This is a genomic window from Rhodococcus sp. OK519, from assembly GCF_003051005.1.
In the GTDB taxonomy this organism is placed as follows: Bacteria; Actinomycetota; Actinomycetes; order Mycobacteriales; family Mycobacteriaceae; genus Prescottella.
Map to the genome: position 1 here is coordinate 622753 of NZ_QAOW01000001.1, position 56218 is coordinate 678970.

General features: G+C 68.7%; 55 protein-coding genes (2 of these 55 running past the window's edge). 29 read left to right on the plus strand and 26 right to left on the minus strand.

Translation table 11 applies throughout. The features are described 5' to 3' along the window. Positions 1–462 carry the end of a PLP-dependent aminotransferase family protein gene (locus C8K36_RS02980; protein WP_107983717.1) on the plus strand. The gene continues 774 nt to the left of window position 1, outside the view, so 462 of the gene's 1236 nt are visible here — the last part of the coding sequence; its start codon lies beyond the left edge, outside the window; its stop codon occupies positions 460–462. Here C8K36_RS02980 and glpK read toward each other — a convergent pair. Next, a complete protein-coding gene (glpK, locus tag C8K36_RS02985; RefSeq protein ID WP_107982933.1) occupies positions 429–1940 on the minus strand; it encodes a glycerol kinase GlpK in 1512 nt (503 codons plus the stop codon). The two genes, C8K36_RS02980 and glpK, sit on opposite strands and share 34 nt — an antisense overlap. Positions 1941–2015: 75 nt before the next feature. Between glpK and C8K36_RS02990 the strand changes: the two genes are divergently transcribed. After that, positions 2016–3770, plus strand: a complete 1755-nt coding sequence (locus tag C8K36_RS02990; protein ID WP_107982934.1) for a glycerol-3-phosphate dehydrogenase/oxidase — start codon at positions 2016–2018, stop codon at positions 3768–3770. Here C8K36_RS02990 and C8K36_RS02995 read toward each other — a convergent pair. Continuing rightward, a complete protein-coding gene (locus tag C8K36_RS02995) occupies positions 3748–4287 on the minus strand; it encodes a hypothetical protein (protein WP_107982935.1) in 540 nt (179 codons plus the stop codon). The two genes, C8K36_RS02990 and C8K36_RS02995, sit on opposite strands and share 23 nt — an antisense overlap. Before the next feature lie 20 nt (positions 4288–4307). After that, positions 4308–5246 (minus strand): oxygenase MpaB family protein, encoded by a 939-nt coding sequence (locus C8K36_RS03000; protein WP_258194883.1) that lies wholly within the window; start codon positions 5244–5246, stop codon positions 4308–4310. A 122-nt stretch (positions 5247–5368) separates the two neighbouring features. Here C8K36_RS03000 and C8K36_RS03005 point away from each other — a divergent pair, with 122 nt between their 5' ends. After that, the gene (locus C8K36_RS03005; protein ID WP_107982936.1) at positions 5369–5938 is read left to right on the plus strand and encodes a TetR family transcriptional regulator; all 570 of its coding nucleotides are present in this window, start codon (positions 5369–5371) and stop codon (positions 5936–5938) included. Here the strand turns inward: C8K36_RS03005 and C8K36_RS03010 are convergent. Together C8K36_RS03010 and C8K36_RS03015 are read right to left on the minus strand one after the other, a co-directional pair. Next, positions 5923–6708 (minus strand): DNA-formamidopyrimidine glycosylase family protein, encoded by a 786-nt coding sequence (locus tag C8K36_RS03010; RefSeq protein WP_107982937.1) that lies wholly within the window; start codon positions 6706–6708, stop codon positions 5923–5925. The two genes, C8K36_RS03005 and C8K36_RS03010, sit on opposite strands and share 16 nt — an antisense overlap. A 4-nt stretch (positions 6709–6712) precedes the next feature. Next, entirely contained in the window at positions 6713–11272 is a 4560-nt protein-coding gene (locus tag C8K36_RS03015) for an ATP-dependent helicase (RefSeq protein WP_107983719.1), read from the minus strand. A 272-nt stretch (positions 11273–11544) separates the two neighbouring features. Here C8K36_RS03015 and C8K36_RS03020 point away from each other — a divergent pair, with 272 nt between their 5' ends. After that, positions 11545–13167 carry an HNH endonuclease signature motif containing protein gene (locus tag C8K36_RS03020; protein WP_107982938.1) on the plus strand — a complete coding sequence of 541 codons (1623 nt, stop codon included), beginning with the start codon at positions 11545–11547 and terminating at the stop codon, positions 13165–13167. Positions 13168–13181: 14 nt separating this feature from the next. Here C8K36_RS03020 and C8K36_RS25030 read toward each other — a convergent pair whose 3' ends face one another. After that, entirely contained in the window at positions 13182–13556 is a 375-nt protein-coding gene (locus tag C8K36_RS25030) for a hypothetical protein (RefSeq protein WP_258194886.1), read from the minus strand. Positions 13557–13689: 133 nt separating this feature from the next. Between C8K36_RS25030 and C8K36_RS25035 the strand changes: the two genes are divergently transcribed. Together C8K36_RS25035 and C8K36_RS03030 are read left to right on the plus strand one after the other, a co-directional pair. After that, complete coding sequence (locus C8K36_RS25035; RefSeq protein ID WP_258194887.1) at positions 13690–13932, plus strand: hypothetical protein; 243 nt, start codon at positions 13690–13692, stop codon at positions 13930–13932. Between the two features lie 62 nt (positions 13933–13994). Continuing rightward, positions 13995–14591, plus strand: coding sequence for a hypothetical protein (locus C8K36_RS03030; protein ID WP_258194889.1), 597 nt, complete (start codon positions 13995–13997; stop codon positions 14589–14591). A 17-nt stretch (positions 14592–14608) separates the two neighbouring features. On the opposite strand, the gene C8K36_RS03035 is transcribed toward C8K36_RS03030, so the two are convergent. Beyond that, entirely contained in the window at positions 14609–15235 is a 627-nt protein-coding gene (locus C8K36_RS03035; RefSeq protein WP_107983720.1) for a TetR/AcrR family transcriptional regulator, read from the minus strand. A gap of 61 nt (positions 15236–15296) precedes the next feature. Here C8K36_RS03035 and C8K36_RS03040 point away from each other — a divergent pair, with 61 nt between their 5' ends. Genes C8K36_RS03040 through C8K36_RS03050 form a run of 3 tightly spaced genes read left to right on the plus strand, consistent with a single transcriptional unit; the run spans position 15297 to position 18534 of the window. Continuing rightward, a complete protein-coding gene (locus C8K36_RS03040) occupies positions 15297–16244 on the plus strand; it encodes a patatin-like phospholipase family protein (RefSeq protein WP_107982940.1) in 948 nt (315 codons plus the stop codon). After that, on the plus strand, positions 16241–17707 hold the full coding sequence (locus tag C8K36_RS03045; RefSeq protein WP_107982941.1) for a flavin-containing monooxygenase: 1467 nt from the start codon (positions 16241–16243) through the stop codon (positions 17705–17707). Before C8K36_RS03040 ends, C8K36_RS03045 begins: the two co-directional genes overlap by 4 nt. Next, positions 17704–18534, plus strand: a complete 831-nt coding sequence (locus tag C8K36_RS03050; protein ID WP_107982942.1) for an SDR family oxidoreductase — start codon at positions 17704–17706, stop codon at positions 18532–18534. Before C8K36_RS03045 ends, C8K36_RS03050 begins: the two co-directional genes overlap by 4 nt. On the opposite strand, the gene C8K36_RS03055 is transcribed toward C8K36_RS03050, so the two are convergent. Next, positions 18531–20060, minus strand: a complete 1530-nt coding sequence (locus tag C8K36_RS03055; protein WP_107982943.1) for an aldehyde dehydrogenase family protein — start codon at positions 20058–20060, stop codon at positions 18531–18533. The two genes, C8K36_RS03050 and C8K36_RS03055, sit on opposite strands and share 4 nt — an antisense overlap. Further along, entirely contained in the window at positions 20057–21310 is a 1254-nt protein-coding gene (locus C8K36_RS03060) for a VOC family protein (protein WP_107982944.1), read from the minus strand. Before C8K36_RS03060 ends, C8K36_RS03055 begins: the two co-directional genes overlap by 4 nt. Before the next feature lie 65 nt (positions 21311–21375). Between C8K36_RS03060 and lat the strand changes: the two genes are divergently transcribed. From lat to C8K36_RS03075, 3 genes are all read left to right on the plus strand, one after another. Then, the gene (gene lat, locus C8K36_RS03065) at positions 21376–22713 is read left to right on the plus strand and encodes an L-lysine 6-transaminase (protein WP_107982945.1); all 1338 of its coding nucleotides are present in this window, start codon (positions 21376–21378) and stop codon (positions 22711–22713) included. A gap of 109 nt (positions 22714–22822) precedes the next feature. Then, on the plus strand, positions 22823–24409 hold the full coding sequence (locus C8K36_RS03070; RefSeq protein WP_107982946.1) for an MBL fold metallo-hydrolase: 1587 nt from the start codon (positions 22823–22825) through the stop codon (positions 24407–24409). 80 nt (positions 24410–24489) lie between these two features. Further along, entirely contained in the window at positions 24490–25305 is an 816-nt protein-coding gene (locus tag C8K36_RS03075) for a tyrosine-protein phosphatase (RefSeq protein WP_107982947.1), read from the plus strand. 13 nt (positions 25306–25318) lie between these two features. On the opposite strand, the gene C8K36_RS03080 is transcribed toward C8K36_RS03075, so the two are convergent. The 7 genes from C8K36_RS03080 to C8K36_RS03110 form a co-directional block, all read right to left on the minus strand. Beyond that, complete coding sequence (locus C8K36_RS03080) at positions 25319–25672, minus strand: hypothetical protein (RefSeq protein ID WP_107982948.1); 354 nt, start codon at positions 25670–25672, stop codon at positions 25319–25321. A gap of 11 nt (positions 25673–25683) precedes the next feature. Then, complete coding sequence (locus tag C8K36_RS03085; protein ID WP_107982949.1) at positions 25684–26016, minus strand: hypothetical protein; 333 nt, start codon at positions 26014–26016, stop codon at positions 25684–25686. Beyond that, entirely contained in the window at positions 26016–26417 is a 402-nt protein-coding gene (locus C8K36_RS03090) for a DUF1707 SHOCT-like domain-containing protein (protein ID WP_107982950.1), read from the minus strand. The genes C8K36_RS03085 and C8K36_RS03090 overlap by 1 nt, the downstream gene beginning before the upstream one ends. Before the next feature lie 89 nt (positions 26418–26506). Beyond that, positions 26507–28297, minus strand: coding sequence for an acetyl/propionyl/methylcrotonyl-CoA carboxylase subunit alpha (locus C8K36_RS03095; RefSeq protein ID WP_107982951.1), 1791 nt, complete (start codon positions 28295–28297; stop codon positions 26507–26509). A 157-nt stretch (positions 28298–28454) separates the two neighbouring features. Next, the gene (locus C8K36_RS03100) at positions 28455–29882 is read right to left on the minus strand and encodes a condensation domain-containing protein (RefSeq protein WP_107983721.1); all 1428 of its coding nucleotides are present in this window, start codon (positions 29880–29882) and stop codon (positions 28455–28457) included. Positions 29883–29993: 111 nt separating this feature from the next. After that, positions 29994–30407: a SufE family protein gene (locus C8K36_RS03105; protein ID WP_107982952.1), complete on the minus strand. Its 414-nt coding sequence runs from the start codon at positions 30405–30407 to the stop codon at positions 29994–29996. Further along, positions 30404–31327 (minus strand): sulfurtransferase, encoded by a 924-nt coding sequence (locus tag C8K36_RS03110; protein WP_107982953.1) that lies wholly within the window; start codon positions 31325–31327, stop codon positions 30404–30406. The genes C8K36_RS03105 and C8K36_RS03110 overlap by 4 nt, the downstream gene beginning before the upstream one ends. A 117-nt stretch (positions 31328–31444) precedes the next feature. Between C8K36_RS03110 and C8K36_RS03115 the strand changes: the two genes are divergently transcribed. Next, on the plus strand, positions 31445–31831 hold the full coding sequence (locus tag C8K36_RS03115; RefSeq protein ID WP_107983722.1) for a group III truncated hemoglobin: 387 nt from the start codon (positions 31445–31447) through the stop codon (positions 31829–31831). A 10-nt stretch (positions 31832–31841) separates the two neighbouring features. On the opposite strand, the gene C8K36_RS03120 is transcribed toward C8K36_RS03115, so the two are convergent. Genes C8K36_RS03120 through C8K36_RS03130 form a run of 3 tightly spaced genes read right to left on the minus strand, consistent with a single transcriptional unit; the run spans position 31842 to position 34485 of the window. Then, the gene (locus C8K36_RS03120) at positions 31842–32486 is read right to left on the minus strand and encodes a Maf family protein (RefSeq protein ID WP_107982954.1); all 645 of its coding nucleotides are present in this window, start codon (positions 32484–32486) and stop codon (positions 31842–31844) included. A gap of 17 nt (positions 32487–32503) precedes the next feature. Beyond that, a complete protein-coding gene (locus C8K36_RS03125) occupies positions 32504–32848 on the minus strand; it encodes an acyl-CoA carboxylase subunit epsilon (RefSeq protein ID WP_107982955.1) in 345 nt (114 codons plus the stop codon). Further along, entirely contained in the window at positions 32845–34485 is a 1641-nt protein-coding gene (locus C8K36_RS03130) for an acyl-CoA carboxylase subunit beta (protein WP_107982956.1), read from the minus strand. Before C8K36_RS03130 ends, C8K36_RS03125 begins: the two co-directional genes overlap by 4 nt. 116 nt (positions 34486–34601) lie before the next feature. Here C8K36_RS03130 and C8K36_RS03135 point away from each other — a divergent pair, with 116 nt between their 5' ends. Beyond that, on the plus strand, positions 34602–35435 hold the full coding sequence (locus C8K36_RS03135) for a biotin--[acetyl-CoA-carboxylase] ligase (RefSeq protein ID WP_107982957.1): 834 nt from the start codon (positions 34602–34604) through the stop codon (positions 35433–35435). A gap of 4 nt (positions 35436–35439) precedes the next feature. Here C8K36_RS03135 and C8K36_RS03140 read toward each other — a convergent pair whose 3' ends face one another. Continuing rightward, positions 35440–35862, minus strand: coding sequence for a DUF7144 family membrane protein (locus C8K36_RS03140; protein ID WP_107982958.1), 423 nt, complete (start codon positions 35860–35862; stop codon positions 35440–35442). Positions 35863–36084: 222 nt separating this feature from the next. On the opposite strand from C8K36_RS03140, the gene C8K36_RS03145 reads away from it, so the two are divergent. Genes C8K36_RS03145 through C8K36_RS03160 form a run of 4 tightly spaced genes read left to right on the plus strand, consistent with a single transcriptional unit; the run spans position 36085 to position 39364 of the window. Continuing rightward, a complete protein-coding gene (locus tag C8K36_RS03145) occupies positions 36085–36690 on the plus strand; it encodes an HdeD family acid-resistance protein (RefSeq protein WP_258194924.1) in 606 nt (201 codons plus the stop codon). A 32-nt stretch (positions 36691–36722) separates the two neighbouring features. After that, positions 36723–37307, plus strand: coding sequence for a PH domain-containing protein (locus C8K36_RS03150; protein WP_107982959.1), 585 nt, complete (start codon positions 36723–36725; stop codon positions 37305–37307). A 38-nt stretch (positions 37308–37345) separates the two neighbouring features. Beyond that, positions 37346–38026, plus strand: coding sequence for a response regulator transcription factor (locus tag C8K36_RS03155; RefSeq protein WP_107982960.1), 681 nt, complete (start codon positions 37346–37348; stop codon positions 38024–38026). A 12-nt stretch (positions 38027–38038) separates the two neighbouring features. Beyond that, entirely contained in the window at positions 38039–39364 is a 1326-nt protein-coding gene (locus tag C8K36_RS03160) for a sensor histidine kinase (protein WP_107982961.1), read from the plus strand. Here the strand turns inward: C8K36_RS03160 and C8K36_RS03165 are convergent. Then, the gene (locus C8K36_RS03165; protein WP_107982962.1) at positions 39361–39909 is read right to left on the minus strand and encodes a GtrA family protein; all 549 of its coding nucleotides are present in this window, start codon (positions 39907–39909) and stop codon (positions 39361–39363) included. The genes C8K36_RS03160 and C8K36_RS03165 overlap by 4 nt on opposite strands. Positions 39910–40100: 191 nt before the next feature. Here C8K36_RS03165 and C8K36_RS03170 point away from each other — a divergent pair, with 191 nt between their 5' ends. The 4 genes from C8K36_RS03170 to C8K36_RS03185 all read left to right on the plus strand — a co-directional run bounded on the left by C8K36_RS03170 (position 40101) and on the right by C8K36_RS03185 (position 43740). Beyond that, entirely contained in the window at positions 40101–41306 is a 1206-nt protein-coding gene (locus C8K36_RS03170; RefSeq protein ID WP_420910832.1) for a 5-(carboxyamino)imidazole ribonucleotide synthase, read from the plus strand. Between the two features lie 72 nt (positions 41307–41378). Beyond that, positions 41379–41852 (plus strand): 5-(carboxyamino)imidazole ribonucleotide mutase, encoded by a 474-nt coding sequence (gene purE, locus C8K36_RS03175; RefSeq protein ID WP_107983725.1) that lies wholly within the window; start codon positions 41379–41381, stop codon positions 41850–41852. A 30-nt stretch (positions 41853–41882) separates the two neighbouring features. Then, positions 41883–43064 (plus strand): sensor histidine kinase, encoded by a 1182-nt coding sequence (locus tag C8K36_RS03180; RefSeq protein ID WP_107982963.1) that lies wholly within the window; start codon positions 41883–41885, stop codon positions 43062–43064. Between the two features lie 10 nt (positions 43065–43074). Beyond that, positions 43075–43740, plus strand: coding sequence for a response regulator transcription factor (locus C8K36_RS03185; protein WP_107982964.1), 666 nt, complete (start codon positions 43075–43077; stop codon positions 43738–43740). A 76-nt stretch (positions 43741–43816) separates the two neighbouring features. Here C8K36_RS03185 and C8K36_RS03190 read toward each other — a convergent pair whose 3' ends face one another. Next, positions 43817–44650: a DUF559 domain-containing protein gene (locus C8K36_RS03190; protein ID WP_258194932.1), complete on the minus strand. Its 834-nt coding sequence runs from the start codon at positions 44648–44650 to the stop codon at positions 43817–43819. 254 nt (positions 44651–44904) lie between these two features. On the opposite strand from C8K36_RS03190, the gene C8K36_RS03195 reads away from it, so the two are divergent. Both C8K36_RS03195 and C8K36_RS03200 read left to right on the plus strand, forming a co-directional pair. Continuing rightward, a complete protein-coding gene (locus C8K36_RS03195) occupies positions 44905–45660 on the plus strand; it encodes an ABC transporter ATP-binding protein (protein ID WP_107982965.1) in 756 nt (251 codons plus the stop codon). Continuing rightward, positions 45660–48101: an ABC transporter permease gene (locus C8K36_RS03200; protein WP_107982966.1), complete on the plus strand. Its 2442-nt coding sequence runs from the start codon at positions 45660–45662 to the stop codon at positions 48099–48101. The genes C8K36_RS03195 and C8K36_RS03200 overlap by 1 nt, the downstream gene beginning before the upstream one ends. A gap of 6 nt (positions 48102–48107) precedes the next feature. Here C8K36_RS03200 and C8K36_RS03205 read toward each other — a convergent pair whose 3' ends face one another. Both C8K36_RS03205 and C8K36_RS03210 read right to left on the minus strand, forming a co-directional pair. After that, entirely contained in the window at positions 48108–48827 is a 720-nt protein-coding gene (locus tag C8K36_RS03205) for a TIGR03089 family protein (RefSeq protein ID WP_107982967.1), read from the minus strand. Between the two features lie 4 nt (positions 48828–48831). After that, entirely contained in the window at positions 48832–50379 is a 1548-nt protein-coding gene (locus tag C8K36_RS03210; RefSeq protein WP_420910833.1) for an LCP family protein, read from the minus strand. A 40-nt stretch (positions 50380–50419) separates the two neighbouring features. Between C8K36_RS03210 and rfbD the strand changes: the two genes are divergently transcribed. The 5 genes from rfbD to C8K36_RS03235 all read left to right on the plus strand — a co-directional run bounded on the left by rfbD (position 50420) and on the right by C8K36_RS03235 (position 55204). Continuing rightward, the gene (gene rfbD, locus C8K36_RS03215; protein ID WP_181319341.1) at positions 50420–51313 is read left to right on the plus strand and encodes a dTDP-4-dehydrorhamnose reductase; all 894 of its coding nucleotides are present in this window, start codon (positions 50420–50422) and stop codon (positions 51311–51313) included. Between the two features lie 34 nt (positions 51314–51347). Next, the gene (locus tag C8K36_RS03220) at positions 51348–52250 is read left to right on the plus strand and encodes a glycosyltransferase family 2 protein (protein WP_107982969.1); all 903 of its coding nucleotides are present in this window, start codon (positions 51348–51350) and stop codon (positions 52248–52250) included. After that, complete coding sequence (locus C8K36_RS03225; protein WP_107982970.1) at positions 52247–53326, plus strand: sugar phosphate nucleotidyltransferase; 1080 nt, start codon at positions 52247–52249, stop codon at positions 53324–53326. The genes C8K36_RS03220 and C8K36_RS03225 overlap by 4 nt, the downstream gene beginning before the upstream one ends. 49 nt (positions 53327–53375) lie before the next feature. Beyond that, on the plus strand, positions 53376–54152 hold the full coding sequence (locus tag C8K36_RS03230; protein WP_107982971.1) for an SGNH/GDSL hydrolase family protein: 777 nt from the start codon (positions 53376–53378) through the stop codon (positions 54150–54152). A gap of 134 nt (positions 54153–54286) precedes the next feature. Then, entirely contained in the window at positions 54287–55204 is a 918-nt protein-coding gene (locus C8K36_RS03235; RefSeq protein WP_107982972.1) for an NAD-dependent epimerase/dehydratase family protein, read from the plus strand. Positions 55205–55254: 50 nt separating this feature from the next. On the opposite strand, the gene C8K36_RS03240 is transcribed toward C8K36_RS03235, so the two are convergent. Next, positions 55255–55812 carry an NUDIX hydrolase gene (locus tag C8K36_RS03240; protein WP_107982973.1) on the minus strand — a complete coding sequence of 186 codons (558 nt, stop codon included), beginning with the start codon at positions 55810–55812 and terminating at the stop codon, positions 55255–55257. Further along, positions 55813–56218: the 3' end of a coenzyme F420-0:L-glutamate ligase gene (locus C8K36_RS03245; RefSeq protein ID WP_107982974.1), read on the minus strand. The gene runs 941 nt beyond the window's last position; 406 of the gene's 1347 nt are visible here — the last part of the coding sequence; its start codon lies off the right edge, out of view; its stop codon occupies positions 55813–55815.

Genomic DNA, 56218 nt, shown 5'->3' on the forward strand with positions numbered 1-56218 from the left:
GAGCTACTCAAGCAGGGTGCGGACCTGTGCGGGTCGTCACTGACCCAGCAGATCGCGGCCGAACTGCTCGGCGACGACGCCTGGCTCGACAGGCATCTCGCCAAGGTGCGGGCGGCGTGCGCGGGGCGCGCGCGTGCCCTCGTCGAGTCGCTGGAAGGGGCGTTCGGCGACCGGGTCTCGCACGCCACGGTGCACGGCGGCATGTTCTGCTGGATCGAGTTCACCGACGGCACCGACACCGCCCGCCTCCTCGACACCGCCGTCGAACGCGGTGTCGCGTTCGTGCCCGGTGCTGCGTTCGGCGTCGCCAGCGCCCACCCGCATGCGGCCCGGTTGTGCTTCGCGACCTACGACGAGACGGTCCTGGCCGAGGGCGTCGAGCGCCTGCGGGCGGCCCACGAGACGTTCACGCTCGCGGGACGGCCGGATTACGACGGCTTGTCCTCCGTGGTCCAGTCGTAGGTGCGTTCGACGGCCTTGTTCCACCCGGTGTAGAGGCGCTCGCGCTCGGCGTCGTCCATCTGCGGTTCCCAGGTCTTGTCCGCGGCCCAGTTGTCGCGGATCTCGTCCTCGCTCTTCCAGAAACCGACCGCGAGACCCGCCGCGTATGCGGCACCGAGAGCGGTGGTTTCGTTCACCACCGGACGGGTGACCGGTACGCCGAGGATGTCGGATTGGAACTGCATGAGCGTCTCGTTGACGACCATCCCGCCGTCGACCTTCAGTGAAGTCAGTTCGACGCCGGAGTCGGCGCGCATCGCCTCGATGACCTCGCGGGTCTGGTACGCGGTGGCTTCGAGCGCGGCGCGGGCGAGGTGTCCCTTGTTGACGAACCGGGTGAGCCCGGCGATGACGCCGCGCGCGTCGGGGCGCCACCGCGGTGCGAACAGTCCCGAGAACGCCGGCACGAAGTACGCGCCGCCGTTGTCGTCGACCGTCTGTGCGAGCGGCTCGATATCCTTGGCGGACTTGATGATCCCCAGGTTGTCGCGCAGCCACTGCACCAGCGATCCGGTGACGGCGACCGAACCCTCGAGTGCATAGACCGCGGGCTTGTCGCCGAGCTTGTAACAGACTGTGGTGAGCAGTCCGTGCTCGCTGTGGACCTTCTCGGCGCCGGTGTTGAGCAGCAGAAAGTTCCCGGTGCCGTACGTGTTCTTGGCCTCGCCCTCCGACAGGCACGCCTGCCCGAACGTCGCGGCCTGCTGATCGCCGAGGATCCCCGCGATCGGGATGCCCGCCGAGATCCCGGGCAGCGCCAAGTCGCCGTACACCTCGGACGAACTGCGGATCTCGGGCAGCATCGAGACGGGGATGCCCATCGCCTCGCAGATGTCGTGGTCCCAGTCGAGCGTCTCGAGATCCATCAGCAGGGTGCGGGACGCGTTGGTGACGTCGGTGATGTGCAGACCGCCGGTGAGATTCCAGATGACCCAGGAGTCGATGGTGCCGAAGCACAGTTCGCCGGCCTCCGCGCGTTCGCGGGCCCCGTCCACGTTGTCGAGTATCCAGCGCACCTTCGGGCCCGAGAAGTAGGTCGAGAGGGGCAGCCCGGTGGTCTCGCGGAAGCGCCCTCGGCCCTCGTCGCCGGCCAGTTCGTCGCACAGCTGGTCGGTACGGGTGTCCTGCCAGACGATCGCGTTGTAGACGGGTTTGCCGGTCTCGCGATCCCACACCACCGTGGTCTCGCGCTGGTTGGTGATGCCCACCGCGGCGATGTCCTTGGCCATGAGATCGGTCTTGGCGAGAACCGACCCGACCATCTCGCGCGTGTTGTTCCAGATCTCCTCGGGGTCGTGTTCCACCCAGCCCGGTTCCGGGAAGATCTGGTCGTGTTCCTTCTGCGCGACGCCGACAACCCGACCGTCGTGATCGAAGATCATGCAGCGACTCGAGGTGGTTCCCTGGTCGATCGCGGCGATGTACTGGGTCACGGTCATCCTCGTCTCTCGGGCAGTCTGGCCACGAAGCTACTAGCCTGAGACCAGATTCGCCGACAACCACGGGAGACCGAGTTGGACAAGCAGCCTGGTGTGCAATTCCTGGGTCCGCAGCAGCGGGAACAGGCCTGGGAGCAGTTGGGGACCGAGCAGTTCGACGTGGTGGTGATCGGTGGCGGCGTCGTCGGTGTGGGCGCGGCCCTCGATGCGGCGACGCGCGGGCTCAAGGTCGCCCTCGTCGAGGCGCGGGATTTCGCGTCGGGCACGTCGTCCCGCTCGTCGAAGATGTTCCACGGTGGCCTGCGCTACCTCGAACAGCTCGAGTTCGGTCTCGTGGCCGAGGCGCTGCACGAGCGCGAGCTGTCGATGTCGACGCTCGCACCGCACCTCGTCAAGCCGCTGAAGTTCCTCTTCCCGCTGACGCATCGCGGGTGGGAGCGACCGTACATGGCGGCCGGGTTCCTCCTGTACGACCGGATGGGCGGCGCGAAGTCCGTTCCCGCACAGAAGCATCTGACACGGGCCGGGGCGCTGCGGATGGCGCCCGGACTCAAGCGCAACGCCTTGATCGGCGGAATCCGCTACTTCGACACCGTCGTCGACGACGCCCGCCACACGATGACGGTCGCGCGGACCGCGGCGCACTACGGCGCGGTGGTCCGGACGTCCACCCAGGTGGTGGGTTTCCTGCGCGAGGCCGATCGGGTGTCCGGTGTGCGGGTCCGGGATTCGGAGAGCGGCGCGACCACGGAGGTCAAGGGCCACGTCGTCATCAACGCGACGGGCGTGTGGACCGACGAGATCCAGGCGCTCTCACACCAGCGAGGCAGGTTCCGGGTGCGGGCGTCCAAGGGCGTGCACATCGTGGTTCCGCGCGATCGCATCGTGAGCGACTCCGCGATCATCCTGCGTACGGAGAAGTCCGTCCTGTTCGTCATCCCGTGGGGCAACCACTGGATCATCGGCACCACGGACACCGACTGGAATCTCGACCTCGCGCACCCCGCGGCGACCGAGGCCGATATCGACTACATCCTCGGTCACATCAACAAAGCGCTGGTCACGCCGATCACCCACGACGACATCGACGGCGTCTACGCCGGCCTGCGTCCGCTGCTGGCGGGGGAGAGCGACGAGACGTCCAAGCTGTCGCGAGAGCACGCCGTGGCACGGGTGGCTCCGGGCCTGATCGCCATTGCCGGCGGCAAGTACACGACATACCGCGTGATGGGCAAGGACGCCGTCGACCTGGCGGCGGAGGACCTCCCGGCCGCGGTGGCATCTTCCATCACGGAGAAGGTGCCGCTGGTCGGCGCGGACGGCTACTTCGCGCTGGTGAACCAGGCCGTCCACCTCGGGCAGTTGTACGGGCTGCACCCGTACCGGATCAAGCATCTGCTGGGCCGCTACGGCTCGCTGATCGACGAGGTTCTCGCGCCGGGCAAGGAGTCGCCCGAACTGCTGCAGCCGATCACCGACGCGCCCGACTACCTGCAGGCGGAGGCCGTGTACGCGGCCGCGGCGGAGGGTGCTCTGCATCTCGAGGACATCCTCGCCCGCCGTACCCGCATCTCGATCGAGTACTCGCATCGCGGCGTGAACTGCGCCGAGCAGGTGGCCAGACTGGTCGCGCCGATCCTGGGCTGGGACGACGCCGCGATCGACCGCGAGGTCGAGACGTATCGGGCGCGGGTCGATGCCGAGGTGCTCTCGCAGGCACAGCCGGACGACCTGTCCGCCGACGCTCTGCGTGCCGCGGCACCCGAGGCGCGGGCGGAGATTCTCGAACCGGTGCCCGGCACCGTGCCTAATGGGTCAGTACGACCTTGAGAACGACGATCGCCGTGGCCACGACAGCCAGCGCCGCCGCCGCGACCAAGGTGTAGCCGGACGGGCGTTCGCCGCGCAGACGGGTGATGACGAAGACCATCGATGCGATACGCACCAGGATCGCGACCTCGGCGATCACCTGTGCAGTGAACGGTTCGAGCCAGCCGAAGTACGCGGTACCCAGCACGACGATCGGTACCACCGCCGAACTGAGCACGGGTACCGAGTCTCGTAGCTCGGCGAAACGTTCGGCGGGGGTCAGCTGGCGCCCGGAGCGGACCGACTTGCCGACACCCTCCGCGAAGGCGTGCGCGATGAAGGTCGAGATCGCGGTGCCGGCGACGACGGCGATCGTGCGGGAATCGCTGCGCGAGATGGTTTCCGGAATCAGCGCAGCGAGGATCAGGATGTTGCCGTAGACGTATGCGCTGATCCGGCTCGCGGCGTTGTCCTTGTCCAGCGGTTCGGACCGGCTGAGCAGCGGGCGATGCAAGATGGTGCGCAGGTCCGATTCCATGCTCCCGAGCGTGTCACACCTCAGCTCACCGGCGGGACGTAGTGGCTCGGATCGTCGCGGTGAGCGAGCGGTGGCAGATTCCTCGCCGGGGTGTGGATCAGCGGCGTGTCGACGGGACTGCGACCGCTCACCCGGTCGACGCCGCCGCGCGCCCGCGGATGTTTGCGCCGGCGCTCCGGGACGAGGCGGAAGACTGTGTTCACGAGGCGTCCGATGCGTCGGTGCACGAACGCGCCGACGGGGCCCCAGCGGTAGCCGAGCAGATCGCGCACGGGCGGGTCGTACATCCCGACCGTGAGCCACACGAACCCCTTCGACACCGGGACGCGGGCGAGGCGCCACAGGGGTTCGGGCACCCACAGCAGGAACGGCGGCCGGCCGATGTCGGACAGGTCCAGTACGTCACGCGTCGCCTTGTTGTCCTCGAGGACGTTGCGGCACATGTGGTCCCAGTACCGCTGGAAGTCTTCCCACGTCTGCGGGACGGGACGCATGCTCATCCCGTAGAGCCGGTACCACTGGATGTGTTCGGTGAACAGTTGCCGTTTCTGGTCCTCGGTGATGCCGCCCATGAAGTTGTCAGCAGTGAGGATCGTGCCCATGAAGAACGTCGCGTGTGCCCAGTAGAACGTGTCCGGATCGAGTGCGTGGTACCGCCGGCCCTGCGCGTCGACGCCCTTGATGTCCCGGTGATAGTCGCGGACCTCTTCGGCCGTCATCCGGGCACGATCGCCGTCGAACACGACACCGCCGATGGGATACAGCGAACGGAAGAGGCGCTCCCACCGTTCCTCGAAGAACCGGGAATGCTGTTCGACGCCGGCGCCGAGTCCGGGGTGCATGTTCTGCATCGACCCGGCCCACAGCCCCTGCAACATGCCGCGCCAGTCACCGAAGTAGCGCCACGTCAGTGAGTCCGGACCCAGGGGGACCGGTGTCGGAGCCTCCGTTCGTGCCACGAATTGCCGCCTTCCGCGAAGATTCTGACTACACCCGTTGTCAGATTAGGATCGGGAGCGGAACTCGGTCAAGACCTGGAGGGCAGTTGAGTACGCAGCGGCGGACGTGGGCCGGGACCGGCATGGAGGAGCGCCGTGCCGCCCGGCGCGATGCGCTGCTGGCCGCCGGGATCGACCTGCTCGGTGCGGAGGGCGGCGCGGCCGTCAGCGTCCGAGCCGTGTGCCGGGCGTCCGCGCTCACCGAGCGCTACTTCTACGAGAGCTTCGCCGACCGTGACGAATTCGTGCGCGCGGTGTACGAGGACGTCGGCCGGCAGGCGCACGACGCGCTGGTGGAGGCCGTTGCGTCGTCCGGATCGCCCCGCGAGCGGGCGGCCGCGGCGGTGTCGGCGTTCGTCGAGTTGATGGTCGACGATCCCGCGCGCGGTCGGGTCCTGCTCCTCGCACCGCTCACCGAACCCGCCCTGGGTGGCCGGGGATTGGAGCTCGCCCCGGCCTTCGTTCTCCTGGTGCACGAACAACTCTCGCGGATCGCCGACCCCGACGAGCGGCAGATGACCGCCGTCGGATTGGTGGGTGCACTCACGAGCCTGTTCATCGGCTACCTCGACGGCACGATCGTCACGTCCCGGGAGCGGTTCGTCGCGCACTGCGTCGCGCTGCTCGACACCGCCGGTCAGCGCATCGGCTGACAGTTGGGGCAGTAGAAGATCGAGCGCTCGCGCCCGGGTTCCTCGCCGAACTCGTCGGCCACGATCAGCGTGCCGCACCGCAGGCACGGATTGCCTCCGCGCCCGTACACCCAGCCCCGGCGGCCGGGCCGACGGTCGCCGGTGGTGACGCGAACGACGCGGTCGCGGTTGGCCTGCAGCAGTCGGTGCGCGAGGTCGACCACCTTGGGTAGATCCGGCACTCGGTCGGTGGGGGAGCGTGGGTCGACGCCGCGCAGGAAGCAGATCTCGTTGCGGTACACGTTGCCGATGCCCGCGATGATCCGCTGGTCCAGCAGCGCCGCACCGATCGGACGGTTGCCTGCCGCAGCGAGGTTTGCGGTCGCGATCGCAGCGTTCCAGTCGGGGCCGAGCAGGTCCGGACCCAGGTGACCGACGATGCTCTCTTCTTCGTTGCGGCCGACCACCTCGGTGATGCCGAGTGAGAATCCCACGGCGACAGTGTCTTCGGTGCCGAGGATGATGCGTGCTTGGTGTGCGGGGCGCTTCCAGCGGGCGCCGCGCGGATACACGTGCCACGCGCCCTCCATCTTCAGATGGGTGTGGATCGTGTGCTCGCCGACGCGCGCGAGGAGGTGCTTGCCGCGCGCCACGACCGAGTCGACCTTCTCGCCGGACAGGTCGACGGTCGCGTAGCGGGGCACGCGGATGTCGCACTCGGTCAGGGTGTGACCGGTCAGTGCGGCGTCGAGGCGGCGTGCGGCCTGCCAGACGGTGTCGCCTTCGGGCATCAGCTCACGCCCGCAATCGGAACCCGCGCGGCGTCGCCGAGAATCCCACCTCGGTGAGCAGGGGGGCGAAGTCGTTGCCGTGGATGGTGACTCCGTCGACCTTCTCGACGACGACCTTGTCGATGCCGCCGCGCTTGACGGTGGCGGCCAGGGATTCGGCGGCGGTGCGCAGTGCACCGACGTCGTCGGTGAACGTGAGCACGGTGCGGCCGCCGCGTTCGACGAACAACACCAACTCGCCCTCGACGAGGACCACGAGGCCACCGGCCTTGCGGCCCGGGCGATGTTTCGGGGCGTCGGGATTCTTGCTGCCGGACATCGTCGGCGGCCACGGGAGCGCAGCGCCGTACGGGTTCGCCGGATCGCACGCCGCGAGGGTGACGGTGGGGGCGGCCGCGTGGCGGCCCTCGATCGACTCGCTGTACGTCCGCAGGCGGTCGACGACATCGGGGATCGAGAACTGCGCTCCACCGAGCGTGTCGACGAAATAGCCACGCCGACAGCGTCCGCCGTCCTCGAAGCCGCGCAGCACCTTGTACATCAGGGCGAATCCGCCGGGCACGTTCTCGCTGACCACCGAGCCGCGGGTGACGATGCCGTACCGCTCGAGCAGCAGGTCCGCCGTTGCGTGCGCCCGCAGCGTCGGGTCCCGTTCGGGTTCGGGGAGCAGCGACCAGCGACCACCCGCGGTTGGCGGACCGGTCCGCGTGGGCATCGTGGGACGTCCGAGGCGGCGATACGCATGCGCGCGGGGTGCGCGGCGTGGCGTGCGGTGACTGGGCGTGGAGCGGGAGGTGGCGGACAGCAGCGCCCGCACGGGGGCCAGCGTGTCGTTGCCGAGGTACCCGGCCCACACCAGATCCCACAGCGCGGTGGTGAGTACGGCGTCGTCGACGCCACCGGAGGGGGTCAGGCCCCCGGCACCCAACGTGTCCGACAGCTGCCGGAAGAAGTACGCGCCGCCGCCGGCGAGCGCGTCGAGGATGCTGCGGTGGACGTCGGTGAGCTCGATATCGTCGGGTTCGGCGAGAGTGAGCGGCGACGACTCGGCCAGGTGCAGGCTCACCCAGCCGTCCTTGCCGGAGATCTGCCCGGCCCCCGACCACAGCACCTCACCGGTGGCGGTGAGTTCGTCGAGCATCGCGGGGGAGTAGTCCCGCACCCGGGATCCGAGGATCAGTGATTCGAGCGCCGATGCGGGAACCGGCACGCCCGCAAGCTGTTCCACGACGGTGACGACGCCGTCGAGCCCGCGCAGCGCCCCGCCGACGTGCTGCCAACTGGGCAGGAAACGGCCCAGCGTCGCGGTGCTCACCGGTTCGACCTCTTCGCGCGCGGCGGCGAGGGACCGTCGGCGCAGGCGGCGCAGCACCTCGGCGTCACACCATTCGTTGCCCGACGCGCCGGGGCGGAACTCGCCTTCCACGACACGTTTCTCGTTCGCGAGACGGACCAGCACATCTCGGGCTACCGCCGGGCCGATCCCGAACCGTTCGGCCGCCTCGGCGAGCGTGAACGGTCCGTGGGTGCGGGCGAAGCGGGCGAGCAAATCACCCAGGGGGTCGTCGACGGGTTCGATGAACGCGGCCGGCGTGCCGATGGGGAGCGGCACGCCGAGTCCGTCGCGCAGGCGAGCCGCGTCCTCGATCGCCGTCCACCATTGACGTCCCGCGAACGAGACATGCAGGGCGCGGCGGTGGTCGACGAGTTCGGTGAGCCACGGCGTCGGGTCGGACGTCGAACGCGCCGCGGCCTCGTCGGTGGTGAGCGGGCCGAGCAGGCGCAGCAGGTCGGCCACGCCCTCCTTGTCACGCGCGCGCCAGTCCGGGACCAGGCGTTGCAGTTCGTGTTCGGCCTTCGCGATGACGTCGGCGTCGAGGAGCTCGCGCAGTTCGACGCGACCGAGCAGCTCGGCCAGCAGCGTCGAATCGAGCGACAGTGCGGCGGCACGGCGTTCGGCGAGCGGGCTGTCGCCCTCGTACATGAACGCGCCGACGTAGTCGAACAGCAGCGCACTCGCGAACGGCGACGGCGTTGCCGTCTCGACCTCGACTATCCGGATCTGCCGACGACCGATGCGCCCGAACAGGTCTCGCAGCGCGGGCAGGTCGTAGACGTCCTGCAGGCATTCACGGACCGTCTCGAGCAGTATCGGGAACGTGGGGTACTTGCGGGCGACGTCGAGCAGTTGCGCCGACCGCTGCCGCTGCTGCCACAGCGGTGCCCGCTTGCCCGGAGTGCGGCGCGGTAGCAGCAGTGCCCGCGCGGCACATTCACGGAACCGCGACGCGAACAGCGCTGAGCCGCCCACCTCGTCGGTGACGATGTCCTCGATCTCGTCGCGCTCGAACGCGAACAATTCCGCACCGGGCGGGGTGTCCTCGGTGTCTGGCAGACGCACGATGATGCCGTCGTCGGAGGCGGTCGGCGCGGCGTCGACGCCGAACCGTTCCCGAAGACGGGCCCCGACCGCGAGCGCCCACGGCGCGTGCACGCGCAGGCCGTACGGCGAGTGCAGGACCAGACGCCAGTCACCGAGTTCGTCTCGGAAGCGCTCGACCACCAGCGTCTTGTCGGTGGGCACGCGTCCGGTGGCCTGCTGCTGGTCCGAGACCAGAGCCGCGAGGTTGGTGGTGGCATTCGTGTCGAGCCCGGCGGCCACACAGCGCGATGCGACCTCGTCCGGTGTGCTGGTGGACAACTCGCGCAGGAACCCGCCCAGGGCCTCACCGAGTTCGGCGGGCCGGCCCAGACCGTCGCCGTGCCAGAACGGGAGACGTCCGGGCAGTCCGTAGGCGGGACTGACGAGGACCCGGTCGAATGTGATCTCCTCGATCCGCCAACTGGTCGCGCCGAGCGCGAACACGTCGCCGACACGGGACTCGTAGACCATCTCCTCGTCGAGTTCACCCACTCTGGACTGCCGCTCACCCACCATGTAGACGGCGAACAGGCCGCGATCGGGGATCGCGCCGCCCGACGTCACCGCAAGGCGCTGCGACCCCGGGCGTCCGGTGAGGGTGCCGGCGTCGCGGTCCCACACCAGTCGCGGTCGCAGCTCGGCGAACTCGTCGGACGGGTAGCGGCCGGCGAGCAGGTCGAGCGTCGACTCGTACGCCGAGCGCGGCAGGGTCGCGAACGACCCGCTCCGACGGACCACGTCATACCAGTGCTCGACGTCGATCGGCTCGAGCGCGGTGGCGGCGACCGTCTGCTGCGCGAGGATGTCGAGCGGATTGGCGGGGATTTCGAGGGCCTCGATCTTCCCGCTGGTCATACGTTCGACGGTGACGGCGCAGTGGATGAGGTCGGTGCGGTGCTTGGGGAACAACACGCCGCGGGAGATCTCGCCCACCTGGTGTCCGGCGCGGCCGACGCGCTGCAGACCACTGGCGACCGAGGGCGGCGCCTCCACCTGAACGACGAGATCGACGGCGCCCATGTCGATTCCGAGCTCGAGGCTGCTGGTGGCGACGACGCAGCGCAGGCGTCCGGACTTGAGGTCGTCCTCGATGATCGCGCGCTGGTCCTTGCTGACCGACCCGTGGTGGGCCCGCGCGAGCAGGGGATCGGCGCCGTAGTTGACCTCGGTGGGCGCCCCGATCTGCGCGGGCGGCTTGCCCTGCTTCTCGACGGTGCCACCGAGGCGTTCGGCGTAGATCTCGTTGAGGCGCGCGGTCAGTTTCTCGGCGAGACGGCGAGAGTTCGCGAACACGATCGACGAACGGTGCTCGAGAATCAGATCCACGATCTGTTCCTCGACGTGCGGCCAGATCGACCCGGACTGCGGAGTCGGCGACATCGAGTCCGGATCTGGTTCCGCGATACCGAGTTCGGTCATGTCCTCGACCGGGACCCGCACCGTGAGATCGAACGTCTTGGCGGCCGGCGGCGCCACGATGCGGATCGGTGCCGCGCCCGCGAGGAAGCGGCCCACCTCCTCGTGCGGTCGCACCGTCGCGGACAGTCCGATGCGCTGGACCGGCTTGTCGCGCAGCAGGTCGAGGCGTTCGAGCGACAACGCCAAGTGCGCGCCGCGCTTGGTGCCGGCCACGGCGTGAACCTCGTCGACGATGACGGTCTCGACCCCGGCGAGTGTCTCGCGCGCCGCCGACGTGAGCATCAGGAACAGGGACTCGGGAGTGGTGATGAGAATGTCGGGCGGCGTCTTGATCAGCTTGCGGCGCTCGCCTGCGGGGGTGTCGCCCGAGCGGACGCCCACGCGGACCTCGGGTGGCTCGAAGCCTAGGCGCTTCGCGGTCTGGGTGATGCCGACCAGCGGCGCCCGCAGGTTCCGCTCGACGTCGACGCCGAGCGCCTTGAGCGGCGAGATATAGAGGACCCGCGTGGTGCGATCCGCGTCGTCGGTCGCCGTCGCCAGCCTGTCGAGTGCCCACAGGAAGGCCGACAGCGTCTTGCCCGAACCGGTGGGCGCGACGACGAGGGTGTGCGCCCCGCTCGCAATGGAATCCCACGCGCCCAACTGGGCGGCCGTGGGGGCGTCGAAGGCGCCGTCGAACCACTCCCGGGTGGGCGCGGAGAAACGGTCGAGGACGGCGTCCATGCGAACCATCTTGCCCGCCGCCACCGACAGGCGCTGAGATCCGTCCGGCCGCGCTGTCCGCGTAGTACTTTCCGGAACAAACACAAGAACGATCGGTCTTCACCTACGACGGGCGGGGCGGCATGGAGACGTTGAACTCACCACCAGCCAGTCGACCACTCGTTCTTCGTGCCCACCATCGTCCTGGCCGTCACGACCGTCGCCGCGGGTGCCGGGCTGGGTCTGTTGCTGGGCTGACGATCTTGTCGGAGGGTACCGCTAGCATCGAATGCATGTTCGATACGGGGGTGGCGGGCGGAGGCGCGTTGGGCGATCCGGCAGTGGGTCTGCAGGAGCGACACGCGCGGATTGCCCGTGAACAGTATTGCGAGATCGACGCGGTCACCACGCTGTTCGTGGCGCGATGCGAGGAGGACGCGCGGGCCGGGCGGAACGAGGCCCACCAGGGCGAGTTCGTGCACGTCGAGGTCGCGAGCATTCTCGGACTGACCGAGCCTGCAGCGCGGCGCATGATCGGACTCGGGTGCGAGCTGCGGTGGCGATTGCACCTGGTCGGTGCGTATTTCCGTGCGGGGCGAATCGATCTCGTCAAGACGTATGCGCTGGCGGAGGTCTTGGCGAACGTCTCCGACGACAAACTCGTCGAGATCGAACGGTTGTTGCTCGACGGGGCCGGGCGGATGTCGACAACGCGGCTGCGGGCGCGGGCGCGTCGACTGATCGCCCGACTCGACCCGGACGGAGTTCGTGAGCGCCGTCGCAGCGCCGAGCGAGACCGCGACGTGCGGGTAGTTGCCGGCGAGGACGGGATGTCCGGTGTCGAGGGCGTGGTGCCTGCAGCCGGAGGCCGGATCCTCGCCGAGCGGCTGCGGGCGATGGCTTTCGGGGTGTGCGCGCGCGATCCACGGACGCACCCGCAACGGCGCGCTGACGCGCTGGTGGCACTCGCTGAGGGGCACGGTGGGCTCACGTGTACATGCGGACGTTCGGATTGCACCGCCACTTCAGATCCTCAGCCCCGCTCCGGGGTAAGGGTGCAGCTACTGGTGGGCGTGAACGCCACGACGCTGCTCGGGTTGGATGATCGGCCGGGGTTCCTGTTCGGGCACGGACCGATCGATGCGGACCTGGCTCGTGATCTCGCTGCCGACGCGACCTGGAGACAGGTCCTCACGCTCACTGAACGGGATCGGGCACGGTTGGGTCGAGAACAACCCGCCGGCGCGAGACCTCCCGGCTCGATTGCCGGTGTCGGGCGCACTTGCCCGCGACCGGGAACACCGCCGGCCGTCGTGTCGGAACGGACCCAGCGGTGGCGACGGGAACGGACGTACCGCCCCGGCGCGCAACTTGCGGACGTCGTCCGCACGAGGGACGGACTGTGCCGGTTCCCGAATTGTGTTGTTCCCGCGCAGAATTGCGACATTGACCACACGATCCCGTTCGGGCACGAAAACCCCGAACGCGGCGGGCTCACCGTCGAGGACAACCTGGCGTGCCTGTGCCGGACTCATCACCGGCTGAAGACTCTCGGCGACTGGTCCGTACGGCAGATCGGTGGCGGTCGGCTGGAATGGGCAGATCCAGCGGGACGGGTCACCGTCACGACGCCCCAGGGGCCGTTCGCCGATCCCGTGGAACCAGACCTGCATTCCGGCGTCCATCCAGCATTGCTCGCCCGGCTCACAGATGCGCATACGCTGCAACGACTCCGGCCGTCGGCAGTCGAGGCCGACATCGAGTATCTGCTCGATGCGCGTGTTTCGCCTGCTGCGCGACCCCGCGCGCGCCGGCGAACGCGGAATCCCGGGACGATTCGGTCGAGGTGTGGGCCTCGCTCCACTTCGAGTCCCAAGGACACTGGGGCGGATGCGGCTGAGTCGCCTCCGTTCTGAGCGACTGGATGGCGCTACATCGCGCGGTAGAGATCCGAGCTCGCCTTGCACGCGTGGGCGAGGCGGTCGATTCGGTCGGGAGCGGCGATGGGCCAGTCGACACCCGCTTCCATCAGTTCGGTCGTAGCCTCGTCGCCGATCGTGACCGGATTGTCGCCGCGCGGATTACTTTCGCGATCACCGCGATTCGACAGCGCAACGACGTCGGGCAACAGGTCGGTCTCCGGGCGTGGCACGTTCACGGCGCCGTCGCGTCGGGTCGTGTGGTTCGTGGTGTCGTGGAACGACAATGTGGTGAAGTCACGCCCGCGCGTCAGCGCCAACTCCGTCATCCGGGCGAGCAGGCCATCGCGGGTCCGTTCGTAGACGCCGAGCCCACGGTCGGCCACCGCGATGAACGTCTCCGCCAGCCCAGCGCCGCACGATCGGGCCGGTGGACATGTCGGTGAAATCGAACTGCAGGCGTCGGGTGAACTCGGGTGCGAGGAACGGCGCCAGTTCCTCGGGGATCCGGTAGCCCGAATGCGGACAGCTGACGAGGAGATCCGCGTCCTCGAGCGCCTGGTCGAGCGTTCGATCGTCGCGGCCGGCGAAGAACACGATGTCGTCGGCCGTGAATTCCTCTGGCGCGGTAGGGAAATGCGGTCGAATCGGACATCCCCGGACGTTGCGGGATCGGCGACGGCCCGCGTCGTCGAAGTCGGTCGAGAATCGGTCAGGAATCTCGGTAAGGCCGTACAGACCGGCCTGCACTCATTAGTCTAATGGATGTTCCGGACGGTCTTTGACCAGGTCGGGGCCGTCTTCCCGCAAGGAGGGAGCTCCCCGTGAAACTCCACAGGACTGCTGCTGTGTCCGTGCTTGCGATCGCCGCGCTCGGTGTCGCGACGGGTACCGCCTATGCCGAGCCCGGTCCGCCGACTCCCGGTGCGATCCACTACCAGACGCAGATCGGTGCGAACGGTACGTCGCTCGACACCGTGCTCGATGCCGGCACCTTCCGGGTCGCCGGGAACTCCGTCGACGTCGTCGACCCGGCCGGCGCCACGGTCGGGACGGTCCCGCTCACCTACCGGGTGGCAGGTGTCGACGTACCCCTGGTGCCGTCCGTCGACGGGAACAGGCTCACCCTCACGCCGGCGGTCCCCGCGCAGGGAGTGGGTGCGCTGCACAACGTGGACGCCCGGCAGGACGCCTACTCCAACATGGTCGGCGAGATCGAGAAGGGTTGGGTCAACGGCGGCCAGATGAACGCGCAGATCGGCGCGGGTGTCGGAGCTGTCGTCGGCTGTGTGCTGTTCCTGTTCGTCGGCTGCATTCCGGGCGCGGCGATCGGTGGCGCGATCGGTGCGGCAACCGGAATCACCAACAACAACCCGGTGGTTCAGCCCGCCATTTTCGATTTCATCGCCACGCTCTACTGACCGAGCCGGGAGGACGGTCAGGAGCCGACGCTCGCCCCTGAGTCGGGGAGGGGCGAGCCTCGGAGTAGCAGGGCCCGCAGGTTGTCGGTAACGATGCGTGCCGAGATGGTCGGGTCGATCGCGCGCTGGATCCCCAGCCCCACGCCGAGGCTCAGGATGCTGCGCGCCGCGTCGTCGGGAGGCAGTGGCAGTTCGATGCCGGTCGCTGTGGTGAGCGAATTGACCAGTGCCAGAACCATTCCGTGAGCCATCCCGAGCGTCGACGCCAGCGCCGCCTGGACCTCGGGATCGTGTCGGCAGGCCGCGATGAACTCGAACTCGAGCATCGTCCAGCCCACGTCTCCGAGGGTGTGTTCTGCCCAGTCCTGGATGCGGTCGAGCAGTTGGTCCAGTCCGCCGTCGGCGGCGACGATCACCGCCACCTCCTCGAACTTCGTCGTGTGGATCAGTTCGAGGACCTCGAGGCACAACTCTTTCTTGCCGCGGAAGTTCGAGTAGACCGCGCCCTTGGAGTACCCGGCCGCCTCGGCGACCTTCTCGAGCGACGTCGCCGCGTAGCCGTCGGTGAGGAACAGGTCGCGGGCGGTCGCGAGCAGATCCGCGCGGGTGCGGGCTTGGCTCTCCGATCTGGTCAAACGTGCCATGCGGTCATTCTCCACGACCATTGGGCTACCGCGGGTATCTGAATGCTGTTAGTTTCTGAGTATGACGTCGAGTGACACACATCTCAGTCGTGGCTTGGTCATCGGGTGCGGGGGAACGCTGGGGGCCGCGTGGACCGTCGCGGCGCTGGTCGCGGTACGCGACGCGCTCGGGTGGGATCCCCGGGGCGCGGACGCGCTCGTCGGCACGTCGGCGGGCGCCGAACTCGTGACGATGCTCGGCAGCGGGATCGGGGTCGACGAGATCCTTGCAATACAACTGGGGGAGTCCATACATCCGGTACTGGCAGCGCACCTCGCGGGCGCGCCCGGACGATTGCCTCCGTTGCCGAAGCCGCGTCTCGGCTCGCCAGGCCTGCTCCGGCGGGGCCTGCCCACCGTGACCGGGCTGAGCGGGTTGCTGCCGGAGGGCGGCGGAGACGCGGGGTGGCTGGACCGTCTCGCCACGGGCGTCGCGGACGCCGGGGGTTGGGTTGCCCACCCCGCCACGTGGCTGGTCGCGATGGACTACGCCACCGGTGAGCGGGTGGCGTTCGGAGCGCAGGGGGCGCCGAACGCGACGCTGTCGGAGGCGTTGCGGGCGTCGTGGGCGATCCCGGGCTGGATGCCGTCCGTCCGAATCGACGACAGGCGGTTCGTCGACGGCGGTGCGGCGTCCACGGCATCGGCCGACCTGTTGGCCGGTCGCGGACTCGACGAGGTGATCGTGCTGGCGCCGATGGCCTCTCAGGGCCGGATCCGGGCGAGCGGGGCGGCGGTTCTCGAGCGCCTGATGCTGCGGAACTGGATGAGCGCCGGACTCGATGCAGAGTGTGCGGCGCTGGAGGCGGCCGGCACGCGCGTCATCCGCGTCGACGCAACCGCCGAAGATCTCGCGGTGCTGGGGCCCAACTTCATGGACGACCGGCGTCGGCTCGCCACCCTCGAACACTCGCTGCGTAGCACCCGCACCGCGGTGGAACGCGCCCTCACGACAGGAGTTCGTGCATGACCCGCCATCACGAGGTGATCGTCGTCGGTGCCGGGATCTCGGGCATCGGCGCCGTGATCCGGCTGCAGCGTATGGGGATCGATGACGTTGTCGTCCTGGAGAAGGGCGACGCCCTCGGCGGGACCTGGCGGGACAACACCTATCCCGGGTGTGCGTGCGACGTACCGTCGGCGCTGTACTCGTACTCGTTCGCACCCAACTCCGACTGGAGTCGGCTGTTCGCGGGTCAGGACGAGATCCGCGGGTACATCGAGCGGACGGCATCGGAGCACGGCGTCCACGAGCGCGTCCGGTTCGGCACGGAACTGGTCCGGGCCCAGTGGGACGAGACGGCGCGACGGTGGGTGCTGGAGACGTCGAACGGAACGTTCACGGCGAACGCGGTCATCGCGGCTGCAGGCCCGTGGAATCAGCCGCTCATCCCGGATATTCCTGGGCTCGACGGCTTCACCGGCGAGGTGTTCCACTCGTCGCGCTGGAACCACGACTACGAGCTGGCGGGCAAGCGTGTCGCCGTCGTCGGGACGGGGGCGTCGGCGGTGCAGTTCGTTCCCGAAATCGCGCCGACGGTTGGCGAGTTGCACCTGTATCAGCGCACTGCCCAGTGGGTGCTGCCCAAGCCCGACACCGCGTTGCCGGGCACGGTCCGCTCCGTCATGGGCGCGGTGCCCGGTGCGCTGAATGTCCTGCGGCGCATCCAGTACGGGATCATGGAAGCGCTCGGTGTCGGGTTCCGCAACCCGTGGATCCTGCGGGTGATCCAGCAGATCGGACGCGCCCAATTACGGGCACAGATCCGCGACCCGCAGCTGCGCCGATCGCTCACCCCCGACTACACCCTCGGTTGCAAGCGCCTGCTGATGTCCAACACGTACTACCCGGCCCTGAACCGGGTCAATGTCGAGGTGCACTCGAACGCGGTCCAACAGGTGCGGGGCAACGTCGTGGTCGGCGCCGACGGTCAGGAACGTGAGGTGGACGCCATCATCTTCGGCACCGGCTTCCACATCCTCGACATGCCCATCGCATCACGGGTGTTCGACGGCCACGGCCGCAGTCTCGACGACCACTGGAAGGGCAGTCCGCGGGCCTATCTCGGCACCACCGTGGCCGGGTTCCCCAACGCGTTCGTGCTGCTCGGCCCGGCGCTGGGCACCGGGCACACGTCGGCGTTCATGATTCTCGAGGCGCAACTCGACTATCTGACGGCCGCGATCGCCGCCGCGCGCTCGGCGGGGTGGACCCGCATGGAGACCCGCCCCGAGGTGCAGGCCGCGTTCAACGCCGAGGTTCAACAGGCGTTGGGGACGACCGTCTACAACGCCGGTGGGTGCCAGAGTTACTTCCTGGACGTCAACGGCCGCAACAGTTTCAACTGGCCGTGGTCGACCGGTCGCATGCGGAACAGGTTGCGGCACTTCGACGAATCCGCTTACCTGACGTCTACGGAGGTGTCGTCGTGACCCGGTATCCGGACATCGCCCTCGCCGGTGCGCGCGTACTCGTGACCGGCGCCGGCCGGGGCATCGGCCGAGCCACCGCCAAGGCGTTCGCGGCCCGCGGAGCGATCGTGGCGCTCGCCGACATCGACCGGACCGCAGTCGAGTCCGCGGCCGACGGTCTCGGCACCGCGCACGTGCTGGACGTGCGATCGCGTGCGTCGTGGGATGCATGCGTCGCCGAGGTGGGCCCGATCGAGATCCTCGTCAACAACGCCGGAGTCATGCCGGTCGGCGGGTTCCTCGACGAGTCGGATGCCACCGGCGAGATGACGATCGACGTCAATGTGTGGGGGCCGATCCACGGTATGCGCGCCGTGGTGCCCGGCATGATCGAGCGCGGTTGTGGGCACGTCGTGAACGTCGCGTCGCTGGCCGGGAAGATCGCGATCCCCGGACTCGCCGTGTACAACGCCAGCAAGTATGCGGCCGTGGGACTCTCGTCGGCGGCGCGTGTCGAGTTCGCCGAGCACGGCGTGAGTGTCAGCACGGTGCTGCCCAGTGCCGTTCGGACCACGCTCACGTCGGGCATCCCGCTCGGGAAGGGGCTGCCGACCGTGGATCCGGAAGACATCGCCGACGCCGTCGTCCGCACGGTTCGCACCCGCCGCGCCGAGACGCCGGTGCCCGGCTACCTTGCGGCCCTCGACCTGGGCCTGGCGATAGCACCGGAACCGTTGGTGCGCATGATCCGTCGCGCTGTGGGCGGCAAACGGGCCCTCACCCGCGTCGACCCCACCGCACGCGCCGACTACGACGCTCGGTTGCGGCGCGACGAGCAGGCCGGCTAGCCGAACTCCACACCCTGTGCGAGGGGGAGTTCGTCGGAGTAGTTGACGGTGTTGGTGGCGCGGCGCATGTACGACTTCCAGGCGTCCGAGCCGGATTCGCGTCCACCGCCGGTGTCCTTCTCGCCGCCGAACGCGCCGCCGATCTCGGCGCCGGACGTCCCGATGTTGACGTTCGCGATGCCGCAGTCGGAACCGTCGGCGCCGAGGAACCGTTCGGCCTCGCGCTGGTCGGTGGTGAAGATCGCTGACGAGAGCCCCTGCGGAACACCGTTGTGCAGTTCGATCGCCTCGTCGAAGGTGTCGTACGCGAGCACGTACAGGATCGGCGCGAACGTCTCGGCCCGCACGATCGCGGTCTGCGCCGGCATCCGGACGACCGCGGGCGTGACGTAGAACGAGCCGCCGGCGCCGACCCGCTCGCCGCCGGTCACCACCACACCGCCGTCGGCGCGTGCGGTGTCGAGGGCGGCGTGCATCGCGTGGTAGGCGGCGCCGGAGATCAGCGGGCCCACCAGGACCCCGTCGTCGAACGGATCGCCCACCGGCAGTTGTCGGTACGCGTCGGCGATTCGGTTGGTCACGTCGTTGACGATCGAGCGGTGCACGATCAGCCGTCTCAGGGTGGTGCAGCGCTGTCCCGCGGTGCCTGCCGCCGCGAAGACCACCGCGCGCACCGTCAGGTCCAGGTCGGCCGACGGCGTCACCACCGCGGCATTGTTGCCGCCCAACTCCAGCAGGCAGCGGCCGAACCGTGCGGCCACCCGCGGCGCGACAGCCCGGCCCATCCGCACCGACCCGGTGGCGCTCACCAGGGCGACCCTCGGGTCGTCGACCAACTGCTCGCCGACGACGGCGGTGCCGAGCACCACGTGGTGCAATCCGGCGGGCGCGTCGCAGTCCGCGATCGCCCGGTGGAGCAGTGCGTCGCACGCGAGCGCCGTGAGCGGCGTGGTCTCCGACGGCTTCCACACCACCGGATCGCCGCACACCAGCGCCAGCGCGGTGTTCCACGACCACACGGCGACCGGGAAGTTGAACGCCGAGATCACAGCCGCCACACCGAGGGGATGCCACGTCTCCGACAATCGGTGCCCCGGCCGCTCCGACGCGATCGTGCGCCCGTACAACTGCCGGGACAGTCCCACCGCGAACTCGCAGATGTCGATCATCTCCTGGACCTCGCCGAGCGCCTCGGAACGGATCTTGCCCGCCTCCAGGGTGACCAGATCGGCGAGGTCGGTCTTGTGTTCGGTGAGTAGTTCACCGAGTCGGCGCACCACCGCGGCCCGCTTCGGGGCCGGCACGGTCCGCCATGTCGAAAACGCCTCGGCGGCGCGGCCGATCGCGGCGTCGACGTCGGCGGACGTGCTGGGATGCAGGAACGCGAGGACGGAACCGTCGATGGGCGTGCGCGCCGAGATCGGGGCAGGCCCTGCATCTCCCGCGATCTCGGGAAGTGTTGCACCGCAACGCCCGAGCGCCGCGATCGCGCGACCCGCCAACACGCCGGTGCCGGGAAGTGTCATCGTCCGGGTCCTCCTGACTGCTCCTGCTGACGTCGATACAGCTCGTAGGGATCGTGGATGTCCCGGCCGATCGCCTCTGCCAGCGATGCGCGGGAGAAGTCGGCGCCGTGCTCTCCGGACGTGGAGGCCGTGTCGGTATCGAGATTGGATCGGAAGATTCCGGCCGCCGACTTCGGTAGGAAGTCCTCGTACACGATGGGTGCCCGCACACCGTCGTCATACGTGAAGTAGGCGAACTCGTGCTTCTCGAGTTCGTCTTCCGATCGTGGGAACCTGCTGTCCCACATGCCTTTCACGTTCGCTGGATCCGTATCCAGCAGCTCGTCGTACAGCGCGCGACCGGCCTCGGTGAGCGCGATCCCGCGGGCCTCGACCTCACCGAACCGCACCCGGAGTTCGCCGTCGGTGACCGAGCCGTCGGGCAGCGCGAAGCGGCGTGGTTCGGCCAGCGCCCGGAACGATGTCTGCCGCAGCAGCACCGGCGGTCCGTCCCACCGCGGCGGCCCCTGAATTCGGTCGATCATCGCGATGCCGCGCGCCGCCATCCGTGCGTACAGGTCGTCGATGTCGAGCACCCGCGGCGTCAGGTGGTTGATGTGGGTGCCGGTGACCCCGCCGATGTCCGCGGCCACCGCCGACACCCGCTCCAGTTCGCGGTACCAGCCGAGGTCCACCGGTTCGTGCGACAACTCGAACACCGACGTCGCGAGGGAGACGAACCGCTGCGCCTGCGTCTCGTCCAGACCGCCGTCGTCGGCCGCCCGCCGGGCCAGCGACAGCAGCACGTCGGGGAACAGGCGTCGACGCGACAGGAAGCCGTCGAGTTGGCGCTGCAGGTCGGCGTCGAAAAAGCGCCGATCCGATGTGGTCAGCATCGACGTGAACACCCGGAACGGGTTGCGCGCCAGTTCGTCGGGGTCGATCGGTCGGAAAGCGGTCGACACCACCGGCACCGGGGGAGCGGCCTCGCGCAGGTCGTAGAAGCCGACCGGATACATGCCGAACCCGGCGAACAATACCGCGACGTCGTGCATCTCGGCGGGCGTGCCGACCCGGATCGCGCCGTGCCGCTCCGCCGTCACCCGCGAGATGCTGCCGAGGCGCTCCGCCGAGTCCGGATGCGCGGACAGGAAGTCCGCATTGACCTGTTCGGTGACCTCCACCAGGGTCGCGTAGGCGGGCACCTCGCGGCCGTACATGCGAGACAGCGCCGCAGCGAATCTCGACCGCAGTTCGTGGATTTCGGCCATCGCCCCTCGATCGTACGAGCCTCGATGGCCGGACGTGGGCCGGAACGCTGACGTAGCCTTTTCGTATGAGCACCGCGGTCCGCCCCGCGGCCGGTGACTCGGACCTACCGGCCGGGCGAGTGCACGACGTCCTCCGAGCGCACATGCTCGCGGACGGGTTCGACCTCGTCCTCGACCTCGAGGCCTCCCGCGGCGTGAGCGTGATCGATCAGCGCGACGGCACCGCCTATCTGGACATGTTCGGCTTCTTCGCGTCATCGGCGCTCGGCATGAACCATCCAGCGCTCGCCGACGACGGTCAGTTCCGCCACGAACTCGCCACCGCCGCGATCAACAAGCCCAGCAACTCCGACGTCTACACCGTCCCGATGGCGCGCTTCGTCGACACGTTCGCGCGCGTCCTCGGCGACCCCGCGCTGCCGCACCTGTTCTTCGTCGACGGCGGCACCCTCGCGGTGGAGAACGCGCTCAAGGTCGCGTTCGACTGGAAGAGCCGCCGCAACGAGTCGGCGCGACGCGATCCGGCGCTAGGGACCCGGGTGCTGCATCTGACCGAGGCGTTCCACGGCCGCAGCGGCTACACGCTGTCGCTCACCAATACCGACCCCGCCAAGATCGCGCGGTTTCCCAAGTTCGCGTGGCCGCGCATCGACGCGCCGTACCTCGCCGACGGCCGGGACGTCGAAGCGGCGGAGGAGCGCGCACTCGCGCAGGCGCGTCGGGCGTTCGCCGACCACCCGCACGACATCGCATGCTTCATCGCCGAACCGATCCAGGGGGAGGGCGGCGACCACCACTTCCGGCCCGAGTTCTTCCACCGCATGCACGACCTGTGCGTCGAGCACGACGCGCTGCTCATCTTCGACGAGGTGCAGACCGGGTGTGGGCTCACCGGCACCGCGTGGGCGTACCAGCAGATGGGCGTGCACCCCGACGTCGTCGCGTTCGGCAAGAAGACCCAGGTGTGCGGGATCATGGCCGGGGGCCGCGTCGACGAGGTCCACGACAACGTCTTCGAGGTCAGCTCGCGGATCAACTCGACGTGGGGCGGCAACCTCACCGACATGGTCCGGGCCCGGCGGATCCTCGAGGTGATCGAAGAGGACCGGCTGATCGACCGGGCCCGGCTGTGCGGTCAGCATCTGCTCACCCGGTTGGAGGAACTCGCGGCCGCGCACGCCGCAGTCACCGAACCCCGAGGCCGCGGTCTGATGTGTGCGATCACGCTGCCGACCTCCGCGGTCCGGGATCGCGTGGTGACGGAGTTGAGGGATCGCGAGCACGTCCTGTTCCTCGCGACCGGTGAGCGGGGCATCCGGTTCCGGCCGCCGCTCACCGTGACGATCGCCGAACTCGACGCGGCGGTCGAGGCCCTCGACCGAGCGGTCGGGCGGGCAATTTAGGGCATTCAGTCCTCGATACCAGGTGTTTCGGCCCACAACCGTGGTGCGCCGGGTGGGTCCGGGGCGTCCTCTCGTTACGATTGTCGAGGTCTATCGAGGAGGCAGACGAGTGCAGATCACCAGCGTCGGACACGCCGGATTCCACATCCAGACCGAAGCGGGGTCGATCCTCTGTGACCCGTGGGTGAACCCCGCGTACTTCGCGTCGTGGGTTCCCTTCCCGGACAACACCGGTCTCGACTGGGACGCTCTCGGCGACGTCGACTACCTGTACGTCTCGCACCTGCACAAGGACCACTTCGATCCGGAGACGCTCACCAAGCACGTCAACAAGGACGCAACAGTCCTGTTGCCGGACTATCCGGTGCCGGACCTCGAGCGTGAACTCCGCAAGCTGGGCTTCACGAAATTCTTCGAGACGCAGGACTCCGTCAAGCACCGCATCAGTGGCAGCGCCGGAATTCGGGTCGCTCCGCAGGCTCCGCTCCAGCCGGGCGACCTGGACGTCATGATCATCGCGCTGCGCGCGCCCGCCGACGGACCGATCGGCGACTCCGGTCTCGTCGTCTCCGACGGCGAGACCGTGTGCTTCAACATGAACGACGCCCGCCCGGTCGACATGGACCCGATGCTCGAGGCGTTCGGCAAGATCGACATCCACCTGCTGCAGTACTCGGGCGCGATCTGGTACCCGATGGTCTACGACATCCCGGCCGGCACCAAGCGCAACTTCGGCAAGCAGAAGCGCCAGCGCGGCATGGACCGCTGCCGCAGCTACATCGAGCAGGTCGGCGCCACGTGGGTCGTGCCGTCCGCCGGTCCGCCCGTGTTCCTCGACGACGAACTGCGTGACCTCAACGACGATCACGGCGACGAGGGCAACATCTTCCCCGACCAGATCGTGTTCCTCGAGCAGATGAAGATCCACGGCAACGACGGCGGCTTGCTGATGATCCCCGGGTCGACTGTCGACATCCACGGCGAGAAGGCGACGCTCGCGCACCCGATCCCGGACGCCGACGTCGACCGCATCTTCACCGACAAGGCCGCCTACATCGAGGACATGGCGCAGCGCATGGCGCCCGTCATCGCCGCCGAGAAGGCCACGTGGGCGCCCGCCGAGGGCGAGCCGCTGCTCGGCCCGCTCAAGGCCAAGTTCGAGCCGATCATGGCGCAGTCCGACGTGATCTGCGACGGCATCGGCTACCCGGTCGGTCTGGTGATGGGCGACGAGACCGTCGTCCTCGACTTCCCGAACCGCACGGTGCGTGCGCCGCAGGAGGGCGACGGCAAGTACCGCTACGGCTTCCGCATCGCGCCCCAACTGGTGCGCACCGTGCTGCGCGACGACGAGCCCGACTGGGTCAACACGATCTTCCTGTCCACGCGCTTCGAGGCGTGGCGCGTCGGCGGCTACAACGAGTTCCTCTACACGTTCTTCAAGTGCCTCACCGACGAGCGCATCGCATACGCCGACGGCTGGTTCGCCGAGGCGCACGACGACACCGCCTCGATCGAGGTGGGCGGCTACGAGATCCAGCGCCGCTGCCCGCACCTCAAGGCCGATCTCAGCAAGTTCGGCGTCGTCGAGGGCTCCAACCTGACGTGCAACCTGCACGGCTGGCAGTGGGATCTCGAGACCGGCCGCTGCAAGACGTCCAAGGGCCACGAGCTGCGGTCCGAGAAGCTGGGCTGACGCACCCACTCACACGACACACGCCCGCCCGCAGAGACTCCGAGGAGCTTCGGCGGGCGGGCTCGTCTAGATTCGGGCGCATGACGTCAATCCCCGGCGCGACGCCCGGCGCGAGCATCCCGATCGAGTCCGTCCCCAACCTGCGCGACATCGGGGGCCACCGCACGCGAGACGGGGCCACCATCCGATTCGGGCACTACTACCGCTCGACGGACCTCAGCAAGATCACCGTCGACGACGCTCCCCGCCTCGCGGACCTGGGTCTGGTCACGGTCTTCGACCTCCGTACCCACTCCGAGCGGGAGGCCGCGCCGGACCGGTTGCCGCCCACCGCGCGGGAAGTCGCGCTCGACGTCCTCGCGGACAAGGCGCTGCGGTCGGTGCCTGCACAGATGCAGGCGGTCATGTCGGACCCGTCGATCGCGGTATCGATGCTCGGCGAGAACAAGGCCGTCGACTACTTCCTCGGCAGCTACCGCGACTTCGTGACCCTGCCGAGTGCCCTCGCGTCGTATCGCACCCTGTTCACGGATCTGGCGGCGCGCCACACCCTGCCCGCCCTGGTGCACTGCACGACCGGTAAGGACCGCACGGGCTGGGCGACGGCATCGCTGCTGATGCTCCTGGGGGTCGACGAGGACGACGTCTTCGACGAGTACCTGCTCACCAACGCGCAACTGCTGCCCGCGTTCGCGTCGGTGTTCGACAAGTTCACCGAGGCCGGCGGCGACCCGGAACTGCTCAAGCAGGTGCTCGGCGTCCGCCCGGAGTACCTCCAGGCAGCGCTGAAGCAGATGCGCGAGTCGTTCGGTTCGATCGAGGGCTACTTCGCCGACGGACTCGGAATCGACGCCGCGGGTCAGGACGCGATCCGCACCCACCTGCTCGAGGGCTGACGGCCTCGGGTGCTCACACCGGTATCCGCAGCGGCCGCGCGAGCACCCGGGCCAGCACGAGTCCGATCACGATGCCGACGGCGTCGGCCGCGGCGTCCCACACCGATCCGCTGCGCTGGATCGGCAGCGAGCCCTGCAGGACTTCCGAGATCGCCGCGAACGCCAGCAGCCAGGCAGCGGTCCAGGCTGCGCTGATACGGGCGTAGCGGGACGTGAGGGCCAGCGCGGTGAACATCAGCGCGTGCGTGAGCTTGTCGCTGTTCTCCGGACCGCTCGGAACCGTCGAACCGGGGGAGAACAGCATCACGAGCACGATCACCGTGGCGATCGCGAGCGGCACGAAGCGCCTGTCGATCCTGTCGATCATCTGCAGCGGCCTCAGCGTTCCGTGACGGCCAGGCCGAGTGCGCCCTGCGCGAACCCCCGGACCGCGGCGGTGGCGGCGGTGAGGGCGGTGTCCTGGCCGGGGCGTGCCCAGCCGCTCAGAGTGCCCTCTGGGCTCAGACCCACCTCGGCGAGCAGTTCACCCGTCGTGGGCTCGCACACGGCCCACGAATAGTGCTCCTCGGTTGCCCACTGCTGGGTTCGTGCGGTGACGTAGCCCGGGTCCTCGATGCCGCCGTCGCGGAGCGCGGGCCGGTCGTCGACGCGCTCGTCGGCACGGAGCGCGCGCAGGTACCAGGAACCCGCGTTGATCTCGATCGGTTCCATCAGCGGCCGCCGCGTCCTCTCCTGCCGTCCCTGCCGCCGAACAGGATCGCCGCGGTCGCGGGAATCAGGAGGAAGAACAGCCAGCTGTTGTCGATCGGCACCAGGAAGAACAGTGCCAGCGCCAAGAACGGAATCACCGCCATGACGGTGTTGCGCCACGTCACGTCGCGGTCGGCGGCCGGGGCCTCGGGAGAGACCGTCGCCGGCGCCGACGGCGTGAGCGCCGGCAGATCGTCGAACACCCTGTCCAGTTGTCCGCGGGTGGTGGCCGACGCGATCTTCCCGGTGCGCTCGTCGAACTCGGTGACCGTGAGCCGACCGTCGGAGAAGTGTTGTGTGAGCGTCTCGAGAGCGCGCTCGCGTTCGACGGTGCCGACGCGGATCTCCGGAAGATCTGACATGGCGTAAAGACTACTGCCCGAACAGCACTGTGCGCGCCTCGCGAATCGCGAGGCGCGCACAGTGCGTGGTTCAGGGGTGGTGCGGGGTCTTACTTGAGCTCGGCCAGGACCGTGCCCTGCGTGATGGCGGCGCCGGCCTCGACCGACAGACCCGTCACGACACCGGCCTTGTGAGCGGTGACCGGGTTCTCCATCTTCATGGCCTCGAGGACCGCGATCAGATCGCCCTCGGCGACCTCCTGGCCCTCCTCGACGGCGACCTTGACGACGGTGCCCTGCATCGGGGCCGTCACGGCGTCGCCCGAGGCGGCACCGGCACCGGCGCCACCGCGCTTGCGCGCCTTCGGCTTCTTACGGATGGCACCGGCAGCCGCGCCGCCCGTGCCGACCGAGAACGAACCGGGCAGCGAGACCTCGACACGACGGCCACCGACCTCGACGACGACGGACTGACGCGGCAGGTTCTCGTCTTCGTCTGCCGGGGCGCCCGCACCGGCGTAGGGCTCGATGGTGTTGTCCCAGTCGGTCTCGATCCACTTGGTGTAGATGTCGAACGACTCGCCGTTGCCGACGAATGCCGGGTTCTCGACGATGTGGCGGTGGAACGGGAGGACGGTCGCGAGGCCGTCGATCTCGAACTCGGCCAGGGCGCGCGATGCTCGCTGGAGGGCTTCTTCGCGGGTGGCGCCGGTGACGATGAGCTTGGCGAGCATGGAGTCGAACTGTCCGCCGATGACGTCGCCGGCGACGACACCGGAATCGACGCGCACGCCGGGGCCCGAGGGCTCGCGGTAGACGCTGACGGGGCCGGGAGCCGGCATGAAGCCGCGGCCGGCGTCTTCACCGTTGATGCGGAACTCGAAGGAGTGTCCACGCGGGGTGGGATCTTCCTTGATGGAGAGTTCTTCACCGTTGGCGATGAGGAACTGCTGACGCACGAGGTCGATGCCCGCGGTCTCTTCCGTGACGGGGTGCTCGACCTGCAGGCGGGTGTTGACCTCGAGGAAGGAGACGGTGTCGCCCTGCACCAGGTACTCGACCGTTCCGGCGCCGTAGTAGCCGGCTTCCTTGCAGATGGCCTTGGCGGACGCGTGGATGCGGGCGCGCTGATCGTCCGTCAGGAACGGCGCGGGGGCCTCCTCGACGAGCTTCTGGAAGCGACGCTGCAGCGAGCAGTCGCGGGTGCCGGCGACGACGACGTTGCCGTGCTGGTCGGCGATGACCTGAGCCTCGACGTGGCGGGCCTTGTCCAGGTACTGCTCGACGAAGCACTCGCCGCGACCGAAGGCGGCGATCGCCTCACGGGTGGCGGACTCGAACAGCTCCGGGATTTCCTCGATGGTCTGCGCGACCTTCATGCCGCGGCCACCGCCACCGAAGGCGGCCTTGATCGCGACCGGGACGCCGTACTGCTTGGCGAACTCGACGACCTCGTCGGCGTTCTTGACCGGATCCTTGGTGCCGGCCGCCATCGGAGCCTTGGCGCGCTCGGCGATGTGGCGGGCGGTGACCTTGTCACCCAGGTCGCGGATGGACTGCGGCGAGGGGCCGATCCAGATCAGGCCGGCGTCGATGACGGCCTGCGCGAAGTCCGCGTTCTCGGACAGGAAGCCGTAGCCGGGGTGGATCGCGTCGGCGCCGGACTTCTTGGCGGCGTCGAGGATCTTGTCGAACACCAGGTAGGACTCGGCCGACGTCTGGCCGCCGAGGGCGAAGGCCTCGTCAGCCAGCTTCACGAACTGCGCGTCCGCATCCGGCTCGGCGTAGACAGCGACGCTGCCGTAGCCGGCGTCCTTCGCGGCTCGGATGACCCGCACAGCGATTTCGCCGCGGTTGGCGACGAGCACCTTCGTGATCTGCGCGCTGGCATGAGTGGGCACTGAGCCTCCTGTGTTTCGCATGGTCTGTCCCCGTGGATCACCTGTGGGGTCACCGGCGGGTATCTATTGGCATCTCATCGGAGTGTATGCATCAATCCGATAGACGATGTAACCGGATAGCGCTTACACATTAGGTGCTCAGATCGGCATCGCAACACTACTGATCAGTAGTGGCGCCCTCGGCTGCGACGGCGGTGGGCAAGTTCGCCCGGACGGGTTCCGTGGCCGACACGACGTCGAGCATGGCCCGGCGCGCGCGATCGAGGAACAGCAGCACGCCCTCCGTCGCGGTGTCGGTTCCGGGGAATCGTGCGGAGACGTTGAGTCCGTGCGGAGTTCGGTTCACCCAGACGTACACGTCGTGGGTGTAATGGCGGCTGCGCAGGGCTCGGGCGTGGATCTCCGGCCACTGCTGAGCCATCGGGACGAAGCGGACATCCATGTACGAGACGACGAACCGTGGCCGGATCGGTGTCCGCAGGATCTCCTCGACGCGCGCGAACGGAACCTTGGCCGCGGGCTTGGTGAGGGTGATCGCAGCCGCCGCCCGCGCCGCGGCCTCGGCGAAGTCGGCCGCGCCGGCGATGTCGAATTCGATCGGGGCGAGCCCCACGAACCAGCCCAGCGACGTGGCCCAGTGCGGATCGTTGCGGGTGTGCACGGGCGACACGGTGCGGAAGACCGTGTCGCCGCTCAGTTCCGCACCGGCCCGCGCCAGGCACGCCAGCACCCCCGCGAAGAAGTTCTGCCCGGCACGGTGGCTCGCAGTGTTGAAGGCGGCGGCCTGCCCGGCGTCGAACACCCACTCCGACACCGCCCGCTGCGCGACCCGACTGTCGGGACGTGGGCCCAGATCGAGCGGGAAGTCCGACAGCCTGCCCTTGCTGCGCGCGAACGCCGACCGCCAGGACTCGACTGCCGGATGGGTGTGGTCGATCGCCGCCGCCGTGGCCCGTTCCTCGGAGCCGAAATCGATGTAGCTGCCCGCCGGGACGAGCAGCGACGGCCGCCCCGTCAGCACCTCCGTGTACAGGCTGGTGATCTCGTGCGCCACCAGCACCACCGACAGCCCGTCGATGATCGAGTGATCGGCGGCGAAGAAGATGGTGCACTCGGGTTCCGGATCGGAGTGCTCGAGCGTGACGAACAGGTACGCGGGCCAGCGATGCGGCGACGTGAGCTCGTCGAACAGGTCGTGAACCCGGTCGTAGACGGTGTCCTCGTCGAACTCGTACTCGTGCCGAACCTCGTTGAGTTCGATACCGCCCGGGTCGATCGTGCGACGCGTGATGCGCCCGTCGTGCTCGAGGGCCGCATGGGTGCGCAGCGGTTCGTGGCGTTCGATCCACATGCCGACCGCGGTGCGGAATACGTCGTGATCGAGGTGCCCCGGGATCCGGAACGCGGCACCCAGCCACGATTCCCTGCCGTCGTCGTGCGTGCCGTCGGCGGTACGGCGCAGGTGCGCCTCGTGGATGTACGACGCCGGGCGGCCGTCGTCCATCCATCCCGTCGTGGCTTCCGGTAGCCACTCGGTGAGCATGCCGGGGGAGATCGCGTAGTCCGCGAGCTCGGTGAATTCCATCGTGGAGAATCCAGTCTCTTGTCCCGCCGCGGTGGCGGCGGTGAAGATCGTCACAGTGAACCTGCCGGGGAGGGTCGCTCCCCGGTCAGTGGTGCAGCGGAAGGTGTCCGCTCAGTTGCGCAGGTGGCGCTTGATACGGGCGAGCATCGCGCTCATGCCGCGCAACCGCAGTGGGCTGACGGCGTCGGCCAGGCCGAGGTTCGAGTAGAAGTCGTCCGGAACCGCGAGAATCGTTGTGGCACTGTGTCCGTCGAGTCCCTGGTGAAGAATCGACGCGAATCCCCGGGTGGTGGGGGCTTCGGCGGGGGCACTGAAATGCAGGCGCACCTTCTCGGGGTCGGAGCTATCGACGAACAGGAACAGCGGCGACTGGCACTCGGGGACCGGCTCCATCGCGTCCTGCTCGAGTTCGGCGGGCAACGGTGCGAGCTCACGGCTGAACTCGAGGAGCAACTGCAGCTTGTCCTGTCCGTCGACGGCGGCGAAGTCGTCGACGATCTCGGCAAGGCTCTCGGGCAGGCTCACGACGCCGCTTCCTGGGTGGAACCGGGCGCTGCGCCGGGCACGGCCCCCGGCTCGTCGCCCTTGACGATCGGCACCCGCACGACGTTGCCCCATTCCGTCCATGAACCGTCGTAGTTCCGGACGTTCGGGTATCCGAGCAGATGCGTCAGGACGAACCACGTGTGGCTCGACCGCTCACCGATGCGGCAGTACGCGACCACGTCGTCGTCGTGCGAGAAGTCCGCGTAGATCTCCTCGAGTTCCGGGCGGGTCCGGAACCGGCCGTCGGGGGCCGCGGCGCGCGCCCACGGGATCGATACCGCGGTCGGGATGTGACCGCCGCGCAGAGCGCCCTCTTCCGGGTAGTCCGGCATGTGCGTGCGTTCGCCCGTGTACTCCTGCGGCGACCGGACGTCGACCAGCGGGCCGTGGCCCAGGTGGGCGAGGACGTCGTCCTTGAACGCGCGGATCGAACTGTCGTCGCGCGCGATCACCGGGTACCCGGTGGGGGCCGGCATCGGGACGTCGAGCGTGGTGTCGCGGTTCTCCGACAGCCATGCGCCGCGGCCGCCGTCGAGCAGCCGGACGTCCTCGTGACCGAAAAGCGTGAACACCCACAGCGCGTATGCCGCCCACCAGTTGCTCTTGTCGCCGTAGATCACCACGGTGTCGTCGCGGGCGATGCCCTTGCGACTCATCAGTTCGGCGAACTTCTCGCCGTCGATGTAGTCGCGCGTGACCGGGTCGTTGAGGTCCAGGTGCCAGTCGATCTTCACCGCGCCGGGGATGTGGCCGATGTCGTACAGCAGGACGTCCTCGTCCGACTCCACGACCTTCACGCCGGGCGCTCCCAGGTTGACGGACAGCCACTCGGTCGAGACGAGCCGCTCCGGATGGGTGTACGCAGCGAACGCGGGGTTGGGATCGGGCGCGACGGGCACGGGTGGGCTCCTGAGGCAGGTGTGGATGGAGGGTGGTCCACCCTCAATTCTATGCGGTCGCTCATTCGGGAGCGTGACCGATATCGCGTTCGCTACCGGCGGGTACTGTCGGGCACCGTGACGAGCCCCGACGACCGGCGTGGCGAACTGGCCACCCGGGCCGACATCGATCGTCTGCTGCGCTGTTTCTACGAGCGAGCCCTGGCCGACCCCCTGCTCTCGCCGGTCTTCGAGACCCTTGCGGTGGTCGGCCTCGACGAACATCTGCCCGTGGTCGGTGACTTCTGGGAACAGATCCTGTTCCGGACCACGCGGTATCGGGGACACTTCGGGCCCGTGCACGAAGCGCTGCACCGGCAGCACGATCTGACCGATGCCCGATTCGAGCGCTGGCTGGGACTGTGGTGCGAGACCGTGGACGAATCGTTCGCGGGCACCGACGCGGAACGCGCCAAGGCGAAGGCCCACTCGATGGCGGCGGCGCTGCAGCGCGCCAGGGGCTAGCGGTTCGGCGTCAGCGCACGACGGCGTTGGCGGACCACAGTTCGGCGACCCCGACGCCGACATCGGAGAGTAGTCGGCGCACCAGGGGCAGGCCGATACCGATGACGCTCGACGGATCACCCTCGATCCGCTCCACGAACCAGCCGCCGAGGCTGTCGAGCGTGAACGCGCCGGCCACCTTCAACGGCTCACCCGTCGCGAGATACGCCTCGAGGTCCGCATCGGACGGCGACGCGAAGTGGACGACGGTTCCGCTGTGATCGGACGTGTCGGCGACGATCGCGCCGTCCGAGAGGCGAAGGACGCTGTGTCCGGTCAGAAGGGTTGCGCTGCGGCCGGCCATGGAGCGCCAGCGGCTACGTGCGATGTCGACGCTGTGGGGCTTGCCCTGGAGTTCGCCGTCGATGAGCAGCATCGAGTCGCAACCGATCACGACGGCGTCGGAGAGGCCCTCGGCGATCAGCGCGGGAATCACGTCGCGGGCCTTGGCCTCGGCGAGCGTGGTGACGACCAGTTCGGGAGCAGCGGACGGCCCCAGACGGTCGATGATTGCATCCTCGTCCACGCCTGAGACGCGGACGGTGGGCTCGACCCCGGCGCCCCGCAGCACGGAAAGCCGTGCCGGGGACGCCGAGGCGAGAACCAGGTGTGTCACTCGTGCGGACCGTTCGATCAGAACGGGCGCGGCGCGACCGGGTTGCCGAACGAGTACGGGGAGAACGGCGCGCGTCCGCGATGCATGCGGGTGGGTGCGCCCCACGTCTCGGGCGGCAGGCTGTCAGCGACGGGCTCGCCGGCGGCCGCCGCCGCGCACAGGACCGTGACGACGGCTGCGATCTCCTCGTCCGTCGGGTTGCCCTTGACGACCGTGATCAGCGGAGACTGCGGGCTCTCGGACGACACTGCGGCATCGGCCTCCAAACCGGCGACAGCTTCGGCCAATGCGGCTCCTTCGAGGGAGGACGCATCCAGCAGTTCGGCGTCGGTGAGCGCTTCTTCCCGGGTGGTCGCTGTCATAGGGGGATGTTCCCATGCTTCTTCGGCGGAAGCGAAACCATCTTGCGCTCGAGCAGGCGCAGAGCGGCAACGATCTGTCCGCGAGTGTGCGACGGCGGGATGACGGCGTCGACGTAACCGCGCTCGGCCGCAATGTACGGGTTCACCAGGGTGTCCTCGTACTCCTGCTGCAGCGTCAGGCGCAGGGCGTCGACGTCCTCACCGTTCTTGGCGGCCTCGAGCAGCTGCTTGCGGTTGACGAAGCCGACGGCACCGGAGGCGCCCATGACGGCGATCTGCGCGGTGGGCCACGCCAGGTTGACGTCGGCGCCCATGTGCTTGGAGCCCATGACGTCGTACGCGCCGCCGTACGCCTTGCGGGTGATGACGGTGATCTTGCCGACCGTGGCCTCGCCGTACGCGTACAGCAGCTTGGCGCCGCGACGGATGATGCCGTTGTACTCCTGCTCGGTGCCCGGGAGGAAGCCCGGGACGTCGACCAGAGTGATGATCGGGACGTTGAACGCGTCGCACGTGCGGACGAACCGCGCGGCCTTCTCGGACGCGTCGATGTCCAGGCAGCCCGCGAACTGCGTGGGCTGGTTCGCGACGATGCCGACGCTGCGGCCGTCGACACGGCCGTAGCCGATGATGACGTTCATGGCGCGGCCGGCCTGCACCTCGAGGAACTCGTCGTCGTCGAGGATGCGACGGATGACCTCGTGCATGTCGTACGGCTGGTTGGCCGAATCCGGGATCAGGGTGTCGAGCTCGCGGTCCTCGTCGGTGAGCGAGTCCTCGATCGAGCCGACGATCGGATCGGTCGGGGCCAGGCGCGGGGTCGCGGCCTGGTTGTTGCTCGGCAGGTAGGACAGCAGGTCCTTGACGTAGTCGAGCGCGTCCTGCTCGCCGGAGGCGACGTAGTGCGCGACACCCGACTTGGCCATGTGGGTCCGGGCGCCGCCCAGATCCTCCATGGTGACGTCCTCACCCGTGACGGTCTTGATGACGTCGGGTCCGGTGACGAACATCTGGCTGGCCTCGTCGACCATGACGACGAAGTCGGTCAGCGCGGGGGAGTACACGTGGCCACCGGCAGCCGGGCCCATGATCAGGGAGATCTGCGGGATGACACCCGAGGCCTGGACATTGCGGTGGAAGATCTCGCCGTACAGGCCGAGCGAGACGACGCCCTCCTGGATACGCGCGCCGGCACCTTCGTTGATGCCGATCAGCGGGCGGCCGGTCTTGATCGCCAGGTCCATGACCTTGACGATCTTCTCGCCGTAGATCTCGCCGAGCGAGCCGCCGAACACGGTGGCGTCCTGGCTGAAGACGCAGACGTCGCGGCCGTCGATGGTGCCGTAGCCGGTGACGACGCCGTCGCCGACGGGACGGTTGTCGGCGAGGCCGAAGTTGGTGCTGCGGTGGCGAGCCAGGGCGTCGAGCTCGACGAACGAGCCCTCGTCCAGCAGTGCCGTGATGCGCTCACGGGCCGTCAGCTTGCCCTTGGCGTGGACCTTCTCGACGGCTGCTTCGCCCATGGGCTGCATTGCCTGCGCCTGGCGATTGCGCAGGTCAGCGAGCTTTCCTGCCGTCGTGTGAATATCCGGGGTGTTCGCCGCCTCCGCCGCGGCTGGCTCCTGCACACTGGTCATGGGAAGTGAGCTTAGCCAGGTCTCCCGACGCCCGTTTGCACGAGGTCGGGTTGCGCTGAATTATTCAACCTAAGCTACTGGCGAGTCACATTCCAAGCGCATCCTAGGCTGGACGAATGTGGACCGACCTGAACCGCCCCCCGCTCGATGCCGGTGTTCTCCGGCGCGCTCTCGTCCGTGACGCGGGCGGCGACCCGGACGCCTTCTGGTCCCGCCTCGACGTGGTTGCCGAGACCGGTTCCACCAACGCGGATCTCCTGGCCGCACCGCGCGGCGCCGACTATGCGCGCAGCGTCCTGGTCGCGGAGTTCCAGAGCGGCGGCCGCGGACGGCACGCCCGGCCGTGGGTCAGCGAACCGCGTGCGCTCGTCACCGTCTCCGCGGTTCTCGACATGCCCGGGATGGATCTGTCGGAAATCGGCTGGCTACCGCTGCTGTCGGGTATCGCCGTGGTGGACGCTCTGCGCGGCGTCGCCGGGGTCGACGCCGAACTCAAGTGGCCCAACGACGTCCTCATCGGCGGCCGGAAGGTCGCGGGAATCCTTGCCGAGGTGGCGTCGACGGCACCGGTTCCGACGGTTGTCGTGGGTATCGGGATCAACGTCAGCCTCACCGAGGACGAACTGCCGGTCCCCACGGCGACCTCGCTGCTGCTCGAGGGCGCAGACGTCACCGATCGGACGGTTCTGCTGCGGGTCGTCCTGCGCGAACTCGCACGGCGCCGACGGGAGTGGGAGGCGGCGGGATGGAAGGTGGACGGGCTCGCGGCCGACTACCGGGAGAGATGCGGAACACTCGGCCGCTTGGTGCGAGCCGAGCTTCCGGGGGATCGAGAACTGATCGGCATCGCGACCGACGTCGACGTCGAAGGCCGCATCGTGATCAAGGCAGAGGGCGAGTCGCCGGTCGCGGTGTCGGCCGGCGACATCACCCATCTGCGTGCCGTGTGAGTCCTCAGACCTTCTCGGTGTCCCACGTCGAGATCGCCCAGATCACCACGACGTCGAGCGCGATGATGAGGATCGACCACATCGGATACCACGGGATCCACAGGAAGTTCGCGATGATCGACAGCGCCGCGATGATGATTGCGCACACCCGCGCCCACGTTGCGCCGGTGAGCAACGCGAGGCCGACGAGCACGACCACGATTCCGATGATCAGGTGTATCCAGCCCCACGTGGTGAGGTCGAACTGGTAGACGTACTCGGGGCCGACGACGAAGAAGTTGTCGTCCGCGAGTGCGGAGATCCCCTGGAAGATCTGCAGAATTCCGACGGTCATCAGGATGATCGCGGCGGCGATCGACGTTCCCGCCGCGAATCCCTGTTTGGCGCCACCACCGGTGCTGTGGGTTGTCGGTGTGCGATCGCTCATCGCAGTTCCCCTTTCGATCGGTCGAGCAATCTCGCTGGAGAGTCCACTGCTTTCAGCAGGATTGTGTCTCCGATCGCGCGGCGGATCCTCACCCCCGACGGGTGAAACCGCAGCGGGTGTCGCCTGCCGAAAATCAGTGCGCGCGGTACCGGTCGCGTAGGCCGAAAATGCTGCTACTTTGACGCTGATCCACGAATTCTCGTGAGGCGGAGGGGAACGGCCATGAACGCATACAACGACATGTCGGCGAGACCGGACGGATCCGGCGGCGTGTGGGCGGCCGGCGATGCCGGCCAGTTGGAGAGTGCGCGCCGATTCCTCACCGGGCTGACGGTGGTCTTCGGTCTCCTCACGCTCGGCCTCGGAATCGCGATGCTCGTGTGGCCCAACGCAACCCTCGTGGTGGCCGCCGTCCTGATCGCGATCCAGGTGTTCGCGTTCGGAATCATCCAGATCGTGCGCTCGTTCGCAGAGGTGAACGCGCCCACCGCCGCTCGCACGCTGACGGGACTGTCGGGCGCCCTCGCGGTGCTTCTCGGCTTCCTGGTCCTGCGTAGCCCTCTGCAGACGGTCGTCATCATCGCGCTCGTCATCGGCGCCTGGTGGGTGTTCCGCGGCGTGCTCGACATCGTCGCGGGCGCCTCGGAGGTCCCCGGTAACCGGGCTGCGGGAATCGTCCTCGGCATCATCAGCGTCGTTGCCGGTGCGATCGTGTTGCTCCAGCCGGAGCTCTCGCTCGGGGTCTTCGTGATCGTCGTCGGCGTCTGGATGATTCTCTACGGCGTGATCGTCGTGGCCACGCCGTTCCTTGCACGCCGCATGAGCTGAGTCTGTCGGGTCCGACCTGTCAGACTCGTCGCATGGGATATCCGGAGGATTCACTGGCGGCGGACGAGGAGCTGGTGCTGCATCGGCACCCGCACTGGAAAATGCTCGTCTTCCCGGTCGTGATCTTCGTTTTGTCGACCGCGATCGCCGGATTTCTGTTGGGCGTCGCGCAGCGGCAATTGAGCGGTGGCGCGCTCGTCGTGGCATCGGGCGTGCTCGTCGCCGCATGGCTGGGGCTGCTGGCGTGGAAGACACTCGTGCCCGTCCTGCGCTGGAAGTCCACGCATTTCATCGTGACCGATCGGCGGGTGATGATTCGGCACGGCGTCATGACTCACACCGGGATCGACATCCCCATGAACCGGATCAGCAACGTGCAGTTCCGGCACGGACTCGTGGATCGAATGCTGCGCACCGGCACGCTGATGATCGTCGCGTCGTCCGACGACCCGCTCGAGTTCGACGACATCCCCGAGGTTCAGAAGGTGCACTCGCTTCTGTACCGCCAGGTGTTCGACGCGTCGAACGATCCCTATCGGGACGGGCACCCGAACTCCGGCCACGAAGGGCGTGGCGACACATCCGACGGCCGCCGAGATTTCGGGAATGGCTGGTAATGGGACCGCGCCGACGAAACCGACCGTAGGCTGTCGTCGTGACTGCCGTACTGCTTGCCGAAGATGACGAGGCCATCGCTGCTCCGCTGTCGCGTGCACTCGGCCGCGAGGGCTACACCGTCACTATCGAACAGACGGGGCCGTCCGCGCTCGAGCGGGCGCTCACCGGTGATTTCGAACTGTTGATCCTGGACCTCGGACTGCCCGGCATGGACGGGCTCGAGGTCTGTCGGCAACTGCGGGCGCACAGCCTGGACCTTGCCGTACTCATGCTCACCGCGCGCACCGACGAGGTCGACTTCGTCGTCGGTCTCGACGCCGGTGCCGACGACTACGTCGGCAAACCTTTCCGGCTCGCAGAACTGATGGCCCGGGTGCGCGCCCTACTGCGGCGCAGCGGCGGCGGCGAGGACGTCGTGGTCGAGGTCGCCGGGATCCGGCTCGAACCGGCCGCGCGGCGCGTGCTCGTCAACGGTTCCGAGATCGCGCTGGCGAACAAGGAATACGAGTTGCTGCGGGTGCTGCTCGAGCACGCCGGTCAGGTCGTGTCGCGGGACACGATCCTGCGCGAGGTGTGGGGCGACGTGGAACTGCGCGGCTCCAAGACCCTCGACATGCACATGTCGTGGCTGCGCCGGAAGATCGGCGACGAGGGCGCGGGCGCAGACCGCAGGATAGCCACCGTGCGTGGTGTCGGTTTCCGGATCAACACGGACTAGGTTCCACCGACCGTGCGTCGCCGAATACTGCAGTCGATCCTCGCCGTCGTCATCTTCACCGGCCTGCTGCTCGGTGTGCCGCTGATCTACACCGCCTGGCTGTGGGTGGAGGACTTCACGCGCAGCGATCTGCAGGCTCGCCTCGATCGGATGGCCGCCGAGATCATCGTGCAGGAGGGGGCCTCCGGCGTCGTCGAGGATGGACTCGACACGGCCTCCCTGCGTCTGGTCGTGCCCGAGGGCGGCAAGCTCGTCGTCGTCTATCCGACGCCCACGGAGGGCGCCGCCCGGCTCGATCTCGGAGCCGAGTCGGTGCCGTCGCCGCTCGTCGAGTCGCTGTCGATGGGAACGTCCGGGTCGTTGCGCCTCGAGGTGCCGTCGGAGCGCATGCGCACGTTGCAGCGACAGGCGGTCGGGGCGGTGACGCTGCTCGTACTCGCCTCGATCGGGGCGGGCGCCGCGGTCGCCGTCGTCACCGCGAAACGACTCGCCGATCCGCTCAAGGACGTGGCCGAGCGGGCGGCCAGGCTAGCGGAGGGCGACTTCCGCCCCGACTCCCGACGCCACGGGATCCCGGAACTCGACCGCGTCTCCGATGTGCTCGATTCGGCGACGGTCGAGATCTCGCAGCGACTGCAGCGCGAGCACGCCCTCGTCGCCGACGTCTCCCATCAGCTACGCAGTCGCCTCACCGCGGTGCGGTTGCGCCTGGACGAGCTGTCCGGGCATCCCGATCCCGACGTCGTGCACGAGGCCGAGGAGGCGATGGCGCAGGTGGACCGTCTCACCGTCGCGGTCGACGATCTGGTGCGGTCGTCGCGCAACAGCGGCGCTGCGGGCCGCGAGCCGGTGTCGGTAGTGGGAGAACTCGCCACCGTCGTCGCGGACTGGCAGGGGCCGTACAAGGACGCCGGCAGGGTGCTGCGATTGCGCGGCGAGCCGAGACTGACGTCGTCGGCCACCGGGTCGAGGCTGCGGGAGGCGGTGTCGGTACTGATCGACAACGCGCTGCAGCACGGCGCGGGTACGTGCACGGTGTCGGTCCGGCTCGCTTCGGGCCCGGCGGGCCGCGGTTCGGCGAACGACGCGCGTGTGTGCGTGGAGGTCTCCGACGAGGGGGAGGGCGTGAGCGACGAGCTGGCCCCGCACATCTTCGACCGGGGATTCTCCGGCGCAGGATCGACCGGTGTGGGGCTGGCTCTCGCCCGTGCGCTGGTCGAGGCGGACGGCGGTCGACTGGAACTGCAGCGGCGTCGGCCGGCGCTGTTCGCACTCTTCCTGGCCAGGGTCGAGGACGATTCGCCGACACGGGTGGTCGGCATTCACGAACCGCGCTAGCCGCGGGCGGGATCCTCGTCGGGGAGTTCGGTCGTCTCGGGCTGCGCGATCCGCTCGTGATCGCGGGTGTCCTCGGGGAACACCCATCGCCGGAACGACCAGAACCGGAACACCATCTGCAGCAGGTTGCCGATGATGTAGTTCAGGATGAAGTCGACGATCAAGATCGTCGTGAAGCTCGCAGACGAGCGGATGTCGAAGACGTTGTTGGCAATCCACAGCGGCGCGGCGGCGATGACCACGCCGATGCCACTGATGGTGAAGAAGAGCAGCGCCTCGTGGTGGCGTTCACGGCCACCGCGGTGCTTGAACGACCACTCACGGTTGAGGATGTAACTCAGGATCGTCGCGACGACACCGGAGAAGATCTTGGCGACCACGGGCTTCTGCTCGAGGATCGTCAGGCTCAGCGAGTAGAAGATGGCGAGGTCGACCACCATCGTCGTCCCACCCACGATCGCGAACTTGATCAACTCGTGGTGACGAAGGACGACGGCCCGGAAGGGCTGGGGAACTCGGCTCATCGCCGCGTCGACGAAAGACACAACGAAGTATTGTACGAAGCCGCGATCTCGATCGGTGCAGCGGACCGTGATCTATCAGGTTCTTCACAGGTTGCGACGGGGGATGACCTCGGCAGAACTCCTCGCGGGTGAACATGACAACATGGTGTGTCGTGACCGGCAAATCTGAACCCGAATCTCGCCCGACCCCTCCGCGTGATCTCCCGAGCGGTATGCCCGTGGTCACGATGATCGGCGGCGGTCAGCTTGCGCGCATGACGCATCAGGCCGCGATCGAGCTGGGCCAGACCCTGCGTGTGCTCGCGGGAAGCATCGACGAACCCGCCGCGCAGGTGAGCCCGGACGTCGTACTCGGCAGCCACACCGACCTGGCCGCGCTGCGCAAGGCCGCTCTCGGGTCGAACGCGCTGACGTTCGACCACGAACACGTCCCCACCGAGCACCTCGAGGTGCTGGTGTCCGAGGGCGTCAACGTGCAGCCGCCGCCGCAGGCGCTGGTGTACGCGCAGGACAAGCTGGCGATGCGCCGCAAGCTCAGCGAGATGGGCGCCCCGATTCCGGCGTTCGCCGAGGTCACGTGGGCTGAGGACGTCGTGCGGTTCGGAGCCGAGCACGGCTGGCCGGTCGTGATCAAGGCGGTGCGCGGCGGCTACGACGGCCGCGGCGTCTGGATCACCGACGACTCCGACGAGGCCGAGGCCATCGTCACGGAACAGCTCGACAAAGGTGTCGAGCTGATGGTCGAGCAGGCGATCGACTTCACGCGGGAGCTGTCCGCGATGGTTGCTCGCTCGCCGTTCGGGCAGGGCGCGTCGTGGCCGATCGTCGAGACCGTGCAGTTGAACGGTCAGTGCGCTGTCGTGCTGGCACCGGCCCCGCAGCTGTCGAAGGAGCTCTCCGCGGAGGCCGAGCAGCTGGCCCTGCGCATCGCGTCGGAGCTGGGCGTCGTCGGATCGATGGCTGTCGAGCTGTTCGAAACCACCGCCGGCACGCTGATCGTGAACGAGTTGGCGATGCGTCCGCACAACTCCGGTCACTGGACTCAGGACGGCGCGCGGACGTCGCAGTTCGAGCAGCATCTGCGCGCGGTCCTCGACTACCCGCTCGGCGACCCGTCGCCCATCGCACCGGTCACGGTGATGGCGAACGTGCTGGGGGCGCCCGAGGCGCCCGCGATGAGCATGGATGAGCGACTGCACCACCTGTTCGCGCGGATGCCCGACGCGAAGGTGCACCTGTACGGCAAGGGTGAGCGCAAGGATCGCAAGATCGGGCACGTGAATGTGGTCGGCGGCGCACAGGGTTCGCCGGACGACGCCGCGTACGTGGCAGCGGTTCGTGAGCGCGCGGAGCGGGCGGCGCACTGGCTGTCGCACGCCGAATGGACTGACGGGTGGGATGAACATGGGCGGGAATGACACGGTTCGGAACGAGCACAACGGGAGCGACACGAAGTGACTGAATCGAACGGGCCCCTCGTCGGGCTGATCATGGGCAGCGACTCGGACTGGCCGACGATGGAAGCCGCGGCGGAGGCACTCGCCGAGTTCGGTGTCCGGTTCGAGGTCGGTGTCGTCTCGGCACATCGCACGCCGCAGCGGATGCTCGACTATGCGCGTGACGCGGCAGCCCGGGGACTGAAAGTCATCATCGCCGGCGCCGGTGGCGCAGCGCACCTGCCGGGCATGGTGGCATCGGCGACACCGTTGCCGGTGATCGGCGTGCCGGTTCCGCTCAAGTACCTCGACGGCATGGACTCGCTGCTGTCGATCGTGCAGATGCCGGCCGGTGTTCCGGTCGCGACGGTGTCGATCGGTGGGGCGCGCAATGCGGGCCTGCTCGCGGCGCGCATTCTCGGTGTGTCGGATCCGGCCCTGCAGCAGCGGATGGTCGCCTTCCAGGCCGGCCTCGAGCAGATGGTTCTGGAGAAGGACGAGGCGCTGCGCGCCAAGCTGCTCGGCTGAGCGGTGCGAATCGGGCTCTAGGCTGACGGCATGGCCCGGTTCCCCCTGAGTGAGCGCTGGTATCGCTGGAGCGCCGCCCACGCGGTCGGGATCGACCGCGTCGTGGCGGCGCTCCTGTCGTTGATCTGCCTCACGGCAACTGTCGACGGCGGAGTCGACGCGGTGCTGGTGTCGCTGGGCATGACCGTGCCGCTCGCGTGGCGGCGCTCGCACACCATCGTGTCCGGCTTCGTTGTCGCGGGTTTCTCGATCGCGCACCTGCTGTTGATCCCGCAGATGTTGCTGCCCAGCGTGGTCGCGGTGCCGATAGCGCTGTACGCGTTCGCGGCGTACACCCCGCGGTGGAGCAGTTACACCGCCTTGCTGATCGCGATCGGGGGCGCCTCCGTCGGCGGACTCGAATACTTCGCGTACGACGGACGCGGCTGGCAGGAAGCCGTCATCACCTCGACGTTCCTCGTCGTGTTCGTTCTGGCCGTGTGGGCGTTCGGTGATCTCCGCAGGGTCAGGCTGTCGGAGATCGAGGGTCTGACGGAACGGGCACGCTTGCTCGAACTCGAACGCGCCCAGGAGGCCGAACTGGCGGCACTGGGGGAGCGCACCCGAATCGCCCGCGAGATGCACGACATCGTCGCCCACTCGCTCACGGTCGTGATCGCGCAGGCCGACGGCGGCCGCTACGGCGCCGCCCAGGATCCGCAGGCCGCGATCACCGCGCTCGAGACCATCGCGTCGACGGGCCGGCAGGCTCTGACGGACATGCGCGCGCTGCTGTCGGTGCTGCGCGAGGACCGGCCACGCGACTTCTCCACGATGCCGGGCGTCGACGACATCGACGGGCTCGTCGCGGAGCTGCAGCGCGGCGGACTCGACGTCGACCTGACGGTGACGGGTGAGCGGCGTGAGCTGTCCACCGGCGCAGGCCTCACCGCCTACCGGATCGTGCAGGAATCGCTCACGAACGTGCTCAAGCACGCCGGCCCCGGCGCGGAGGCGCGGGTCCTCGTGAACTGGGGGGAGCGCGAACTCGAACTGGTCGTCACCGACGACGGCCGCGGAGGTGCGGCCGCGCTCATCGAGTCGTCGCCCGGTGGGCAGGGCGTGATCGGGATGACCGAGCGCGCCAAGCTGCACGGCGGACGGTTGTCGGCCGGGCCCGTCGCCGGTGGCGGCTACCGGGTGCGGGGGCTGCTGCCCTACGTCGCGCCCTAGGCTGGACCGCATGATCCGCGTGGCACTCGTCGACGACCAACAGCTCGTGCGGGCCGGTTTCCGCATGGTGATCGACTCGCAGCCCGACCTCACCGTGGTGCTCGAGGCGTCCGACGGCGCCCGCGGCATCGACCAACTGTCCGGGACCCCGGTGGACGTCGTGCTGATGGACGTCCAGATGCCGAACATGGACGGCATCGAGGCCACGCGTCGGCTCACCGCACGCGACGACTCCCCGAAGGTGGTGGTCCTCACCACGTTCGAGAACGACGAGTACGTGATGTCCGCGATCAGTGCCGGTGCGAGCGGCTTCCTCCTCAAGGACGTCCCGCCCGAGCAGTTGCTCGACGCGATCCGCACCGTGCACCGCGGCGACGCCGTCATCGAGGCCCGCTCCACCCGCAAGCTGCTGCAGCACGTGGGCCCGATGCTGGGTGCGGTGCAGCCGTCGCTGCCCGAGGACCTGACGCCGCGCGAGGCAGAGGTCCTCGGGGCGATGGCGCACGGGCTGTCGAACTCCGAGATCGCGCAAAAGCTCGTGGTGTCCGAGGCAACTGTCAAAACCCATGTGGGACGGGTGCTCTCGAAAACCGGCTCCCGTGATCGTGTCCAGGCCGTGCTGTACGCGTTCCAGATCGGGCTCGTCCGGCCACAGGACCTGCTCGGCTCCGACTGAGATGGCCTGCGCGCCCACTCCTTCCTCGCGGGCGCAGATTCCCGGCCAGAACCGCGAGGAGTGGGCGCCCACGCCATCAGCGTCGCGCACGCCGACGCCGCCGCACGGCCTCGACTATCTCCTCCGCCACCGTGTCCGGGTCTGCGAGGACGTCGTACGCCGCGTAGCGCAGCACGAGCCACCCCTGCAGGACCAGCCAGTTCTGCCGCTTCCGATCGCTGCGGAACACCTCGGGTGCACTGTGGAACTCGCGGCCATCCACCTCGACGACCACTCGCCCCCGCCCGTCCACGAAGTCGCAGACATACGGTCCGATCGGCTCGTTCGCGGCCAGCGGGCAGCGTCGCCGGTTCAGGGCCCGGTCGAGGAGTCGCTCGGGCTCCGACGCCGCCCGGACCGCGGCCATGCGCAGTTGGGCTGTGGTGGGGGTGTTTCCCCAGCGGCCCGGGTTCGCCGCGCAGAGAGCCACCAGCTGTTCGGGGTCTACGGTCCGGGTCAGTTGGGCGTCGACGAGTGGTTCGAACTCGTCCGGTGACATGACCGCGGCGCAGTCGACGACCGTCTGGGCACGCGAGACCACGGGCAGAGACCACGATTCGGTGATGTGGCGCGGGTCGATTCCGCGGCGATGGATGCGGATCCACTCCGGTGCGCGTGCTCGGACGTCGGGTGGGACGGTGGCGTCGAGGATCTTGGGTTCGTCGATCCACCCGTGCAGCCATGCGGCGGTGCGGTGGCTGAGCACTGCTGGGGGTTGCCACTGGGTCACCGCGTAGCAGAGTGCGAGGGTCGTCGGTTCGCCCGTCGCGTATACCCGCGGGAGGATGCGGCGGTACCGACTGGTGACGGTGCTCGGCGGGATGCCGGCCGCGACGAGTTCGGAACGGGTGTGGATGCCGAAATGATTCACGGGTGCAGAGTCCGACCCGGGTAGGACGAATCCGGCGTCGCGTCCCGAACGGGAAACAAGGCTGTGGAGGAATGCGGACCTGTGGATAGCCACAGCGCCCACTCCTTCCTCGCGGGCGCAGATTCCCGGCCAGAACCGCGAGGAGTGGGCGCGGAGGCTGATGTGTGGTCCTACCGGAGTATGACGGCGAGCCTCGCGGAGATCGCTCCGCGCTCCGATGCGCCGGGCCCCTGACCAGCAATAACGTCGAGGTCATGAGAATTGACGACCAGAAGGTGCGGGCCCGGGGCCTGACGAAGACGTACGGATCCGGCGAGACGACGGTCCAGGCGCTGCGCAGTGTGGACGTGGACTTCGCGGGCGGCGCGTTCACCGCGATCATGGGACCGTCGGGCTCGGGCAAGTCGACGCTGATGCACTGCCTCGCCGGCCTCGACACCGCGACCGCGGGGACGGTGGACGTGGGTGGCACCGAGATCACGAAGCTGAACGACAAGGCGCTGACGGAACTGCGACGTGACCGGATCGGCTTCGTGTTCCAGGCGTTCAACCTGCTGCCGGTGCTCACGGCCGAGGAGAACATGCTGCTGCCGCTGCGGTTGGCGGGACGCCTGCCGGAGCAGGGCTGGCGCGACGAGGTGGTGCGACGTCTGGGTCTCGGCGATCGGCTGCGGCATCGCCCGCACGAGTTGTCGGGCGGGCAGCAGCAGCGGGTCGCCGTGGCGCGGGCACTGCTGCCGCAGCCGGACGTGATCTTTGCCGACGAGCCGACGGGCAATCTCGATTCGAGGACGGGTTCGGAGGTGCTGGATCTGCTGCGTTCGAGTGTGCGGGAGACCGGTCAGACCGTCGTGATGGTGACGCACGATCCGGTGGCCGCGTCGTATGCGGACCGGGTGGTGCTGCTGGCCGACGGCGGCATCGCCGGTGAGATCGACCGGCCCACCACCGATTCGGTGATCGAGACGATGCGCCTCCTCGGCGCCGACGACCTCAGCAGGACACGCTGATGCGGGGACTGGCGTGGGCGCAGATGCGTGCCCACGCGGGACGCTACGTCGCCTCAGCCCTTGCCGTCGTGATCTCGGTGGCCTTCATCGTCGCGACGCTCACCCTGAACTCGACACTGAAGGCGGGCGTCACGGATTCGTTGGCGGGGCAGTACGCGTCGTCGGACGTCGTCGTCAGCAGCGACGAGGACATCGCCGCGATCTCCGCCGTTCCGGGCGTCCGGTCGGTGACCGAGGACGTCTCGACCAGCGTGAAGGTGCGACGCGACGGTGAGCCGTCGGCGTGGGGTGCGGCGGAGTCGGTGTCGGACGACCCCGCGCTGCGCTGGCAGACGCTCGCGGGCGGGCGCTTCCCGTCTGATTCGGGCGAGGTTGCGTTGGAGAAGGACTCGGGATTTCCGCTCGGAGCTGACCTTGCCGTGACGACCCTCGGCGGCCAGTCGCCGGTGACCGAGACCGCGAAGGTGGTGGGCCACGTCGACCTGTCCGGTACCGCTCAGGGCATGGACGGCACTACAGTGTTCGCGACGCACAGCCAGGTGGACGCGTGGGCGTCGGGCGGCGGCGCGCGGGAGTTCCGCGTCGCGGGCGACGGTCTGGTGACGCAGCAGCAGTTGGCCGATCGGGTCCGCGCCGCGCTGCCCGCGGATGCGACGGTGGAAACCGGTGCCCGGCAGACCGAACTCGCGTCGCAGCGGTATCTCGGTGACTCGGACCTCTTTGCGAGCGTGCTGCTCGCGTTCGGTGCGATCGCCGTCGTCGTGGCGGGACTCGTCATCGCGAACACCTTCGCGGTACTCCTCGCTGCCCGCACCCAGGAGTTGGCGCTGCTGCGCTGCGTCGGTGCCACGGCAGCCCAGGTGCGGCGGAGCGTGCGCGTCGAGGCCACGGGCGTGGGCGCGGTCGCGTCGGTGCTGGGCGTCGGGTTCGGTGTCGCGATGGCATGGGTGGTGGCCTTGATCGCCGCGGCCACCGACGTGCCGATTCCGTTGCGCGGCTTGACCGTCACCCCGGTCACGGTGATCGCCGGACTGGTCGTGGGTATCGCGATGACGATGATCGCGGCGTCTGCTCCAGGACGGGCCGCCACGAGGGTGTCGCCGCTGGCGGCCCTGCAGCCCCTCGAGTCGAAGCCGGATCCGGTCGTGGTGTCGCGCGCACGCCGGTTCCTCGGCCTGCTCGCTCTCGTCATCGGTGGTGGCGTGCTCGCGATGGGCGCGACAACGGCCCAGGTCCTGATCGCCTGCCTCGGCGGTCTGCTCACCTTCGTGGCGATCGTGATGCTGAGCCAGAAGATCGTGCCGGCCGTGATCTCGCGGGTGGGTGCGGTGCTGGGACGCTTCGGTGGTCCGATCGGCTTGCTCGCGGCGGGCAATGCCGGACGCAACCCTCGGCGCACCGCGGCGACCGCGACGGCCCTGCTGATCGGCGTGACCCTCACGAGCACACTCGTCGTCGGCATCGCTGTCACAAAGGCCAGTGCCCCCGGGGCCGTCGACGATCAGTTCCCCGTCGACGTGAGCGTCTCGACCTGGCAGGACGGCGGTCTGCCGGCCGATCTGACCGAGCGTCTTCGGGCGACGGGCGGGGTGGACGCGGTGGCGCCGCTCGGAACCGCGGAACTGACGCTGCCGGACGGCCGCGCCCTCACGACGACGGGCGTGGACGTCGCCGCGGTGCGGGCGACCTTGCGTACCGAGCTGGATCTGCCCGGCGCGCAGCAGGTGCTGCTGTCGGCCGACGACCTGCGCTACCTCGGTCTGGAATCGGGCACGCAGGTGATGCTTGCGGGCAACGCCGGACAGCGCGAGTTCACCGTCGGCGCGGCGGGTGACCTGCCCGCGATGGTGGACCAGCGATCCCTGGCGGCACTGTCGTCGCAGGTGAGCACGGACCAACTGTGGATCCGCCTCACCGATGGCCTCACCGACGACGAGCAGCGTGCGGTGCAGGACGAGATCACCTCGATCGCCGAGCAATTGGCACCCGGCAGCGACGTCGGCGGCTCGCTCGTGATGCGGGCGACCCTGGACACCGTCCTCGACACGCTGCTGCTGATCGTTGCGGGACTGCTGTCGGTCGCGGTGGTGATCGCCCTGATCGGCGTCGGGAACACCATGGCGCTGTCGGTGCTCGAACGACGCCGAGAGTCCGGACTGCTCCGGGCGGTGGGCCTCACCCGGGCGGGATTGCGGTCCCTCCTGTTGTGGGAGGCCGTGCTGATCGCGGGCGTCGCGTCGGCACTGGGCGTCCTGCTGGGCCTCGGATTCGGAGTCACCGGATCGGCGTCGGTGTTCGGGTTCGCCGATCTCGAACTCGGCACCCTGCCGTGGCTGACGCTGCTGCTGATCGTCCTGGGCGGCGGTGTGGCCGGCGTGATCGCGGCGATCCTGCCGGCAAGGCGGGCGGCCCGCACAGCGCCGGTGGCGGCGCTGGCGTGAGGGCGGCTACTCGCCGAACCGAACGGTGATCTTCTCGGTGCCGACGCGGCGTTCGACGGCGTCGGCATCCGGGTTGGACACCTGCACCAGCGAAGCGCCCACCGCGAGCACCGAGACCAGACCGGCGATCAACTCGTCGGGGGTCGTCCAGGTGCGGGTGGAGAGCACGCGGTCCGTCCCGCTGACTGCGTCGGCGGCGGCCGCGGCGCGGGCGGCAGCCAGGACCTCGTCGATGCTGCGCCCGTCGAGGGCGGTCGTGCCCGATCCGGTGGGCCGGAACTGGTCGCCGTGCACTCGGACGGCCGTCGCGTAGTCGGTGACACCGACTGGGAGATCAGGGACGGGCCGGCCGAACGCGTCGAGCGACAGGACCGCGACCTCGGGGGCGTCCGCGACATCGTCGAGGCGGTCGACGGTCACGAGTGCGGCGTCCACGTCGGGGTCGGCTTCGAGAGTCACTTCGAGACCGGCCCACCAGGCGCCGAGGAGGACGGCGGCCGTCTGCCAATGCGCGGGCAGCAGAACCGACACCCGCGATCCCGGCGCGAGCGCGAACTCGTCACACAGGAGGTTCGCGGTCTTCGCTGCCCAGTTGGCGAGCGTGATCGCCGACAGTTCGATGCGCTCGCCGCTGGCGTCGTCGTAGTACGTGATCCGCGGGCCGGCCGGATCGGCGGCGAGGATCGGATCGAGCAGGGCGGTGGTCAGGTCGGTCACGAGGTTCATTCTGTCAGTTCACGCAATGCGGTCCCTTGTTGCCGGCGTCGATCGCGGGCCCGGGTTCGGCAGGGGTCGGGGAGGTACCCGAACTGGAGACGCCGTCGGAGCCGGTGGACGTCGACGAACCCGTGGGGCTCTTGTAGTCGCCGGCGAGCACGACGCGGACTTCACCGGACGACAGCGACGAATCCGTTTCGATCGGCAGTCCGCCCAGGGTGACCGACACCGCCTGTCCGGCCTTGCTGTCGGACTTGTTCGCGAACACTGTGCTGCGGCTCACCGACTTTCCGGTGTTGTTCCCGACCTCACCGAGACCGAAGCCCTCGTTTTCGAGGGTCGCGGCCACGGTCGAGGCGAGACCGCTGATGCTGCTGTCGTTGGCGACGTCCACGGTGACCGACGAGACGTCGATGTCCGGCATGGTGGTCGGCGTCGTGGAGGACGCGGAGCTGCTGTCGTCCTCGACCGGTTCCTGCCCTGCGAGCCCCGCCACGTACTTGCGAACCGCCTTGGGATCGACCTGGACGATCGACTCGCCATAGTCGGTCATTCCGTTGATGTCGACCACGGGAATCGTTTCGAAACGCACCTTGCCGCCCGCGAGATCCTGCAGCTGCGTTGCGAATTCGATGATGTCCCAGTCGGAGTCGAGGACCACGGAGCGCTTGACCGCCGCTGTCAGCTGGCTGAGCTTGCCCGGGTTGGTGAGCGTCTTCGCGCTGAGCACCTCGCGGACGAGGGACGCCATGAACACCTGTTGACGGACGATGCGGTCGAGGTCACCGCGCGGCAGGTTGTGTCGTTGCCGGACGAAGCTCAGCGCGTTAGGGCCCGAGAGGGTCTGCTCGCCCGCCGGGAACTTCGCACCCGAGAGGGGTTCGTTCACAGGCGCGTTGAGACACACGTCGACGCCGCCGACGGCGTCGGTCAGCAGAACGAAGCCGAGCAGGCCGATCTCCGCGTAGTGGTCGACCGTGATCCCGGTGAGGTTCGTCACGGACTGGATGAGCGCCTCGCGCCCGGCCTGGCTGGAGTCCTTCTCGGCGGTCTTCTCCGACTCGCCGTCCTCGATCAGCTTCTGGCGCTCGGCTTCCTTGGTGGCGCCGTAGGCGGCGTTGATCTTCGACTTCCCGATCCCGGGGACGTCGACGTACGCGTCGCGTGGAATCGAGATGGCGGTGGCGGAACTTCCGTCGTTGGGGACCCGGACGAGGATGATGGTGTCGGTGTTCGAGGCGATCTCTTCGCCCGCCCGTAGCGACGCGAGTTCCGACTGGCTGAGGGGATTTCCGTGCGCGTCGGTGCGGCTGTCGGTGCCGACGAGGAGGATGTCGACCGCGCCGTCCTTGGTGCCGCCGAGCCCGAGGCCACTGATGGTGGCCAGGCTCGAACGCAGTGAATCGACACTGCGCCAAGCGAATCCGGTGACCACGAGGACGATCACCGCGATGATCGCGATTGCGATCTGGATGCGCGAGAACGGGTTCTGCGGTCGCGGCACCCCCCGCGCGGTGGGCTCCTGTGGCACGTGTGGGCCTCCATGACGGTCGGTTCTCATACTGGCGTCAAGGCTACTGGTGATTCCGCTTCGACAAGGCATGGCGCCTCTCGGCGTGCCAGACTCCCTCCCTGTGCGAAGGATTCTGGTGACGGGTGCGCGGGGGCAACTCGGTGGTCGGCTGATGCAATCGGCCGAGGCCGCGGGCCTGCCGATCGAGGGTGTCGGCTCCACAGAGTTGGACATCACCGACGCGGACGCCGTCGGCTCGTGGGTGACGCCGAATTCCGTGGTCGTGAACTGTGCCGCGTACACGGCTGTCGACGCCGCAGAGTCGGACGAGGCGGCGGCCGCGGCGGTCAACGAGACCGGCGCCCGGAATCTGGCCGCGGCCTGCGCACGGGCGGGGGCAGGCCTGATTCACGTCTCCACCGACTACGTCTTCTCCGGGGACCGATCGGGTGATGAGGCCGTGCCGTACGAGCCGGGCGATCCGACGGGCCCGCGGACGGCGTACGGGCGGACCAAACTTGCCGGCGAACGCGCGATCCGCGAGTTGTTCCCCGCGGCGCAGATCGTTCGGACGGCGTGGATCTACACGGGAGTGGGCACCGACTTCGTCGCGACCATGCTGCGTCTCGAGCGGGAGAAGGACACCGTCTCGGTCGTCGACGACCAAGTGGGTTCTCCGACGTATGCGGTCGATCTGGCCGCCGGCCTGCTCGAACTTGCACGAGTCGGCGGCCCCGTCGGGGCGACACTGCATGCCACCAACGCCGGCAGTGCGACGTGGTTCGACCTCGCACGCGCGGTGTTCGCCGGGGTGGGCGCGGATCCCGAACGGGTCCGGCCGTGCACCAGCGCCGAGTTCGTCCGACCGGCGCCGCGACCCGCCTACTCCGTGTTGTCCCCGCACGCGTGGGAGGCGGCCGGCCTGACGCCGCTGCGCCCGTGGCGCGACGCACTCGTCGACGCGCTGGCGCAGCGCCGATGAGGACGATACGGGCGTTCGGGCTAGGCTTGCCCGCGTGAGTTCGCAGCTGGCCGTAGTGACGGTGACCTACTCGCCGGGCGAGCACCTGGAGCATTTCCTGAGCACGCTGGCCGACGCGACGGTCGAGAATCCGCAGGTCATCCTCGCCGACAACGGCTCGACGGATGGCGCCCCCGAGGCAGCGGCAGCGGCTCATGAACATGTCCGGTTGCTTCGCACCGGCGGCAATATCGGATACGGCGGTGCGATCAACCGCGCTGTCGCCGAGATCGATCCCGAGATCGAGTTCGTCGTGGTGGTCAACCCCGACGTGCGCTGGTCGCCGGGGTCGATCGACGAGCTGCTCGCCGCGGCGCAGAGGTGGCCGCGCGCAGGTGCGCTCGGTCCGATGGTGCGCGAGCCCGACGGCAGCGTGTACCCGTCTGCCCGGCAGGTGCCGGATCTGATCTCGGGTGCGGGGCACGCGGTGCTGGGATCCGTGTGGCCGTCGAATCCGTGGACGCTGCGTTACCTGCAGGAGAACGAGACGATCAGCGAACGTCCGGCGGGCTGGTTGTCCGGCTCGTGCCTGCTGCTGCGGCGGGCCGCTTTCGACTCGATCGACGGCTTCGATTCGCGCTACTTCATGTACATGGAGGACGTCGACCTCGGCGACCGGCTGGGACGCGCGGGCTGGCTCAACGTGTTCGTCCCGTCGGCCGAGGTCACCCATGCCAAGGGGCATGCCGCGGGGCGGCATCCCGAACTGATGTTGCCCGCGCACCACGCGAGCGCCTACCGCTTCCAGGCCGATCGGCATCCGCTGTGGTGGCAGGCGCCGCTGCGGTGGGCGTTGCGGGGCGGACTGGCACTGCGTTCCAAGGTGGCGGTTGCGGCAGCCGTCCGTCAGCGCACGGAACGCGAGCACGAAGAGATCGAGACAGAGGGGAAAGCATGACACTCGCTACGGAGACCGACGCGGTCATCCTGGTCGGAGGGCAGGGGACCAGGCTGCGTCCGCTGACGCTGTCGGCGCCCAAGCCGATGCTCCCCACCGCGGGGGTTCCGTTCCTGACGCACCTGTTGGCGCGCATCAAGCAGGCCGGCATCACTCACGTGATCCTGGGCACGTCGTTCAAGGCCGAGGTGTTCGAGGAGCACTTCGGCGACGGCAGTGACCTGGGCCTGGAGATCGAGTACGTCACCGAGGTCGAGCCGATGGGCACCGGTGGCGGTATCCGCAACGTGCTGCCGAACCTGCGCGCCGACAACATCATGGTCTTCAACGGCGACGTTCTCGGCGGCACCGATCTGGCCGCGGTCCTCGACACCCATCACCGGACCGACGCCGACGTGACGCTGCACCTCGTACGTGTCGGTGATCCGCGTGCGTTCGGTTGCGTTCCCACCGACGACGACGGCCGGGTCAAGGCGTTCCTCGAGAAGACGCAGGATCCGCCGACCGATCAGATCAATGCGGGCTGCTACGTCTTCCGCCGCGAGATCATCGAGAAGATCCCGTCGGATCGTCCCGTGTCGGTCGAGCGTGAGGTCTTCCCGGCACTGCTGGCCGACGGCGCCCGCGTGTTCGGTCACGTCGACATGTCGTACTGGCGCGACATGGGTACCCCCGACGATTTCGTTCGTGGCTCGGCGGATCTGGTGCGTGGCATCGCGCCGTCGCCGGCGCTCGAGGGTCCGCGTGGTGAGTCCCTGGTCCATCCCGGTGCAGGTGTCGCTCCGGGTGCACTGCTGATCGGCGGCACTGTCGTCGGCCGCGGTGCCGAGGTCGGCGCCGGCGCACGACTCGACGGTGCGGTGCTGTTCGACGGCGCTCAGGTGGAGGCCGGTGCGGTCGTCGAGCGGTCGATCATCGGATTCGGCGCTCGCATCGGCCCGCGTGCGCTGATCCGGGACGCGGTCATCGGTGACGGCGCCGACGTCGGCGCTCGCTGCGAGCTGATCGGCGGGGCCCGGGTGTGGCCCGGGGTCAAGCTGCCCGACGGTGCGGTGCGGTTCAGCACCGACGTGTGATTGCGCACGCAGCCATCTTCTTTAGCGTAGCTACTGAAATACTGGGGGCATGTTGTCGCAGGAACCCGTCTTCCACAGGTACGTCGCCCTCGGCGACTCGTTCACCGAGGGAGTCGGCGACCCCGACGCCACCCGGCCCAACGGGTTGCGGGGCTGGGCCGACCGGGTGGCCGAGGAACTTGCCACGCGCAGCGCCGACTTCGGATACGCGAATCTCGCGGTCCGGGGTCGGCTGCTGGGCCCCATCGTCGACGAGCAGATCGACGCGGCGGTCGCCCTCGCGCCCGACCTGGTGACGATCTACGCCGGCGGCAACGACTTCATGCGGCCCAAGGTCGACATCGACGCGCTCGTCGCGCGCTACGACGAGGCCATCGGCAAGCTCACCGCGACCGGCGCCACCGTCCTCGTGTGGACCGCCTACGACGCCGGCTGGGCCGCGGTGTTCGGCAAGCTGCGCGGCCGCTCCGCGATCTACAACGAACTGGTCCGCGAGGTGGCGGACCGGCACGGAGCGACGATCGTCGACTTCTGGCGCTTCGACGAGTACCGAGACCTGCGGATGTGGGACTGGGACCGACTGCACATGTCGACTCCAGGCCACCAGAACATGGCGATCCGGGCGCTCCGGACCCTGGGCGTGGAACACCACATCGTCATGGATTCGCTGGGTCCCGAACTTCCCACCGACAAGGCGTCGCGGCGCGAGGCAGACCGCCGGTGGAGGCGAGAATTCCTGGTCCCGTGGATCGGACGTCGGGTACGCGGCACGTCGTCGGGCGACGGCGTGACAGCCAAGCGGCCCACGCTCGCGCCGATTCGTTAGGACTGTCGGCGGGGCAGCAATCGAGCCGGACCCGGTCGATCTCCCGCTGTCCGAGAAACGGCATCCGCCGCCGTCTCGCTCTTCCGTAGGTTCGGGGCCGCAGTACAGCTCTACTCCTACGGAAGAGGCATTCCATGAAGATCCTGATCGTCGGCGGTACCGGCATGATCGGCGCCCACACGGCAATTCATCTGCGCGAGGAAGGCAACGACGTCACCGTCGCTGCTCGCAACCCGCTGGCCGACGACTCACCCGTTCGCGACTTCCCGGTACTGCTGGGCGACTACACGGAGCAGACGTTCACGGCCGATCAGCTGGCGCCGTTCGAGGGCATCGTCTTCGCCGCGGGTCAGGACATCCGGCACATGGGTCGTGGCGTGGACGAGGCCGAGTTCTGGGAGAAGACGCAGACCGGTGGCGTTCCGCGCTTCGCGGCGCTCGCCAAGGAGGCCGGGGTCTCCCGCTTCGTCCAGGTGGGCAGCTACTACCACCAGCTGCGTCCGGAGTATGCGGAGACGATGCCGTACGTCGCGGCCCGTAAGGCTGCCGACGAGGGCGCGCGCGCCCTCGCCGACGAGAATTTCAACGTCTCGACGCTCAACCCGCCGTCGATCCTGGGCGCGATCAGTGGCGTCTCCGCCAAGCGCTACCGCAAGCTGTTCTCGTGGGCCGCCGGCAACGAGCCGACGATTCCCGACTTCGCCCCCGCTGGTGGCACCAACTACCTGTCGGCGCACTCGCTCGCCCAGGCGATCGAGGGTGCGCTGCAGCGCGCCGAGTCCGGCAAGGCGTACCTGATCGGCGATCAGAACCTCACGTTCACCGAGTACTTCCAGTTGCTTGTCGACGCCGCCGGCGGCAACCGCGTCATCGAGGAGCGCAACGAGGAGCACCCGCTGCTGCCCGACAGCTTCATCGTGCAGGGGCGCGGCAACGTCATTGCGTACGAGCCGGATCCGGCCGACGTCGCACTGCTCGGCTACACGCGCAACGACTGCGCGCGGGCCATCGCGGAGATGTACGAGATCGTGCAGGCGGCTACCGCTCGCTGATCCGACGCCGAAGAGCCGGCCCCGTCAGGGGCCGGCTCTTCGGCTCTCCGTCAGCGGGCCGCGGCCAGCCGCACCAGGTGATCGATCGTCGCCTTCTCGGCGCCGTCGGGCAGGTCGTCGACGGGCCACCAGCGCAGGTCGTCGGATTCGTCGCTGATCGTGACGGGCGCGGCGGAGGCGGGACCGGGCGCCCGGACGAGGAATCGCAGATCCAGGTGCCGCGTGGGCACTCCCAGCGAGCACGTGAGGGGGTGCGTGTGCGCCGACAGTAGCCGCGGATCGATCCGCAGGCCCTCGATGCCCGACTCCTCCTGCGCCTCCCGCAGCGCGGCGTCCACGACCGTGCCGTCGTCTTGCTCGCAGTGCCCGCCCAGCTGGATCCACCGTCCGACGCGGGGGTGCAGCGTGAGCAGCACGTGGGTGCCACCCTCGTCGAGCACGAGCGACGACGCAGTGATGTGCCCAGGTACATGCGAGCGCAGGCAGCCGTCGGGGGCGGAGTCGAGGAACGCGAGCATCGTGTGCCGCAGCGATTCCGCGTCCTCGGAATCGGCGTCCCAGTTCTCGAGGGTCTCTCGCGCGGACGCGTGCAGAGTCTGTGCCGTCACCTACAACTCCAGGAGTGCGTCGCCCGGCGTCACCGGCGGACGCGGCGACAGCGGTTCGGTGGGATGTCCGACGGCGATCGCGCCGAGCGGCTGCCAGTCGGCCGGCAGATCGAGCTCGGCCCGGACGGTGTCGGCCGCGAAGATGGTCGATCCGATCCAGCAACTGCCGATTCCGTGCGTCGCGAGCGACACCAGCAGGCCCTGCACCGCGGCACCGACGGCAACCGTGAACATCGTCGACTCGGCCCGGGTGCGCCGCTCGTCGGGATAGTCGTGCGCTCCGTCGGGCACGCAGAACGGGATCACGACCTCGGGGGCACGGAAGAGGATGTCGCCGCGGGAGACTCGTCGCTCGACGCGTTCGTCGTCCAGTCCGTCCGCGGCGAGGTCCGCACGCCACTGCTGC

Bases quoted from the DNA above. Each gene is read 5' to 3' on its own strand.
- C8K36_RS03035 (WP_107983720.1), bottom strand. From the start codon at position 15,235: ATGGCACGTTTGACCAGATCGGAGAGCCAAGCCCGCACCCGCGCGGAT.
- C8K36_RS03075 (WP_107982947.1), top strand. From the start codon at position 24,490: ATGACGTCAATCCCCGGCGCGACGCCCGGCGCGAGCATCCCGATCGAG.
- C8K36_RS03125 (WP_107982955.1), bottom strand. From the start codon at position 32,848: ATGACAGCGACCACCCGGGAAGAAGCGCTCACCGACGCCGAACTGCTG.
- C8K36_RS03140 (WP_107982958.1), bottom strand. From the start codon at position 35,862: ATGAGCGATCGCACACCGACAACCCACAGCACCGGTGGTGGCGCCAAA.
- C8K36_RS03150 (WP_107982959.1), top strand. From the start codon at position 36,723: ATGGGATATCCGGAGGATTCACTGGCGGCGGACGAGGAGCTGGTGCTG.
- C8K36_RS03100 (WP_107983721.1), bottom strand. From the start codon at position 29,882: ATGGAATTCACCGAGCTCGCGGACTACGCGATCTCCCCCGGCATGCTC.
- C8K36_RS03205 (WP_107982967.1), bottom strand. From the start codon at position 48,827: ATGAACCTCGTGACCGACCTGACCACCGCCCTGCTCGATCCGATCCTC.
- C8K36_RS03020 (WP_107982938.1), top strand. From the start codon at position 11,545: ATGTTCGATACGGGGGTGGCGGGCGGAGGCGCGTTGGGCGATCCGGCA.
- lat (WP_107982945.1), top strand. From the start codon at position 21,376: ATGAGCACCGCGGTCCGCCCCGCGGCCGGTGACTCGGACCTACCGGCC.
- C8K36_RS03005 (WP_107982936.1), top strand. From the start codon at position 5,369: ATGGAGGAGCGCCGTGCCGCCCGGCGCGATGCGCTGCTGGCCGCCGGG.
- C8K36_RS03235 (WP_107982972.1), top strand. From the start codon at position 54,287: ATGAAGATCCTGATCGTCGGCGGTACCGGCATGATCGGCGCCCACACG.
- C8K36_RS03045 (WP_107982941.1), top strand. From the start codon at position 16,241: ATGACCCGCCATCACGAGGTGATCGTCGTCGGTGCCGGGATCTCGGGC.
- C8K36_RS03210 (WP_420910833.1), bottom strand. From the start codon at position 50,379: ATGAGAACCGACCGTCATGGAGGCCCACACGTGCCACAGGAGCCCACC.
- C8K36_RS03010 (WP_107982937.1), bottom strand. From the start codon at position 6,708: ATGCCCGAAGGCGACACCGTCTGGCAGGCCGCACGCCGCCTCGACGCC.
- C8K36_RS03040 (WP_107982940.1), top strand. From the start codon at position 15,297: ATGACGTCGAGTGACACACATCTCAGTCGTGGCTTGGTCATCGGGTGC.
- C8K36_RS03015 (WP_107983719.1), bottom strand. From the start codon at position 11,272: ATGGACGCCGTCCTCGACCGTTTCTCCGCGCCCACCCGGGAGTGGTTC.
- C8K36_RS03135 (WP_107982957.1), top strand. From the start codon at position 34,602: ATGTGGACCGACCTGAACCGCCCCCCGCTCGATGCCGGTGTTCTCCGG.
- C8K36_RS03185 (WP_107982964.1), top strand. From the start codon at position 43,075: ATGATCCGCGTGGCACTCGTCGACGACCAACAGCTCGTGCGGGCCGGT.
- glpK (WP_107982933.1), bottom strand. From the start codon at position 1,940: ATGACCGTGACCCAGTACATCGCCGCGATCGACCAGGGAACCACCTCG.
- C8K36_RS03055 (WP_107982943.1), bottom strand. From the start codon at position 20,060: ATGACACTTCCCGGCACCGGCGTGTTGGCGGGTCGCGCGATCGCGGCG.
- C8K36_RS03200 (WP_107982966.1), top strand. From the start codon at position 45,660: ATGCGGGGACTGGCGTGGGCGCAGATGCGTGCCCACGCGGGACGCTAC.
- C8K36_RS03225 (WP_107982970.1), top strand. From the start codon at position 52,247: ATGACACTCGCTACGGAGACCGACGCGGTCATCCTGGTCGGAGGGCAG.
- C8K36_RS25035 (WP_258194887.1), top strand. From the start codon at position 13,690: ATGCGGACAGCTGACGAGGAGATCCGCGTCCTCGAGCGCCTGGTCGAG.
- C8K36_RS03080 (WP_107982948.1), bottom strand. From the start codon at position 25,672: ATGATCGACAGGATCGACAGGCGCTTCGTGCCGCTCGCGATCGCCACG.
- C8K36_RS03230 (WP_107982971.1), top strand. From the start codon at position 53,376: ATGTTGTCGCAGGAACCCGTCTTCCACAGGTACGTCGCCCTCGGCGAC.
- C8K36_RS03090 (WP_107982950.1), bottom strand. From the start codon at position 26,417: ATGTCAGATCTTCCGGAGATCCGCGTCGGCACCGTCGAACGCGAGCGC.
- C8K36_RS03170 (WP_420910832.1), top strand. From the start codon at position 40,101: ATGCCCGTGGTCACGATGATCGGCGGCGGTCAGCTTGCGCGCATGACG.
- C8K36_RS03195 (WP_107982965.1), top strand. From the start codon at position 44,905: ATGAGAATTGACGACCAGAAGGTGCGGGCCCGGGGCCTGACGAAGACG.
- C8K36_RS03180 (WP_107982963.1), top strand. From the start codon at position 41,883: ATGGCCCGGTTCCCCCTGAGTGAGCGCTGGTATCGCTGGAGCGCCGCC.
- C8K36_RS03060 (WP_107982944.1), bottom strand. From the start codon at position 21,310: ATGGCCGAAATCCACGAACTGCGGTCGAGATTCGCTGCGGCGCTGTCT.
- C8K36_RS03130 (WP_107982956.1), bottom strand. From the start codon at position 34,485: ATGACCAGTGTGCAGGAGCCAGCCGCGGCGGAGGCGGCGAACACCCCG.
- C8K36_RS03145 (WP_258194924.1), top strand. From the start codon at position 36,085: ATGAACGCATACAACGACATGTCGGCGAGACCGGACGGATCCGGCGGC.
- purE (WP_107983725.1), top strand. From the start codon at position 41,379: ATGGGCAGCGACTCGGACTGGCCGACGATGGAAGCCGCGGCGGAGGCA.
- rfbD (WP_181319341.1), top strand. From the start codon at position 50,420: ATGGCGCCTCTCGGCGTGCCAGACTCCCTCCCTGTGCGAAGGATTCTG.
- C8K36_RS03085 (WP_107982949.1), bottom strand. From the start codon at position 26,016: ATGGAACCGATCGAGATCAACGCGGGTTCCTGGTACCTGCGCGCGCTC.
- C8K36_RS02995 (WP_107982935.1), bottom strand. From the start codon at position 4,287: ATGGAATCGGACCTGCGCACCATCTTGCATCGCCCGCTGCTCAGCCGG.